At 55.6% G+C, this 46,882-nt stretch carries 32 protein-coding genes and 2 pseudogenes; 22 read left to right on the top strand and 12 right to left on the bottom strand.

The window, feature by feature from the left end; genetic code table 11:
- The 4 genes from ppa to ACRESJ_RS06080 form a co-directional block, all read left to right on the top strand.
- On the top strand, positions 1-434 hold a 434-nt coding region (gene ppa, locus ACRESJ_RS06095), incomplete at its 5' end, for an inorganic diphosphatase (RefSeq protein WP_431757105.1).
- A gap of 228 nt (positions 435-662) precedes the next feature.
- Positions 663-1,412, top strand: a complete 750-nt coding sequence (locus ACRESJ_RS06090; RefSeq protein WP_431757104.1) for a S24 family peptidase — start codon at positions 663-665, stop codon at positions 1,410-1,412.
- 442 nt (positions 1,413-1,854) lie between these two features.
- On the top strand, positions 1,855-3,096 hold the full coding sequence (locus ACRESJ_RS06085; protein ID WP_431757103.1) for a tyrosine-type recombinase/integrase: 1,242 nt from the start codon (positions 1,855-1,857) through the stop codon (positions 3,094-3,096).
- A 206-nt stretch (positions 3,097-3,302) separates the two neighbouring features.
- On the top strand, positions 3,303-4,250 hold the full coding sequence (locus ACRESJ_RS06080) for a hypothetical protein (protein ID WP_431757102.1): 948 nt from the start codon (positions 3,303-3,305) through the stop codon (positions 4,248-4,250).
- 209 nt (positions 4,251-4,459) lie between these two features.
- Here the strand turns inward: ACRESJ_RS06080 and ACRESJ_RS06075 are convergent, their stop codons facing one another.
- The 4 genes from ACRESJ_RS06075 to ACRESJ_RS06060 all read right to left on the bottom strand — a co-directional run bounded on the left by ACRESJ_RS06075 (position 4,460) and on the right by ACRESJ_RS06060 (position 7,652).
- Positions 4,460-5,938: a YfjI family protein gene (locus ACRESJ_RS06075; RefSeq protein WP_431757101.1), complete on the bottom strand. Its 1,479-nt coding sequence runs from the start codon at positions 5,936-5,938 to the stop codon at positions 4,460-4,462.
- Positions 5,939-5,950: 12 nt separating this feature from the next.
- Complete coding sequence (locus ACRESJ_RS06070; RefSeq protein ID WP_228389621.1) at positions 5,951-6,154, bottom strand: helix-turn-helix transcriptional regulator; 204 nt, start codon at positions 6,152-6,154, stop codon at positions 5,951-5,953.
- Positions 6,155-6,465: 311 nt separating this feature from the next.
- Positions 6,466-6,876: a helix-turn-helix domain-containing protein gene (locus tag ACRESJ_RS06065; protein ID WP_431757100.1), complete on the bottom strand. Its 411-nt coding sequence runs from the start codon at positions 6,874-6,876 to the stop codon at positions 6,466-6,468.
- A gap of 83 nt (positions 6,877-6,959) precedes the next feature.
- The gene (locus ACRESJ_RS06060) at positions 6,960-7,652 is read right to left on the bottom strand and encodes a YagK/YfjJ domain-containing protein (RefSeq protein ID WP_431757099.1); all 693 of its coding nucleotides are present in this window, start codon (positions 7,650-7,652) and stop codon (positions 6,960-6,962) included.
- Between the two features lie 691 nt (positions 7,653-8,343).
- On the opposite strand from ACRESJ_RS06060, the gene ACRESJ_RS06055 reads away from it, so the two are divergent.
- The 5 genes from ACRESJ_RS06055 to radC all read left to right on the top strand — a co-directional run bounded on the left by ACRESJ_RS06055 (position 8,344) and on the right by radC (position 12,376).
- Positions 8,344-8,673: a hypothetical protein gene (locus ACRESJ_RS06055; RefSeq protein ID WP_109787620.1), complete on the top strand. Its 330-nt coding sequence runs from the start codon at positions 8,344-8,346 to the stop codon at positions 8,671-8,673.
- A 71-nt stretch (positions 8,674-8,744) separates the two neighbouring features.
- Complete coding sequence (locus tag ACRESJ_RS06050; protein ID WP_431757098.1) at positions 8,745-9,713, top strand: DUF932 domain-containing protein; 969 nt, start codon at positions 8,745-8,747, stop codon at positions 9,711-9,713.
- Positions 9,714-9,794: 81 nt separating this feature from the next.
- The gene (locus ACRESJ_RS06045) at positions 9,795-10,799 is read left to right on the top strand and encodes a YqaJ viral recombinase family protein (protein ID WP_431757097.1); all 1,005 of its coding nucleotides are present in this window, start codon (positions 9,795-9,797) and stop codon (positions 10,797-10,799) included.
- Positions 10,800-10,905: 106 nt separating this feature from the next.
- Entirely contained in the window at positions 10,906-11,826 is a 921-nt protein-coding gene (locus tag ACRESJ_RS06040) for a hydrolase or metal-binding protein (protein WP_431757096.1), read from the top strand.
- 52 nt (positions 11,827-11,878) lie between these two features.
- Entirely contained in the window at positions 11,879-12,376 is a 498-nt protein-coding gene (radC, locus tag ACRESJ_RS06035; protein ID WP_431757095.1) for a RadC family protein, read from the top strand.
- 129 nt (positions 12,377-12,505) lie between these two features.
- Here the strand turns inward: radC and ACRESJ_RS06030 are convergent, their stop codons facing one another.
- The gene (locus ACRESJ_RS06030) at positions 12,506-13,321 is read right to left on the bottom strand and encodes an HNH endonuclease (RefSeq protein WP_431757094.1); all 816 of its coding nucleotides are present in this window, start codon (positions 13,319-13,321) and stop codon (positions 12,506-12,508) included.
- A gap of 723 nt (positions 13,322-14,044) precedes the next feature.
- Here ACRESJ_RS06030 and ACRESJ_RS06025 point away from each other — a divergent pair.
- The 8 genes and pseudogenes from ACRESJ_RS06025 to ACRESJ_RS05990 all read left to right on the top strand — a co-directional run.
- A complete protein-coding gene (locus ACRESJ_RS06025; RefSeq protein WP_431757093.1) occupies positions 14,045-15,733 on the top strand; it encodes a DNA cytosine methyltransferase in 1,689 nt (562 codons plus the stop codon).
- A gap of 20 nt (positions 15,734-15,753) precedes the next feature.
- Complete coding sequence (locus ACRESJ_RS06020) at positions 15,754-17,898, top strand: hypothetical protein (RefSeq protein ID WP_431757092.1); 2,145 nt, start codon at positions 15,754-15,756, stop codon at positions 17,896-17,898.
- Positions 17,895-19,436: a hypothetical protein gene (locus tag ACRESJ_RS06015; RefSeq protein ID WP_431757091.1), complete on the top strand. Its 1,542-nt coding sequence runs from the start codon at positions 17,895-17,897 to the stop codon at positions 19,434-19,436. Before ACRESJ_RS06020 ends, ACRESJ_RS06015 begins: the two co-directional genes overlap by 4 nt.
- Positions 19,429-24,900: an ATP-binding protein gene (locus ACRESJ_RS06010; RefSeq protein WP_431757090.1), complete on the top strand. Its 5,472-nt coding sequence runs from the start codon at positions 19,429-19,431 to the stop codon at positions 24,898-24,900. Before ACRESJ_RS06015 ends, ACRESJ_RS06010 begins: the two co-directional genes overlap by 8 nt.
- A gap of 24 nt (positions 24,901-24,924) precedes the next feature.
- On the top strand, positions 24,925-25,344 hold the full coding sequence (locus ACRESJ_RS06005) for a very short patch repair endonuclease (protein ID WP_431757089.1): 420 nt from the start codon (positions 24,925-24,927) through the stop codon (positions 25,342-25,344).
- A gap of 523 nt (positions 25,345-25,867) precedes the next feature.
- Complete coding sequence (locus ACRESJ_RS06000; protein ID WP_431757088.1) at positions 25,868-27,070, top strand: hypothetical protein; 1,203 nt, start codon at positions 25,868-25,870, stop codon at positions 27,068-27,070.
- Complete coding sequence (locus tag ACRESJ_RS05995) at positions 26,994-28,808, top strand: hypothetical protein (protein ID WP_431757087.1); 1,815 nt, start codon at positions 26,994-26,996, stop codon at positions 28,806-28,808. Before ACRESJ_RS06000 ends, ACRESJ_RS05995 begins: the two co-directional genes overlap by 77 nt.
- A gap of 254 nt (positions 28,809-29,062) precedes the next feature.
- Positions 29,063-29,179: pseudogene (locus tag ACRESJ_RS05990) on the top strand (transposase); the annotation flags it as partial.
- A 32-nt stretch (positions 29,180-29,211) separates the two neighbouring features.
- On the opposite strand, the pseudogene ACRESJ_RS05985 reads toward ACRESJ_RS05990, so the two are convergent.
- The 7 genes and pseudogenes from ACRESJ_RS05985 to ACRESJ_RS05955 all read right to left on the bottom strand — a co-directional run.
- A pseudogene (locus tag ACRESJ_RS05985) lies at positions 29,212-29,424 on the bottom strand (site-specific integrase); the annotation flags it as partial.
- Positions 29,425-29,951: 527 nt separating this feature from the next.
- On the bottom strand, positions 29,952-30,761 hold the full coding sequence (locus ACRESJ_RS05980; protein ID WP_431757086.1) for a YfaP family protein: 810 nt from the start codon (positions 30,759-30,761) through the stop codon (positions 29,952-29,954).
- A gap of 3 nt (positions 30,762-30,764) precedes the next feature.
- The gene (locus tag ACRESJ_RS05975) at positions 30,765-32,381 is read right to left on the bottom strand and encodes a DUF2300 domain-containing protein (RefSeq protein WP_431757085.1); all 1,617 of its coding nucleotides are present in this window, start codon (positions 32,379-32,381) and stop codon (positions 30,765-30,767) included.
- A gap of 1 nt (position 32,382) precedes the next feature.
- Positions 32,383-36,942, bottom strand: a complete 4,560-nt coding sequence (locus tag ACRESJ_RS05970; protein WP_431757084.1) for an alpha-2-macroglobulin family protein — start codon at positions 36,940-36,942, stop codon at positions 32,383-32,385.
- Positions 36,939-37,589 carry a DUF1175 domain-containing protein gene (locus tag ACRESJ_RS05965; RefSeq protein WP_431757083.1) on the bottom strand — a complete coding sequence of 217 codons (651 nt, stop codon included), beginning with the start codon at positions 37,587-37,589 and terminating at the stop codon, positions 36,939-36,941. The genes ACRESJ_RS05970 and ACRESJ_RS05965 overlap by 4 nt, the downstream gene beginning before the upstream one ends.
- Positions 37,574-39,286 (bottom strand): DUF2138 domain-containing protein, encoded by a 1,713-nt coding sequence (locus tag ACRESJ_RS05960; RefSeq protein WP_431757082.1) that lies wholly within the window; start codon positions 39,284-39,286, stop codon positions 37,574-37,576. Before ACRESJ_RS05960 ends, ACRESJ_RS05965 begins: the two co-directional genes overlap by 16 nt.
- A 39-nt stretch (positions 39,287-39,325) precedes the next feature.
- Positions 39,326-40,114 (bottom strand): YfaP family protein, encoded by a 789-nt coding sequence (locus ACRESJ_RS05955; protein WP_431757081.1) that lies wholly within the window; start codon positions 40,112-40,114, stop codon positions 39,326-39,328.
- A gap of 276 nt (positions 40,115-40,390) precedes the next feature.
- Here ACRESJ_RS05955 and ACRESJ_RS05950 point away from each other — a divergent pair, with 276 nt between their 5' ends.
- The 5 genes from ACRESJ_RS05950 (at position 40,391) to ACRESJ_RS05930 (ending at position 46,869) form a co-directional block, all read left to right on the top strand.
- Positions 40,391-41,527, top strand: a complete 1,137-nt coding sequence (locus tag ACRESJ_RS05950) for a Fic family protein (RefSeq protein ID WP_431757080.1) — start codon at positions 40,391-40,393, stop codon at positions 41,525-41,527.
- A gap of 185 nt (positions 41,528-41,712) precedes the next feature.
- Entirely contained in the window at positions 41,713-41,955 is a 243-nt protein-coding gene (locus tag ACRESJ_RS05945; protein WP_007894317.1) for an exodeoxyribonuclease VII small subunit, read from the top strand.
- Complete coding sequence (gene ispA, locus ACRESJ_RS05940; RefSeq protein WP_431757079.1) at positions 41,952-42,839, top strand: (2E,6E)-farnesyl diphosphate synthase; 888 nt, start codon at positions 41,952-41,954, stop codon at positions 42,837-42,839. The genes ACRESJ_RS05945 and ispA overlap by 4 nt, the downstream gene beginning before the upstream one ends.
- 91 nt (positions 42,840-42,930) lie before the next feature.
- The gene (dxs, locus tag ACRESJ_RS05935) at positions 42,931-44,829 is read left to right on the top strand and encodes a 1-deoxy-D-xylulose-5-phosphate synthase (RefSeq protein WP_431757078.1); all 1,899 of its coding nucleotides are present in this window, start codon (positions 42,931-42,933) and stop codon (positions 44,827-44,829) included.
- A gap of 153 nt (positions 44,830-44,982) precedes the next feature.
- Complete coding sequence (locus ACRESJ_RS05930; RefSeq protein WP_431757077.1) at positions 44,983-46,869, top strand: TonB-dependent receptor domain-containing protein; 1,887 nt, start codon at positions 44,983-44,985, stop codon at positions 46,867-46,869.
- The last annotated feature ends 13 nt before the right edge of the window (positions 46,870-46,882 follow it).

The raw sequence follows: 46,882 nt of genomic DNA, 5'->3' as shown, positions 1-46,882 counted from the left end.
AAATCGACAAAGACAGCGATTGCCTGTTCGTTGACCGTTTCATGGCCACCCCAATGTTCTACCCGGCCAACTACGGTTACATCCCGAACACCCTGGCTGACGACGGTGATCCCCTCGACGTGCTGGTAGTGACCCCTTACCCGGTTGCTCCAGGCTCGGTGATCCGCGCGCGTCCAGTCGGCATCCTGAACATGACCGACGACGGCGGCGGCGATGCCAAAGTCATCGCAGTCCCACACGACAAGCTGTCCCAGCTGTACGTCGACGTGAAGGAATACACCGACCTGCCAGCTCTGCTGATTCAGCAGATCGAGCACTTCTTCGCGAACTACAAAGATCTCGAAAAAGGCAAATGGGTCAAGATCGAAGGCTGGGACGGCGCAGACGCCGCCCGTGCTGCGATCACCAAGTCGGTTGCTGCCTACAAAGGCTAAGCGCGACTGCAGGCTTATGCCTGCAAGTGGCAAGAAAAACCCCGGAGATCCGGGGTTTTTTATGGGCGCTTACAAAGCAATTTAAACAACCTGTTTATCAGCGGGTCGCTTTGGTTTTTTTCTGTTTAATTTCCCACAAATACGTCTTACATCCCGTCTTAAATTTCCCGCCAAATTTGAACGGCACGTTGATTCAAAGCCTTATGCAGCGCCAGTAGACTCGCGCTCATGAAAAAGAACACTAGCGGTCCACGACTCAGAAAGCTCCTCGCAGAGGCGAACATTTCGACGACGGCATTCGGCGTATTCCTGAATACGCAAGCGGCACAAAACGTCCACAACTGGTACAAGCGCGGCGTGCCCGCCTACCGCATGGAAGAAGTCGCCAGAATCCTGTCCGTCAACAGCGAATGGCTGAAAACCGGCGAAGGCCCGAAAGACGCCGCGCACCTGCGCCTGGCCGATGAATCCGGCAGCACGTACGACGCCCAGGCCATTCGCGGTGTCTACACCGTGGTCGAACCTACCGACGTAGAACTAGCGTTCTTCAAAGAAGTGGCCACAGCGCCGGGGTCCAACAAAACCCACGTCATCGAAGACCGCGAACACTTCATTCGCTTACCGCGCAGCCACCTCGAAGCCCTGGAAATCAACCCCATCGACGCCATCTGCGCCCATATGATTGGTAACAGCATGGGAGAAAAAATCGAAGACGGCTCCATCCTGGCGATTGACCGTGGGCTGACCGAAATTGTGGATGGCGAAATCTATGCGATCGAACATGACGGCATGCTGCGAATCAAATACCTGCATCGCATGCCAGGAAATTCGCTGCGATTGCGCAGCCATAGCCGCGACGAATATCCGGATGAAACCTTAAGGCCCGCGCAAATGGAGGAACAGAACATTCGGGTACTGGGGTGGGTGTTCTGGTGGTCAACGCTGAACAAACGCAGGCCACTTCTGCCGTTTCTTTGAGCAGACGAAACGCCGCTGCGAGCCCCCAAGGACAGTGGCCAATTGGCTCTGACTGGCACTTCCTGCTGGGAATTCTCGTCAAACCTGCGTATGCTGCGCCCCACATTTGCGCATCGACCCGCCCAGCGGCTCGTATCGCCCCGACAAGGCAGATGATTTTCTCGCCGAGTCCCGCAGCCGGACGCAAGATCCGGATGTACGTTTTGAAGGCTGGCGCGGTTTACCAAAAATGAACCAAGCCAGTCCCCGAGAAGCCGGCCACAAGCCGGCTTTTTAATTGTCCGAAATAATCCTATCCCATCCGATAATCTTCCTGATAGCTTAGCTATTCCGGGGGTTTCAGGCATTATCCTGTCCGATGGCATTCAACGCCACTTGACCTCATCCGACGATGAAGTGGGGGGACAGGTGGGGGGACAAAACGGACGACAGGGGAAATCCAATGGGTAAGCTGAATCCGAAACAAGTCGAAAACCTGACCGAACCTGGCACCTATGAAGATGGTGATGGACTTCGCTTGGTCGTCAAACCTACCGGACGTAAATCCTGGCTACTTCGCTTCCAGCTGGCAGGCCGTCGCAGAGAGATGGGCCTGGGCTCATTCCCTGAGGTCAGTCTCAAGAAAGCCAGACAAGATGCCAGCACCAAACGCACCCAATTGAGTGACGGCATAGACCCATTAGCCGCTCGCGACATAGAGCGCGCCGCTCAACGGGAAGCCCAGCGTGCAAGTGAAGCCAAGCAACTGAAGTTCGAGACACTCGCAACGGAATACCGTGATGCTCACGGCGCGGCATGGTCGGATAAATGGCGTAAAGGCTGGCTGCGAAAGCTGGAGCTGTATGCGTTCGATCACATAGGCAAGCTGTCAGCAGAAGACATCGGAACTCGCGAAGTGCTCAAGGTGTTGCAACCCATCTGGGCTACTAAGACTAGAACCGCCGACGAGGTACGCGGGCAGATCGAACAAGTCCTGGACGCCGCCAAGGCACGCAATCTACGACAAGGTGAGAACCCTGCTCGCTGGCGCGGGCATTTAGACAATCTGTTGAGTCGTGCTGAAAAGAAGAAGGCTCGGAAGCGTGAGCACTTTGAAGCATTGCGGTGGCAGGACGTACCCACTCTGATGGCTAAACTCAGCGCAAACACCACACCAGCGTCCTTGGCCGCTCAACTACTGATCATGACCAGCGCACGCGCCCACATGGTGAGGTTTGCACGTTGGGATGAGTTTGATCTGGAAGCTGGGACATGGTCGTTGCCAGATGAGCGTATGAAAATGCGTATAGCGTTCGTAATCCCGCTTGCCGAGGAAGTCGTAAAGCTGGTGAAGAGCATTCCGCAAGATGAAGGAAGCCCTTTCCTTTTTCCTGGCCAGGGCAAGACTGGGGTCATGCATGCAAACGCGGTAAGAACGCTTCTGCATGGCATGGAATACAAACAAGTCACGCGACACGGTTTTCGATCATCATTTCGAGACTGGGCGGGAGAATGCACTCAATTCCCGCGCGAGGTTTGCGAGATGGCTCTCGCTCACGACGAACGCGACCAGACTGAGGGAGCCTACTCTCGGACTGACTTTCTCGACAAGCGACGCGCCCTAATGGGCAGATGGGCCAATTACTTAACTTCTAAGGATCTGCTGCAAGAGCCCACTCATGAGCAGCACGCAGCCAATGTGTAGGGACGGCGCTTACAGGTAACTACGACGCAGCAGCAGTCCAATAGATACCTGCTCACAAAGAGCATATGCCCATACGAGAAACGTGATTCACCCTCATCTAAACATCGCTGCTACTCTATCGCTTCAATCCAGGATAGGGTGTGCCCGTGTCATTCCGCAATTACAGCCAGACTAGCCCAGAAAGACCGAACGTAGGCACGCTGGCAATGCTGCTCACTCAAGCTGGAAATGTCGTAGAGAGCGTGTTCAATCAGCTAGGCACCCCTCCCCCTGCACGAAATCAACAATTGCAGTCGCTGTATGAAAGGATGGAAAGTTTTGAGATACAACCTCGCCAGGATAAACAGGTCGACCTGACTATCCGGCAGGGCCAAGTCGCGATTGAAGAACAGTTGGTCGAACATGCCGATACTGCGCTGCGTCAAGCAGTCTATGTGCAGTTTATCCACGACAAACACCTGCCACCACAGAGTACGCCGGCCCCAACCGCCGCCTATGAGCATTACTTGCAGGATATGATCACGTCCTTGATGCTGGCCAATCGGCACCTGGCGATGCTAGAAGCACTCAAGAACCTAGAGGGCAAACATTACAGCGTGCGCGGCGCGAAGGGGGGACATGCCAAAAACATGAAGCCCTCCGGCAAGATGGCCTCTCAACTTATTAACACCATGGTCAAGGGTATGCTCCATAACAACCCCGGACTATCGAATAGAAATAAGACAGACGTAGCCGATGCGATGGCGACCCGTATTTACAATGCCAACCGCGAGTTCCAGATACTGGATATCTCTAATCTCGACGACTTGAAGCAAGAGGTGCTCGAACTCCTGATTAGTTTTTCCAATAATGGCAAGCGAGGTAACCAACGTCAGGCAGACCGTCAGAGACTCGGACATATCCTGCGTCACTCGTTTCCCATGCGGGATACGGAAGAAGCGCGCCAGATGAGTCTCGATGCGGCACGTACCTTGGGACGGATTGAGGGCGTGAGAACAGCGTTAGCTCTGCAACTTAAGCAGCGCTTTGGAGCGCTGCCGAGGTCAGCAATTGAAACGTTGGAGACCACTGGCGATATGGATCAACTGCAAATCTACCTAGAGCGGCTAACAGAGGCCCGGTCTGTAGATGACGTCATTCAAAACGCCCAATGAGAGATATTAATCTAAATCGGCATAGGGGACGGCCATTCACTGGCCGCTCCCCTGCCACACCACCCGGCATGCGGGTCCGCACCGGGCGGTTCGAGAGATTGAGGTTAGGAGAGACGCGGTAGACCCATTCTGTCATAGCCAAACGCGCCAAAATATATCCACCAGCTTTCTCCTTAGGCTACACGACACCATTCGGCCCTATGCACCCGCTAAATTGAAGGTTTAAAAGGAGCAAGAACACATCTAGTATTCATGTTGCTCATGGAGCGTTCAGGAAAAAGATTAAGGTATGTGACATTTTCAAATTTACACATCAACACCTTCCCCTGCGCTACGAGTACCTCAATAGCAGGATCTAGACGCTTCACTTTTCGCAAATGACCAGGTCCCTTTTGCAGAACTAAGTTTTTTGCCACAAACTGCTCACCGGACTCACGCTTTAATTGCAACCAATCATCCAATTCCAGAGCATCGGCTTCGTCTTGAGGTGGCAATGAAAACATCCGTAAAAACTCATCGGAGTACCAAAAGCAAACATCGATAGCTGCCTCCAAGGTTTCCACAGCTATGTCTCCATCTTTTTTCTCGAAGAAATGAAATATAGCAGCAACCCTGGCGATATTATCTGCCAACTTGGAAGCATGATCCCCCATACCAAAATATCGCCCTCCCGGCTTAATCTGCGCCTCCACCCCATTAAAAATACTGACCCACCGGTGAATCGCCGCCAGAGAAAACCTAACCACCAACTTCGGCTTCTTGGGGTCAGCTAGAAACTCAACACTGCTTTTAAGGATCTCGCCGACGCGCTCAGAAAACCTGTCACAACAATCCCAGCGCGCGGCGCCTTCCGTAATAAACCGAGTCCCCTGAGTAGACTCTGGACTGCAAACCAAAAACCTAGCCCACAAGCCAGACCCACGTGATTTTTCACCGTTTTTCTCCATATAGCTAAAAAAGGAACTTTCTTGAACCATTAACGATACCGTCAACCGTCCTCTGACCTCATAACTTTCAGCCGACACACGATCAACCGTTATGGTATCCCCGCTCCATAGCGCATTCTGTTTTGAGAGGTCATTGAATGCCTTACCCGTCAGCACGCCACCGCCCTCACTGGAGATAAGTCCAGCTACTGGAATGTTCTGGTGCAACCCAAGAAACAAAGCTTCCGACGTAGCATCTTCGTACAGCAACTTGAAGCGCCTAGGCTTGATCGGCGCACAGGCTTGATGCTCCATGAGTTGTTTATTCGGATCACCCCCCTCCGACTGATCCAATAGTAGAGTTTCTTTCAAGATAGCCTTTCGACGAGCGTCCCAGATCGACTGTTTCGCACGCCAATCAGAGAGCTCTGATTGATAAATCACATCCATCTCATCCTGAAAGCGCCGAACGCCTCCCATAAATACATTCTCTGCGGTCGACTTTCGCTCCCCAGAGTTGGCCACCGTGAGCACCATTATTGATACCGGACCGATTTGGCCATTTGGTTTACAGACATCAATTGAAGCTTGAGCCGCAGTCGCCATGGCTGGCAACGCAGCTGAATAAATAAGTGCCCGAGGGGCCATTATATTGCGCTCAGCTTCATCTACTGCGGCCCCGATAATCGGCAAAGCCATAGACCTTGGAAATGCTCCACCTGGGACAGGAAGCCAACTTGACACACCATTAGAAAAATTCATAAACCACCCCTCTCAAGAATTCACGCTGTAAACATTTCGGCTTTCTGCAATTCGGGACTCAATCCACCGACAAACATCTTCCTCAATCCAACCTACAGCTGACGCCCCCAACTTAATCGGTCTGGGAAAACTGCAGTCGTACCTAGGCGACATTGGATTTAAGCGATCGTAGATGGTCGACGTACTCAGCCCGAGACGCTCTCGCAACTGCCGCATACGCAAAATTCTTAACATTAGTTTATTACTGTTTTCTTTGATCATTTCTACACCCTCTTCGGCTACGGATTCGATGAAAAGGACTCTAAAGCCCCTGCCACCCCCAAGTCGTCGAAGGTGCTAAACGCCACATCCCCCTAAGCAGATCTATAGACATCGCCGTGCATTTTGTGCTTGGCGATTTCACCCCATCGAATCTGCCAGGGTCCACTGCAGCTGCTATTCCTGCTACTAATAGCAAAAATAGCAGCCGCACTCCCCCCTACATCCGCTCAAGCCCCCCTTTCGGCTGCACCCTTCGCTTGAATAATTCAGCAGCCATGAGCCGCCTGCTGGTCAACCCATTGCAGTAGTAAGGCCCTACCAGGTCCGCTTGGCTGTCGGCGCCCCTGCTCCCAGTCCTGCAGGGTGCGAGAGCTGATCCCCAACTGTTTGGCGAGCCCCTGCTGGGTTAGCTTCAGTCGTTGGCGCAAACAACATACTTGCCTGAGGACGTCTGAAGATATCGAGCGGTCCTGCGTGGGAATATGTTGTCTCCTGGGCCCTTGCTGAGGAAGTTGATTCGAGAATTCAGAGTTAGCCGTTGTAAAAGTAGATAAGGGAAATACGAAACTTACAGGCGCAGGCGGCTGCACTGCCTCTTGCGAACTTACCTGTGACTGACTTTCATACTCAGGGTGCCGAGTGAGAAACTCACGGCGCCAATGCTCGCTGTAGCTCATGCGAAAGACTCCTTTTCTGGTGAGGAACAGTGCGGCATTGCCGCACCATACAATAGGCATATTGAACACCTATCTGACCGTACTCAGATTCGGCTGGTGGTAAACACTGCAAAGCCCTGCCTCAGCTCCTGTGACTTGCTGTATTCCTTACACAAGTAGCTCATGGCGTAGACCACCGGCTTGATCGAATCAGGAAAGCGCCGCTCCATGCACTGGTAAACCTGACCACTGAGTTTGTCCTGGCAGGCATGCACCAACCCTGACATGTCGTGTGCAGCACACCCAATTGCCCAGGCCCAAGCGCGCACGATGCGATGAAACAAGTTATCCCTGCTGTAAGTGCCGTCTGCGCTAGGCCCGTAGTTACCTAAGCCTCCAATGGCGTCGTAGTTGAGCAATACCATGAGGTGATAATGGGGCGCCTCGCTGCTGTTGCGCTCCCGACACCAGATGTAGCGAATTTCAGTCGAGTACTTAGTCTCCGCCCAAGCCAACTCTTTATTTAACTGGTAGAAAAAGCGAGTCATTACTTCATTGCTGATGAGCGCATCGGAAGGCATCAACCCAACGGGATAACGTAAATCCACCCGACAGACTAAGGTACGGGACTGTACCGAGAGACAGTGCTGCAAAGTTTCCAAGCCACGCTCTAGGTAGTTCTCAATCAACGGACCATGGGCCAACTGCTGCTGCACGGCAAACCCACGGTATTTATTATCGTAATGTAACTTCAGACTAGTATTGCTGGGATGACGTTTGGGTTGATGCTGAAACATGATCGATTTCCTGTAGGCAGTGCATTAAGGATCCACCGGGAGGAACACAACACCAGGTGCAATTCGGCACCTTGCTTCGGCTTATACGCTGATAACAACTTTCAAAGGGCTTTGACTTGTAGTCACGCCATACGTTATTGCTGCTTATGGCGAGCTAGGCTTGTAGGTATCTATCAGCACACACCCATCAGGTGAGTGCTATGGAAGACTCAACACTCAATGACAACTATGCTGATTATTAGTCATAATTACAGAGCGTGCTAGATACATACTACTTTAACCGTAACAACAGCAATGCCGTACCTGCAAAAAACCCCGAGAAATAGGCTCAGTGAAAATTCAATCCCCAGAACTACAATAAGAATATCCACTTATTCAACTCTAAAAAGATTCCATTTTTCATTCAGAATAAAGCGTATGAGTCGATTGCTGTGTGCCATCAGCGCTTTTAGTTATTTAGACATCCCATACCGCTGACCTGTAAAAACTTACAGCACTGCCGTATTCATGTCGTTGAGGGTTCCAAAAAGCTGGTTTTTCACGGCTTTGCCGTAGCGCAGTCAACCGATATGAGTTCAATCAAAATAATCTCAGACCTATATCACTCCGATGAACGCCCCACGGTATCTAATGCTGTCGGGGATACGCCTGCTTTTGGGCAAACAAGCTCATCACTTTAGAGGATCTGAATATGTATACCCCGTGCCCCAGCTGTAACTCTGGACGTGTCGTTACGAAAAATATTGGCAAACAAGCAGGAGGGTTGATTGGTGCTGCGGGCGGCGCGGCCAGTGGTGCCGCCGGAGCCCTGTCGGGCGCAGAAGTTGGTGCGGTGTTGGGTGTGGTCGGCGGGCCAGTAGGGATCGCCATTGGCAGTATTGCTGGTGCACTTCTCGGGGGACTGTTTGGCGGCGTGGCTGGCGGGATAGCCGGGTCCACGCTGGGCGCACAGATGGACGACAAGGTGCTGAACAACTACCAGTGCCTGCAGTGTGGTTACAGCTTCAGCGTCCACCGTTAAGCCGTTGTGAACAGGCGTCGCTTGTTGATGAAACGACGCTCTTTTCCCTTCATTCGCAAGGAATCATTCCCATGGCTCACCTCATCGAACAAATGGCTTACGTTGGCGCAACGCCCTGGCATGGCCTGGGCAGTTGCCTGTCGCCCCAACAACCGCTCGAAGTCTGGCAGCGTGAAGCAGGCATGGACTGGAAGATTCAAGAATCGCCCGTGCGTTTCATGGCAGATGCTGTCGGTCATCTCGGCACCATTCACTCGTTCCCGGAACAAAAAGTGCTTTATCGCTCCGACACCAAAGCTGCGCTGTCTGTGGTCTCCAACCGCTACCAAATTGTTCAACCGCGTGAAGTCCTGGAGTTCTATCGGGATCTGACCGAAGTCTCCGGCTACGAGCTGGAAACCGCTGGCGTGCTGAAGGGTGGCCGCAAGTTCTGGGCATTGGCCCGCACTGGCCAAGCCACTGCTTTGAAGGGCAACGATCAGGTCAATGGCTACCTGCTATTGGCGACGTCCTGTGATGGGACACTGGCGACTACCGCCACCCCGACCACGGTACGGGTGGTCTGCAATAACACGCTGACCATCGCTCTGGATGGCACCACCCGCGCGATCAAGGTGCCGCACAACACCCGCTTTGATCCGCAAGTGGTGAAGAAGCAGTTAGGTATAGCCGTATCCCAGTGGGACGACTTCATGCACCGCATGCGAATCCTGTCTGAACGCAAGGTTCAATGGCACGAGGCCTTGGGGTTTTTCATGAACGTATTGTGTGATGCCAGCCCCAACAGTCCGTTACCCGCAGTACTTCCTAACGAGCGGGCGCTGCGCAAGGTGCAGAGCCTGTATGAAGGTCAGGGACGTGGCGCCACACTGGTATCGGCTCAAGGAACCGCCTGGGGTTTGCTCAATGCGGTGACCGAATACGTTGATCACGAGCGGCGTGCCCGAAGTACCGAATACCGCATGGACTCGGCCTGGTTTGGCCAAGGGGCTGTCATCAAACAACGCGCCCTGCAGGCTGCATTGCAACTCGCCGCCTAGCTCCACTCACTTACTTAATCATTAAAGCGCCTGGTCAGCTTCTGCTGGCCGGGCGTTTTTTATGCCGCACAGGAAAACATCATGGGCACACAAACTCTGCAACACCCCAGCAGCAAACCCCGTCCTGCCTTACGCCTAGTGGGGACTAAACAACTGCCGCGTGAGGACTGGTTGGCCGTGCGTAAACAAGGTATCGGCAGCTCGGATGCCGCCGCTGCCGTGGGCCTGAATCCTTACAAATCCCAGCTGGAGCTGTGGCTGGAGAAAACCGGGCGTGACAGCGCACTGCCCAAGATCGATCCACAGGATGAAGAAAGCCCAGCTTACTGGGGCAACATCCTGGAGCCGATTGTCGCAACCCATTACACCCGGCGCAGTGGTCACCGGGTCCGCCGGGTCAATGCGGTGCTGCAGCATCCTGATCCCAAGCTGCCCTGGATGCTGGCCAACATCGACCGTGAGGTGATCGGCGCCTCAGACGTGCAGATTCTCGAATGTAAAACCGCTGGCATAAACGGCGCACGCCTCTGGAAAGAAGGTGTGCCCGAGTATGTGCAGTTGCAAGTCATGCACCAGCTCGCCGTCACCGGTAAGCAGGCCGCTGATGTGGCGGTACTGCTCGGTGGTCAGCACCTGGAAATCCATCGTATCGAACGCGACGACTCACTGATTGCTCGGCTGGTCGACTTGGAGCGATTGTTCTGGGATTACGTGGTCAGTGATACCCCGCCACCAGCAGACGGATCTGCCTCGGCGGAGCAAGCGTTGCGCTGCCTGTATCCACAGGACAGTGGGCAGGACGTGGACTTCAGCCAGGACATGCAGCTCTGTACGACCTTTACCGCACTGCAGAGCGTACGTGAGTCGATTGCTCGGAAGGAGAAGCAGGAAGCCCAGCTCAAGCAAACATTGCAACAGGCCATGGGCGAGGCCAGCCGGGCGACCTTCGCCACCGGCTGTATTACCTGGAAGAAAGCCAAAGACAGCATGGCCCTGGATATCCCACGCCTACTGAAAGAAAAACCCTATCTGCAAGTACGCTACGCAACCACAAAAACCGGCAGTCGGCGTTTTCTGCTGGCCTGAACGCTTGCTCGCTTCTCCCTTATTCCCATGCCCTTTCTCTCCAACGCCACCCTGGCCGTTTGCGCCGTCTCGGTGGCGTTTTTATTTCAGATACAGGAGAACTCCCATGCTCAAAGGTCTGGCTATCACCCCGCCCGTGCTCGGGCGCATTTCCATCGGCAAAGTCATCGAGAAAAACGGCAAGCGTCTGCCGGAGAAAGATGATCAGTTCACCCTTACTTCGCAGGTACAAAACCGCGACGGCTGGTTGCTGCATCCTCTTAACGAAGAGCTGCGCCAGGGCCAAGACGGCAAGCTGCGCAGCATTCCGATTCGGCTGCTGTTCAACGAACCGGACCTGAACTTTCGTGCAGACTACAGCTTGTTCGATCGAAACACTGGCAGGCCTTTGTGCGTCGGCAATGGTGAGACCTGCAAGCGTCTGACCAAGGACGGCATGCAATCGTTGCCCTGTCCTTCACCCGATGGCTGTTCACTGGCTCAAGGCAGTGCCTGCAAACCTTACGGACGGCTGAACGTGGTGATTGGCGATGATGATCCACTGGGCAGCTTTGTCTTTCGCACTACCGGCTTTAACAGCATCCGCACTCTGTCGGCACGTATGCATTACCTGCAAGCCGTCTCCGGCAATCGTTTGGCCTGTCTGCCGCTGGAGCTGCGTCTGCGTGGCAAATCCACCCGGCAGAGCCATGGCACGCCGATCTTCTACGTGGACATCACGGTGCGCAGTGGCCTGGGCCTAGAAGACGCTTTGCTGGAAGCCAAGCGATTGGATGAAGCCCGGCAAGCCTCCGGTTTTGACCAGAGCGCCTTGGATCGCGCGGCCCAGCAGGGTTTTAACAATGGGGCCTTTGAGGACAGCGAGGAGGACACCGGTGCCGTCGTCGAGGAGTTCTTTCCCGCCCTGGACGATCATCCCAACCCAGTAGAGCCCCAAGCCCAACTGGCAACGCCTGCAAAACCCTCACTCACCCAAAAGCTGGAGTCGCAAGCCACGCAGCACCACAGCAGAGCTTCGGCCCAATAACGCCCTTTTCAACCTTCCCGGCATGCTCCCTTATTCGTACAGGAATACCGTCATGAAATATCACAAACTCCGGGCTGGAGAGGCATCCGGCACCTACGTAATGGAATCCCCTGTCACCGAAGCTGACATCCTGCGTATGGCGCAACAACTGGCAATGAATCGCCTGTCTAAAGGCCGGGCACTGACAGAGCCGAAGCAGGTCTTCAGCCACCTGCAAACACTGCTGCAGTACCACGAGCAAGAAGTCTTTGCTTTGCTATTGCTCGATACTAAACACCGGGTAATCAGCTTTCGGGAGCTATTCAGAGGCACGCTGGACGGTGCTAGCGTGTACCCGCGGGAAGTGGTCAAGATCGCCCTGGAGCACAATGCCGCAGCCGTGATCTTGGTGCACAACCATCCATCCGGTGACCCCGAGCCTAGCCAAGCCGATCGTACGCTGACGACGACCCTCAAGAACGCTCTTAACATGATCGGCACCCGGATATTGGATCACATCGTTGTAGGTCATGAAGGCTGCGTATCATTGGCTGAGCGGGGTTACCTGTAACGCCTATGCTCACATCGCCCGATAGGCTGCCCTTGGCTGATGCCAGGGCGGTCATCGGCATGTCCCCCAGCACTTATTTTTTTAGCCATCGATTTGCAGCCCTAGACAGGGTCGCCGCGCCGAGAATGGTTAGCTGCAACCGATCATCTTCTTCAGTTCATCGATAGACAGCGGCGGTCGACGCTGATGAAGCATTGAGTGGCAGTTTGGACACACCGGGCGAAGATCCTTCACCGGATCCACCTGGTAATTTTTGCCGATATCAGCAAGCTGCACGAGGTGATGGACGTGAATGTAGCCGCGACCAATCTCACCGTACACCTTGCCAAAATCAAAGCCGCATATGACACACGCGGTGCCGTAATGTGCTTTGCACGCTGAAATTGCCTCAGCGCTCCGCTCGTATGCGTTTACCGAAACCTGTTTTACAGCGCCTTCCCCATAGGTTGCGGCACCCGCGACCTCCTCTGGAAACTGCAATTCGCCTGACGCTTGAGATGCTTGCGGTCGTGTTTCAGCCGCAGCTGTACCTGTGAATCCGTGCTGCGGCGCCCCACCTTGAAATGACCAAGTGATTTGTACGGGCGTCGTCCGTTGAAAGCTAACGGGGGTTGCCTCGCCAGCGTATTTAAAGGGACTCCTATCGTCGGTACGATAGAACACATGAACTTCCCCGTGACGGCTCAGGAGGCTCTTAATAGATTTCTGCCCCACATGCGACGCGGTCTTCCCGTACCAATGAAGAAGACCTTCTTCAAAGCGGTTTGCATAGTCATGACCGGTTCGGCCCGCTGTGCCAATGTTGCAGAAGATGAACCAATCGCCGCTCCATTGGGTAGAGCCCGTGTTCCAGTTACCCTTCTGCTTGTCTGGCGGAACGCGGCAGATTCTATAGATGTCATCCTTTGTATATCGTTGGCCAACGATGAACTTGAAATTTGCCAATGGAATTCTCCAAGTTTGAGGAGCAGCTACCTGGCCGATTGCAGACTGTCACCACTAGCTGCAACCGGCCAGAAGCGCACGGTAGCTACAAGGGTCGCTGGCTTGCTTAGTAGCTAGGCCACCGCTGACATTCCGATCGCCACTTGCGAGTAGTGCTCACTCACGAAACGAGTACTTCTGGGCAACGTATTTGGCCGAATTCTCAATATAGGGGAAGACCGTGCTTTCGTTGATGTTCAGCAGGTCAAGTTGTCGCAGAATGTTCACCTTCTGCGAAACCGTGATTCTCGTCACCACGATCTCAGGTGTGCCCTTCTCATCCAACTGTCGGCATTAATTCATTTCTTTATTTGGCCAATCGAAACCCAAGCTATTTTTCTGGGTGATCTGCCATGCCTCCTTGTTCAGCGCGCCTCGGGAATGTAAGGAGAAATTCCCGAATTGCACTTTCGCTGACGCTAGGGCGAGCACCATGCGAGTTTTTGCTGCTCAGAGCTTCTTTTAGCTAATGAGCTACGCACCAGTCAACGAGCGTGCCTTGTCGCCCCCAAAATAAATACTGTATATAATCACAGCAACCCAACTCATGCATCGCCACCCAAAAACACCTGGATATAACTGCTTACTCTTCATACACTCCCTCAGCTACCGCCCGATTAGGCAAGCATAGGGCTGCGCTGAGGAGAGATTACTCGGGATTCAAACCGGCTGAAGGAGCTCAATATGTGGGTACCACCAAGCGAAGCCCCAGGCTTAGCCGATACAAAATTTCTGGATGAATTCAAAGATATAAATGAATCCTGTAATCTCAAACCAAGCCGGTCGCCGGGCAGCCCAATCCATTGCGTTTGCTTGCGGGGCAATCCATTATCGATCACTATTGCCCCCTCGACGCCTACCGAGCTATCTCTAGCCAGCATGCCGAGTCAGCATCAAGCATCGGTGGCGGAAAAAGACCACCATCCTGCTGCCTATATAGGCGATAGCCAAGGGCTTCGCGAGACGCTCCCTACCCTGAAAACGACCGTGTCCGGGCAGGAGCCCATGAAAAATTTCGAAACTCTCCCCCCGCTACCCGCCCACGGGCAACCTTTGATGTTCGCAGATCTTTTTGCGGGCTGCGGAGGACTATCTCTAGGTCTATCGCTCGCGGGGCTAAACGGCGTTTTTGCCGTCGAACGCGACAAAATGGCTTTTTCCACGCTGTCGGCGAACCTGCTCGAAAGGCGTGACGTGCCCGTCCGCCAGTTCGAATGGCCCTCTTGGCTGAAAAGAAAGGCCTGGGGTATCGACGAAATTCTTGAACAGCACCCACTTGAACTTTCCAAGCTCAAGGGCAAAGTGCATGTACTTGCAGGAGGCCCTCCCTGCCAAGGATTCAGCTTCGCAGGAAAGCGACTAGAGTCCGACCCTCGAAACCAACTGTTTGAAAAGTACGTGGAAATGGTCAAGGCCATCCAACCTGCGGCTATTGTCCTGGAAAACGTACCAGGCATGAAGGTTGCGCATAAAGCCAAATCTTGGAAGGAGCTGGGCATAACACAAGTGAAGCCCCAGTCCTACTATGACAAGCTAGTCGAAAGCTTGGACAGGGTTGGCTATCAGGTATTCGGTCGAATATTGGACTCCTCGCTCTTTGGGGTTCCCCAGAAGCGCCCACGCCTAATCGTAATAGGGATCCGCAAGGATCTTGCTCGCCATCTTCCTGGCGGTGTCACCAGAGCTTTCGAGCTACTAGAGAAAGCAAGGCTGAATCAACTGCAGGAGCTTGGCCTTCCAGAAACAGTCAGCGCTTCGGAAGCCATTTCTGATCTGGAAATAAAGCACGCAGGGACCAGACCATGCACTGATCCCTCATCTCGTACTGGCTTTCAAGAACTCGCATATAAGGGGCCTCGGACACATTACCAAGCCCTCATGCACCAGGGCAGCGACGACTCTATGGACAGCGTACGCTTAGCAAAACACAAACCCGAAATCAGTGAACGGTTCATGAGGATCATTCAGGACCCCGAGTGCATCAGGGGTGGTTTGATGAGCTTGGCCCAAAGAGAGAAATATGGCCTCAAGAAACACCGCATTTGCCTCATGCACGAGGACAATCCCGCACCTACAATAACAACGTTGCCCGACGATGTGCTCCACTATAGCGAGCCCAGAATACTGACTGTCCGGGAGTCTGCACGCCTGCAGTCGTTTCCCGACTGGTTCCAGTTCCGCGGCAAATTCACTACTGGTGGCAGCCGACGAACTAAGGAATGCCCCCGTTACACGCAGGTGGGCAACGCTGTTCCTCCTTATCTTGCAAGAGCCATCGGCCTGGCCATCAGATCAGTGCTTGCAGAAGCCATGACCGCAGCTAGTCAACAAGCAGTCAATGAACCAGAACAAGAAATCTTAGCCATAGCTTGAAAGCATAGGAGTCGAGGGTAATGGAAAGCAGCCAAATGGAAGGGGCGCGCTATCCCGCAGCCCTTGTCGACTGGGCCGGCCATCACTCGGGGGGAGTGAAGCGGCTTTTAGACAACGAAAGCGGCCAGCCCAACAAACTATTGTTAAGGACAAGCCTTCTGGCTCGACTCCAAGACTGGACCGAAAGGCTTCCGGTCAATAGCACGAGCATCCCGAGGATTATTCTTCTGGTTGGCGGACCAGGTAATGGAAAAACCGAAGCGATCGAGTCCACTATTCACTGGCTAGACACGAGCCTAGGCTGCGGGGGACGGCTCATCGAAGAGCTGTCAAAGGCGTTTCATCCATCCGCCGGATTCAAAGTCCCACGAATAGTAAGCGTCGATGCTGGAAGCCTTTCAAGATTCGATAATAGCCTGAGCTTGGATATAGTTCAGGACGCGACTTCGACAGCTGGTCACGAGGGCAGCACTGCACCAGCACTCCTTATCGAGGAGCTCGGCAGGCTTCTGGATGGGCCACCATCCCAAGCTTATCTATGCTGCGTTAACCGGGGCGTCCTCGACGATGCATTGATCCATGCTATCGACAATAATCTGGAAAAACCGCGCGCCATCCTCGAAGCTGTTACGAGGGCTGTAAGCCTGGCGTACGATGCCCCTTCATGCTGGCCACTTGAAGGTTTCCCATCGATTGCAGTCTGGCCAATGGATGCAGAGTCCCTACTAGTCAAGCCTGACGATGAGACTTCGGCGCCAGCGGAAATCCTCATCGGCCAAGCCACTGCTTCCGAAATGTGGCCCGTAAAGGGAGCATGTCCAGCGGGCGAAAAATGCCCCTTCTGTACCAGCCAGGTCATCTTAGCCAGAGACGAGCACCGAACTGCGCTACTAAAGATTCTTCGCTGGTATGAGCTAGCCAGCGGCAAGCGTTGGAGCTTCCGTGACCTCTTCTCCCTGACCTCGTACTTGTTGGCTGGTCACCACCCTGTAGTTCATGATTCAGCAAGGCACACGCACCAATCAACACCTTGCCAATGGGCCGAGAACCTCGTCGAACTTGACCACAAAGCAGCAGGCACAAAAAAGCACAACCGGCAAACACTCACTGCAATTTTCCACCTGGCAACTTCAAGCTACCAACATGCACTGTTCCATCGTTGGGACAAAGACGCAGCGATCTCGCTCCGCCGTGATCTCAGGGACCTAGAGCTCGAGAAGGAGCTAGATGCCGAAGCAGGGCGAACCCTGATGGGGCTTGTGCATTTTCTCGCAGAAAGAAAGACACATTACTTACCGGCTACAATTGCGCCATTGCTGGAAGGCCTCGTCGAGACCTTAGACCCAGCATTCGCAAGTCCCGACAGTCAGGTCGCCGTAAGTAGCCAAAGCATGATTAGCCTCGGCGACCTCGACATTCGCTTTAGTCGCTCCCTCGCCGGCGGAATAGAGTTCATCCGCAAATATAAAGTGTTATCGCGAAACGAGACTGAGCTACTCAAGCGACTTTCCAATGCAGACGAAATGCTTTCTATGCCAATTGTAAGAAGAAGGAGACCCGTCGCAGCCAGTCGTGTTCAACATTTACTTCGCGACTTTGCTTGCCGCCTAGTCCGCAGAAGCATTTGTACCCGAACGGCAGTAGTTGCAGATTTCAAGATCCTGCAGGCTTTCCAGCTGGTCGTCGAAGAGAATGACAAGCACCAGCTTTACGAGGTTGTACAGCAAGTGAAGGGCCTGCTGAATACCGGTCAGGAATTCGAGGTATCGCTAACAACCACATTCGGACAACCACTTCCACCCAAGCAACGTCAGGCGACATTGGTTGTGCCTCTACGCCAGGTCAGGATGCTGCCACAGAACACTCCAGGACGACCTCGCCCCCCAATCTGTTACCTCGGGGTCGGCCATATGCAATCGGCGCAGCCAATCCCTCTTACCTACGACTTGTTTAAGGCAGTAAAGGAGCTAGAGAGAGGGCTATCCCCTGCCTCTCTCCCTCGTACGGTCTTGGCCCTATTGGATACAACAAAAGCTCGTCTTTCTGGCTCCATTGTCCGGGATGAGGAACTTCTTGAGCATGCCAAAATTCGTATCGGGTCAGATGGCACTGTAGTAGCTCGCTCATGGGATGGCTTAGTCGCGAGCAAGGAGGATGTAGTATGAGCCTTATGGAGTTCAAGCAAGCACCTTGGCGCTTCTCCAATAGCATTTATCAGAAGTCGGCTCTAGCTATGAGCCCTGCGCCGGAATACGCAAGTTCAGAGGTCCTGCTGGCCTCGCTCTATCGGACGATAGGCTTTGAATCAGCAAGCGAAGGCAGCGTGCCACAGGCGGGACGTGATTTAGATAGGCGCATACAGAAACTTCGAGAAAAGAGCCAACTGCCGCCAAGTGGAGCGGTGATAGGCGTGGATACCTGGCATACCGTGCTTCACGGGATACTAGAGAGCCCGAAACTTCCTAACCAATCCTCTAAACGCTTTGTGCAGGTTACTCCTCTGGTACCAGGAGCAGCGATTTTCTCCGGCTCCGCTCGTCTAAGTAGCAACTCCTGGCCTGCCGGTAGCTTGATACGCCGCATGGTCTGCCTGGGTTCAAAGGATCAGGAATCAGCGCAGACCCTTTGGAAGCATCTCTTTGACTCTCTAAGTGTCAATGATAAAGACGACTTCTTCGCCCGCTGGCTTGAGCAGGAGACATCGGCGTGGAATCAAGGCGCAGGCACATGGTCTCTAGCGCGGATTCCAGAAGAGGAAGCGACAACACTGGCGACTTCCGACTTTCAGGAAATTCACTTCCTGCCAGCCAGACGATTTGCCAAGGACCTGCAAGCCATCATCCAGGCGAAAGACTCCATGACTCGTCGGCAATGGACTAGTTTATTAGAGGCTGTGTTGCGTCTCGGAGCAGTCTCCCATGTGACATGGTTATGTGACGTCCACGCAAGGATTTGGAGCCGTCTATCCGCAGCACTTACCGAAGGCGCGGCGCCTAACGAGCAAGAGATAAGGATCGCAATTTTCCCTGAGGCTCCGCAATACATGGCTTACGGCGGAAAAGCCCTTCAAGGTATCAAAGACAAGGTTTCCAGCTACCTGAACGCCAGGCTGGGGATCAATACACTCCTTTGGTCACTCAAGCAAATAGGAGCCCCCTACGAGGGAGACTTCTCCTCAAGTAAAGGAATTGCCGCACTTTGCCAGCATATCCAAAACCATAGAAATGCTCTCCTTCGCGCAGGGACTCTCGAAACCATTATCGATGTACGCGAGCAAGAAGCTCGCGCATTGTTATGCAGGAAAGGTATCGGCTCGAACCTGCTGGAGTTCGCCAGGCACGCGCTAGGGCAACGCCAGACTGCAGTCCCGTTGCTCAGGGGATACGACCAGGGATATATCCTCAAGAAGAAAGGAAGCAGTCCATCCAGTCCATGGATCGTATCCCTTGGACCTGTAGCTGTGTTGGCTCTAGTCCATTGCGCCCTCGCCGGGATGGGTGGACCTCGCTCAATCCATAGACTAGGACTACATCTCGAAGCCTACGGAGTTACCGTAGACAAACACGAAATTGCCAGGAATGACTTGGGGCACCAACTAAGGATGCTCGGTCTTGTGCTCGATAGCCCAGATGCCGAGAGCGGCATGCTGCTATTGCCACCGTTCCACACGAGCCAAGTCCTTCAGGAATACGAACATGAATAAACTCGCAAACTGGCTCGCATCAATTGTCCGTGAAAAAGCTTTGGGTGCAACACAGGGGCTTAGCGGCAAGAAATTTGAGTACCGGCTGATTTTCCGCGGCCCCCCCCTCGAGATTCTCGAGCAAGTCTACGAGGAGCTCGCTCGTGAGGGGGGAATTCAAGTCATGTCTGGAATAGATGGCAGTATGGTGACTCTACCAGTACTGCTCCAGTACCCCCCCGACCAGATGAATAGCCATAAGCTTCGTATCGGGGAGTCTGGCAAATGCGATAACGACCACTTGCTGGATGTACGAAATGATCCAAATAATTCCAGCTTCGTAGCCCTAGTTCCTGCGGGCCAGCACAACAACCTTTCGATCGAGTCTTCTAGTGACGTATTCGGCATGAGTGTCGATCTCGAAAAATGGTGGGACGACGGTTTTGTGCAGCAATCCGTAAATGAGGCGTTACTCGTTGCAGGAATCGTAGATTCACAGAGAGACGATGCGAAGCAATTAATCCGTGCAGCAGCAAGTTCCATCGACGAAGTGGATCCAGAACACGCCAACCACACAGCTTCATGGCGCATGCTATCTCGCATATTTTCGATAGACACCACCCACCTAAATCTCTCATCTGGAAATGCGCTTGCCCTGGCATGCGGTCTCCCTCCAATGGCAGACAATGGGATCTCGTCCAAGGCACAGCTCTCCGTCATAGCTAACATTGCAGATGAGCTCGCTGATGGATTCAAGACTGGTATTGAACGCCTAGCCCAGGGCGCCCCTGACGACATCGCTCAAGCTCTTCGAGAGTTGCTCCACCACCTTCAAGCTAACTGTGAGGTCCCTACTGCCTTTGAACGTGCGACCCAGGCTTTTTATTTGCCGGGGAAAGCCCTAGCGCTAACGTCGCCACCCCTTTGGTGGACGCTGCTAACTATAGAGCAATGGACTGATCTGCTTGCCGAAGAGCCCGATGAAGTCATCGGAGAGATCAGCATTCGATGCACGAATAGTATTATTCCCGCAACCAAGGGCTTACCAGCGATCGTGCGTGACAAGGTGGAGCTTGCCATCTCTACGAGCGAAAGCGGTCAACCAGAAGAGTTTCTACTGACAGGGGGCTCCTATGGTAAGGCGCCAACTCCGTTACAAGCATCCTCTAGCGGAATTAACGAACATACAGACTTTCTCCCTCCCGCACATAAGACACCCTTAACTTATAAGGTCACCTCTACGGGGTGCAAGCCTGCAAGTGTCCGGGTCATTTCCTTAATGAACTGGAAGCCAGGGATACTGGTAACCTGCAGGCTAGCGACAAAACTGTCACCGCCTAAGAAACCCAGTAAAAAGACTGCAGCGATGGACTGGGAGACATCCCTTTCGCTGCCTGGTTCGGGACGATATGAACTGCGTCTCCACTTATCGCCAGGAGCAACCATTGGCAACGTGGAGGGCATGCCAGACGATGCTACTGAACTAGAAGGACAGCAACAATCCATCGACGCGCGCCTCGTTGGAGAGGATGAATATCTAGTAGAAGTTGAGGCTGACGGTAAGTATCAGCTAGATATAGCCTTCAACCTCTTGGGCGAGACCTCCCCTCAGACCTGCAGAGTTTACCTTGCTTGCGATGAAGCAAAGGAGGAAGGCTGCCGGAGCGAGTTCGAGCGTCTAATCAAGCTAAACCGCCGACATCTTGAAAAATTCGACACAAAGGCCGTCGTCCATCTGGACCGGAATGCGCGTGCTTCAAGCTTGCAGTCTTGGATACTTGAGGAGCAGAACGTAGCCAAATCGTTCAGACCCCTAGTGATCGCAGATGACTACGTATCTAGTTGGGTTCCACCCAACTGGAATACCGCTAATGGCCCCATTCTCTCGCAAGGTCGCTTTCTGCATGACCCGCGCCCCAATATCCTGAGTTTCCAGCCACCAAAAGGATTCGTGGAAACTCGCCAAGAGATTGCAAAATACATACGAGGCGATGACCAGTCGGGACTCATCGAGTCTGCGACTCTAGGAGCCTGGCTCTCAGAGGATACTGAGTTTCGCGTACTCGCCGAAACTTATCTCGATGCTTACATGTCTTGGCTCGAAACCGATCCGGACATTGCTTGTTGGATAGATACCGTTGCGGTCTGCGCGCTAGAACAAGACGGACGTACCCTGAGTAGAACTCCAGACGCCATCATCCTTTCCCCCCTTCATCCATTGCGACTTGCATGGCATTGTCTTGCCCAGAAAGTCCTACGAGATGAGGTGGAAGGCGACTCACCCTTACCTTGTCCGGCGGCAAGTATCCTTGACCCAGATTGTGTTCCCGACCTTTTGACCATCTCTCTACAGTCTCCAAGTGGCGTAGAGCGTATTGATTTTCTGTCCGTCGAATGTAGCTCGGACTATTGGTCCGTTCTCTGGAACGGCTCTCGTCTTGGACAGTTACCAGCCCGTACCCGTCGCCCCCCATTCGACAATACCTTCGGCATAACTGTCGGTGGTATCTCAAGTGGATTCAGTCCAGCACAGGTTTCGCGCGCACTCGACGATGTAACCAACCTACTTGCAGCAAAGCCCATTATCAGTCTAGTAGTGTCTAGCGCAGGTGGTACCACTGATGCCTGCAACGAAGGTTTGACCAATTGGTGTACAAAGCGGTTCGGTAACGAAGGCGCGAACACACCGATGCAAAGCGTCGGTGCGAAGATTTTGGAAGTTTTCGATACTAGGCTTTCAGGAAGGCCTGACCAGGCCACGATCGCAAACCTCTCCGAAGACACCGATAACCACGTTCGCTGGTATGACAAACAACCTTTAGGCGCCACGCCGGATCTAGGCATCATTGCGCAATTGGATTCGGCAGAACCTGGGTCCAAGGATGTAGCCATGCTCTCACCGATGGGCGTTGGCGGCCTAATCAGGCATAGGGTCAGGCGTCAGCTTCAAGGCTCATTCCTGAGTGAATCCCGTCAAGGCTTGCGGATGCCTCCCTCTGGCGAACGATTCGCCGACAAGGTGTCAGCATGCATGCTTATGGTCGAAAGGATGAGGGACAGTAAAGTAGGCCTGCAGTTCTCGCCCAGCGTCCACGCAGTTTCAGACATGCTTAAGGAAAATAGCGCTGGTTACGTTGCAGTCTCATCTTCTGCAATTGACCCTGCTTGTTTTTTGGGTGGATGGATCGAAGGCACTTACCTATGGGACTACGATCTCCCCTCGTACTCCCATCGCGCAGGCGATACCAGCGGTTACTACCTCTTGTCGCAGGTGAAGCAAGCCGATCGTGATGCCTTACGCCGTGTACTAAAGCCCCTTCCAGGGTGCGACAACTTAGACGACACCAAGGTCGAGCAGATTCTTCTAGAAGTCGCTAAAAGAGGAATCCCCACCGTTCGCGGCCTCTCTGGAGACGATACGGGCGCTACAGGCGACCTAGGACTATTCCTAGCGGCCCGACTCCTTCAAGACCAGTTCCGCGGCGAAAGAAACCTTAATAGCTTATTACCAGTACTTGCGGGCTCGGCAAAAGAAACCACAATCGCAATAATCGTTCCTGTCGACCCATTCAGAGGTTATCTTGCCGACCTTGCGCGCTCCCTCGGAAAGGAGCGCAAAGAAACCTCCCTTTCACGTCCCGACTTGCTTGTCGTCGGCGTGCGAATCAGTAGCGACAAAGTCCACTTACATCTGACACCCATAGAGGTCAAGTGCCGCCAAGGAAGCGTATTCACAGCCATCGATTCCGGCGAAGCCCTTTCTCAAGCCAGAACACTCTCAAAGCTTTTGCAAGCCATCGAAGAGCGCGCCGACAAATCTCTGGCATGGAGCCTGGCCTACCAACATCTACTACTCTCGATGATTGGCTTCGGCTTACGAGTCTACAGTCAGCATCAAGCGGCAGAGGGACAAGCTACCCGCTGGGCTGGATACCACGAACGAATCGCTGCAGCGATCCTCGACCCTAACTCGAGACCTAGCCTAGACTTGCGCGGACGACTTATCGTCGTCGACGGATCAAGCCTGAGCGGCCCACATAATCGTGATGGCGACAATTTCGATGAGACGATTGTCATTTCAAGTAAGGATGCAGGTCGTATCGTACTCGACAATGATCCACAGTCATTCTACGACGCCGTGCGTGCCAAGGTGGGTGATTGGGGACTATTGCCCCCCCTGCTAACCCAGATTACTAGCTCGCCTCCTTTCGAAAGTCCTGCAGCGGAAAGCGAACAGTCAGAAGACCCTTCGATAATTTCAACCAGCTTACCCGTAACGCAGTTAATCGACGAGGAAACACCCTTGGGTAAGTCAAATGGGGAAATCGCTCCTAACGACTCAGGTAGCGGGATAATCCTTTCCGTGGGGAAAACAGTCGATGGTTTCGAGCCAAGACAGCTAAACCTGAACATATCCGATACTCGGCTCAACCAATTGAACATCGGTGTGGCAGGTGATCTCGGCACAGGTAAAACCCAATTTCTCAAATCGCTTATCCTCCAAATATCTCGTGCCAGCGACGCGAACCGTGGGATAAAGCCGCGTTTCTTGATCTTCGACTATAAGAGCGATTTTAGTAGCCCGGATTTCGTAAAGGCCACAGGGGCAAAGGTAGTAAAACCCCATCACCTGCCCCTGAACCTCTTCGATACCACCGGCATGGGGGAATCTTCAGCTCCATGGTTAGATAGGTTCCGGTTTTTCGCAGATGTCCTCGACAAGGTGTATTCGGGCATAGGCCCTGTGCAGCGAGACAAACTCAAAGCAGCTGTCCGTAACGCCTACGAGGCGGCTAATGCTCAAAACCGCCAGCCTACGATCTACGACATCCACGCAGAGTACAGAGAAATACTTGGCGGGAAGTCGGACGCGCCGATGGCAATCATTGACGATCTGGTGGACATGGAGGTATTTGCAAAGACCAAAGGGGAAACAAAACCTTTCGACGAATTCTTCGATGGCGTCGTGGTGATATCCCTGAGCTCCATGGGACAAGATGACCGAAGCAAGAACATGCTCGTCGCCATCTTATTAAACATGTTTTACGAGAACATGCTCAAGGTGCCCAAACGAGCTTTTACAGGCACCGACCCACAGCTCAGAGCGATCGACTCCTACCTATTGGTGGACGAAGCCGACAATATCATGCGCTACGAATTCGACGTTCTACGCAAGCTGTTGCTACAAGGGCGGGAGTTCGGTACTGGCGTGATACTAGCATCGCAATTCCTGAGGCACTTTAAGGTCGGAGCGACCGACTACAGGGAGCCCTTACTTTCCTGGTTCATACACAAGGTACCTAACATCACTCCTGCTGAACTGGGAGTCCTCGGCTTTACATCCGATCTTGCTGAACTATCGGAGCGTGTGAAGACATTACCTAATCATCACTGCCTCTATAAGTCTTTCGACGTTTCAGGGGAGGTAATTCGCGGTTTACCTTTCTATGAACTGGTAAAGGAGGGAAATGAAAGCCCAGCCTAGGAGCTCTCGACATGGAGGTCGGATATGACCGACTTCCTCTCCCCTAAAGAGCGGTCAGAGAGGATGGCCCAAATCAAGGGGAAAAACACACGCCCTGAAATAGCACTGCGCAAGGTGCTCCATAGTCTCGGTCTGCGCTACCGTCTGAATGGGTCGGGCTTGCCGGGCAAGCCCGACCTTGTATTTCCCCGGTACAAGGCAGTGGTTTTTGTCCACGGATGCTTCTGGCACCGGCATTCCAACTGCAGTATCGCCACGACACCGAAAAGCAACACAGCATTTTGGGTTGAAAAATTCGAGAAGAATGTCGCCCGCGATGACCGGGTGACAAAGCTCCTTAAGGCGGCAGGCTGGAAAGTATTCGTCATCTGGGAATGCGAGGTTGGGTCAGCCAAAAAGGCAAACGCAGCAGGAGAGCTGCTAGCAAACCTGATACGCGGGTAATTGCACTGACTTGACCAGCCATTTGCATCGGACTTGACCAGCACGCTTCGTAACCATGACCGGCAGACAACGGCCGATTCTGTTGAAAAAGTCGGTCTGCCCAAACTGCCTGATCATTGATTGGTGAAAATGCCTTTTCTGCACGCTGCCACATGAAATCCGAGTCCGGAAGCCTCTGCCAAAAGTAAAGATTTCAATCTCGGACGCGTACTTTTCTGATGCGTAAACCATGGCCGACTTTTTCAACAGAATCGGCCAAAAGGAGCCAATCGAAGGTGTCTAGGAAATGAGTGGCGATTCAGTCCGCTGCTTCTTTAGCCTCCCCTTTTGGCCTGCTCCGGCAGAGGCACGGGCGGCCCTCACGGCGGCTGAGTCGAGGGGCGAAATGTTTTGCGCGCCTCAAGCTCGCGTTCCTCTAAAATCAAGCTACCAGCGGACGCTTTTGTGCATGTGGAAAGATCCTTCGCTGGGTTTCACCAATAATTGCGCTGAAAACATTTTCCTTCGAATACGGATGCATAAGATGTTTCATAAAATCGCTCAGTCTGGAAATGGATGTACCTCTGTAATAATTGATATACCCGCTGAAAGCTACATAAAGCTTGTGGAAAGAATTTACGAGGATGAGCAGGGTGGACTCCCGGGTCAACGAGCTGCTCTTAAGACAAAAACGGCGAAGATAATTCGTGAAAGGATGGTAGCGGATATATCGAAAGGCGCCTCATTACCACCATTGGTGGTCGGGGTTCTGGTTGAGTCAGAGGATTACGGTGCGCAGACCGGTCGCCTAAACAGTAGGGAGGATATGCTAGCTTTGGTTGATGGCGTAGATCTTTCGAGGTTATCGATTATCGATGGTATGCAGCGAACCACTGCTATCCTAGAGGCCTCGCGAGAATCTGGCTTTGCTGGCGTTAGTGATTTGCGTGTCGAGTTTTGGATCTCGGATAGCGCTAATAATTTGATTTACAGAATGCTGGTACTGAATACGGGACAGGTTCCATGGGATATAGCGCGACAGCTCGAGGCTATCTATAGGCCCCTTCTAGAAAAAGTGGAGAGTTCAGTTGCTGGCACAATTAAATTTCTGTCGAAGGACTCTGGGCGTCGATCAGGACTTTCGGCCAGCGAATACGAATCTGAGGACGTCGTAGAGCTTCTTCTAATTTTTTCTTCGAGGAAGCGGGAGCTCAACCTTAAGGATCGGATCGCCCAGGACTTTGTCCGGTTGGATATGATTGAGTCTTCGTCGCACGTCGATGTGATGCGGTACTTTAGTGAAGCTATTTTACTTCTTAGTAAATTGAACTTTGCCTTCTCTACTTTCGAGGCAGAGTCAGCTCTAAGTGAAACGTTGAAGCGGTACTCAAGCGGCAAAGAGGTTTTCCGAGCGTTCCCGCCAAAAGCGGGGTTCGTCTCAGCGCTCGCAATATATCTTTTCGGTAAGCCTGGTACAGAGACCGATTGGGATGCCGTACCTGAAAAATTTGAATTGGTAAAAATCAATCTTGAGCGTCTTATTGATTCCATTCAAGATGCGACAACGCCGGATGAGAAGGAAGAGGTGCTCTGTCTTGAGGACTTGGAGGAGAGGGTCACTGCACATCGAGTGGCAGCATCTCAGGTTGGGCGTTTCGAACGAGAATATTTTGAAAAAGCTTTCAGTGCTCTTTTTGAAGATGGGGAGGTTCTTCGGAATTTCAAAGCATGCTGGTACGCATATTGATATGGGCATTCAGTGGAATTCTTACATATCTGCTGCTACCAGCAAGCTGTCTCGACTGGCATTTGCAGAAGCGGATATTGAACTTGGTACCACTCCAGTGTCGGCTAAGCGAATGCAAGCGGCAGGTTTGCTTGAGCATTTAAATTTCGACGTTGCTCGCCCGGTTGTTATAGGTGATAGGGGGCTATTGGTCCCTTTGTTCGCGAATAACGAGCGTTACGTTGTTTTGTATCGATTAGATCGCGGCGACGCCTTGGCGCAAAGGATGACTGAGCCCTGCCAAGAGCGCGATGTGGATGCTTGCGAATATGTCGATGCGTTCTTCTTCTTTTTAGTTAAGGAGCTTGATATTCCGTTGCCGCCGAGCGTTACGAAGGATGACGTTGGGGCGCGTATCAGCAAGGGAAAAAATGGTGCGCTAATTGATTTTGATGACGTCGTCAATTTCCATGGTTCTTTCTTTGCATGGAAAATTGGAGAATCTACATCTTACGCAGACTTTGTAAATCTGCTGACGTGGCAGGAAGATGGGCAACATTACATAGGGTTTACTGACGATAACCCAGCGTATGGGATTGATCGCATCAAGAGCGCTATACTTGGTATCGAGGTGCTCGATTTACGACAACTTTGTCGCGCTGTCGTTAGCCCAATCGCTATCGCTACTGATAAAAAAATTCATCAGGCGGCCGTGATTTTGCCGATGCCGGACCAGCTTGGTAAAGCGCTGATGAGTATTTCGCCAAGCAGAGACGAGTTGGTATTCGGTCCGGGTGGCGGGATCTGTTTTAAATTTATGCGGGATGGCAGTGAGTTCTTAGCTTTATCTCTAAGGAATTTCTATGATTTTGAAATTGGATCTGTTTTAAGTGCCTTAACAGAAATAGGGGTCAATGAAGTAGATTTTGAGTATGCGCACTTCTTGTCATTCGTGTTTACTCATGGGCAGTATCTTGATGTTTCTAGGGAGCGCTTGTCTCACCCGGAAGAGCTTGAGAACAGACTCGACGTCAAGGAAACATTCTCTTGTACGCTGGAAGATATAGCCTCGGCGTATGAGGATGTTCGTGTATTTGAACTAAGTCAAGCGTCCGTTTCGTCGCTATTCGCTGTCCTTTGCCATTTGGCGGCGCGGTTCAAAACTGCGCGATCGCCCTTTGTTCCTGTCGAAATAATTGATGTTACTCGGCGTCTACTGCTGCTTCACAACGCTCCGTACGAAAACATATACTTGTCTCTTTCGGCAAGTCATTGGAAGCACGCGTTTATTGAGATATATCGAGTAGTTGAAGGGCTCTACTATTTTGGTTGGATGCACGGGATCAAGCAGACCTTTGGCGGTAATTATGCAGAGTACGATCTTTATTTAACGCTTCAGGATCAGCTTTCTTGGAGATATAAGGAGAGAGCGTCTATTGCTAAGTTGTTTGAAATTGTGCCAAGAGATGTGCTGGCGGCCCATGATCCTGTAGGTATCAAGTCGTTGAGTGGTCGCTTTGAAAAGCAGACGGATATTGCGGTTATGAACAGGTTCGCTCACTTGATTTATTCGATTCGCAACTCTAATGTGCATCAAGGGGAGTCCGAAGATGGCCCGCCTATAGAGGTCAGCGCTGATTGCTGGCCCAAACTGACATACTGCTTATTTTTGATTGTTGAGCATCTTTATTCCGTCCACCAGGCAGGCATGCCAGGGCCTCCCACATCACAAGCGTCAGGTTCGCCTAAGCTTGCTTAAGCGTCGCCCAATTTTTGAAGCTGGTGCCATCCAGTGAAGAGTCGGGCCTCACTTTTTCTTCAGCGTCATGATTTAGGTACTTTTCAGACCGTGGTCACTGTCAGGGGGCGCCTACTTCCTTACGTGCTAACAAGTCAAATCACGTTGATCAGAGAATCTCGACGCTCGCCGTCACAATGTGTTCTAGGTTCTGTAGAGAAATTAAGAAACACCAAATTGGGTAAAATCGCCGCCATCATCGGCAGAAGCCCTTGATGGCCAAGCGATACGAGCTCAGTGATTCATCCCGAAAAATGATCGAGGATCTAATCACTCAGGATCAGAAAACGGAACGTCCACGACACGATGACCGACTGAAGCTCAACGGTATCAGGAGTTAACACGTTTGCTTGCCACCGGCTTAGCCCCGCCCACGATAACGTACTCCGGCCGCCAGCGAATGCGCCATGAAAAAGGCAGTCGCTTACATGTGGCATGCCTCTTTGCTGTTCAGAAAAACAAAGTGCAGCTTGTGCTGCCGATGCGTCTTGTTGTCGTGCTCGATGACGTCGACCATGCGCAGGGCATCCCACACCGGTGCCAGCAAGCGCAACCGGCGCGTTGATCTGCGGGTTTGGACCGAAGACTGCCTGACGCCACCGGCAGCAATGGGCAGCCCTCCACCGTCATGTTTACGAAGCGTGCAGGTAAAAACCGATGGAATTGGTGGTCAGATCGAATGCAAACGCTCGATCAAGTGCAATGCAAACGAGTGGTCAGTACCAATAAAATCAGGTGGCCAAATGGAGTGCAATTTCGCAATACGAGACAAACAAGAGAATATTTGTGGAGTACACCCTGAATAGTAGTGTCTGAAGGCTTCGCTCAAGACGTGCTCAGGGTCCGCTTGATTTGGTCAAGCTGATATATTCCTCTAGACTCGATACTTCGGGTGTCTCTCTCGGCGCCCTCTCAGCATGTTCGCGCATCAACAGTGGGGGGACAACTGGGGGGACAAGGCTGGACACACGTATAAATATCCAAATAAATCAATACATTACTTACAAAACAAAGCCGCCCACAAGCCGGCTTTTTAATGTCTGAATGAACGTGAATTTGCCCAGAAACTGAATTTGCCTCGGCACTCCTCTCACGCCCGCCCCTTCACGGATAACTAAACCCCTTCACCAACGTCAACTCCCCCACCGCCCTCATCGGCACCACAAACGTCTCCATCTTCTCGCTCGGCGTCCCTTCTTCCGTAATCACGGTCACCTGCGCCGTGGTCAGTGGTTGAACTGCATCTTCCTGCCCGTCCTCATCACTGCGATAACCACCGCCGAAATAGTTCACATACACCAAATACTGCCCCTTGAGCGGTGCGGGCATGGCGAAGATTTCCGGGCCGTAGCCGGTGGTGACGTCGACATCGAGTGCCGCTCCGTTGGGTGCAACGCGGTCGCCGTACCAGATGTGAGCGCCGTCTGGGGTGATGAGGTGTAAGTCCAGATCGGTGCCGTCGCTGTCCCAGGACAACAGCACCCGCAGCTTGGCCGGAGTGGCGCCGCCGCTGGCGTTGAGGAACTGTGTGCGACGGCGTTGTTGGCCGTCGGGGCTGCGTACTTCGACGCTGTTGCTGCCGTTGGGGAATGAGAAGGGGCGATCGAAATTGCCAGCGGGATCGATTTTCAGCGGCATGCTGACGCCGTTGACGATCAATCGACCGGGCTCAGCAGACTTGGGCGTGGATTTGATCTGGCCACTGATGCGCGCGGTGTTGGCCTGACCTGTCGGTGTGTTTACCGATGAGGCGGGATAGTTGACGGTCTGGCGGAAGCTTTCGCCTTCACCCTCAGGCGCGCCGGTTCGCCAGCCGCCGGCGGGCGTGTCGAGTTTGACGCCTTGCGCCATTGCCAGCGGCAACGCCGACAGCGAACAGAGCAACAGCAAGACCTGTGAATAACGGAGTGTCATGGTCTATTCCAGCAAAAGGTGGCGGGCAAGCCCTTCGATGTAGGTTTCATCCTGGCCGTTGGGGTGAGCTTCAAAGGCCAGGTGCAAATATTCGTGGGTCAGGTCGAGGCGGTCCTGCAAGGACAGCACGCCGCGTACGTAGATGCGCTGGCGCTCACGGTCGACATAGGGGCGGCCGAAGCTTAGGCGGCAGACGGCGAAGGAGCTGACTTCGTTGTAGCCCACTTCGCTTTCCAGACGAGGACGCCAGCCACGACGTTGCTTTTGCAGCCAGTCTTGCGCGGCGGGCAGTGCTTCGCAGGAGGCGACGGGGTTGTCCCAGCGGCTGAGGCTGGCACGCGGGTAGGCGTGCAGCAGGATGGCGTCGTAGCGCTGGCCGGCATTGGCCTGTTCGACGGCTTGTTGCCAGGACAATTTGTCTGGGCCGGGCTGATCGGAATGGTAGGTCACCGGGCTTCCGGCCAGCACCAGGTCGCTGGTCCAGGCGGCAATGTGGCGCGTTTCGGCGGTGGCCGGACGTGGGGCGACACGCTGACGCTGGCTGCTGTCGTCGATGCTCAGACATTCACCACTGCGCGTGGCGTTCTGCAGCAAGTAGGTGCGGATGGCAACGGCCAGGGCTTTGGCGGCCTCGACAGGTTCAGGCGCTGCTTCGCGCTGGAGGACCCGAGCGACGTATTCCTCGCGATCCAGTCGGGCGATAAGCTTTTCTTTGAGCAAAAACAGTTCGCCATCGCTGTGGATATCAAGTTGATTGCCGTTGACGAACTCGACACGGTAATCACCTTGTAGCGGCCCGGAAGACACCGTACTGCCCGCTGACAATACGCGCCGCAGCGGGTAACGGGAAAACAGCTGAACCTCGACACACCTCCCCGCGTCCGCAGGCCAGGACGCGGGCACCACCGAAGACAATGCCTCAACGTAATCGCGCAGCACTCGCTGGCTGGTCCCGCGTCCACCTGCCCAGATTGGCGAGCCGTCGGCTGTCCAACCGGCAAATCCGCCCTGACGTGACGCGGAGTCCCGATCCCCCAGCCAGCTCCAGGTTTTCACCCGCAACCGACTGCCCAGCTCGCCAACGACATTGCCGTCCGCCGCGTTCAGCACCACATCGAGCAGTACCCGCTGCGCCCGATCCTGCGCTGGCATCACGGCCAACGCGCGCAGCAACTCGGCCACGGGAACACGGGTAGCGGGCTGCAATGACGGCAAATCCAGCAACCACTGCGGCGCCTGCCGTACTTGCCAAAACGACCGCCACTCAGCGGCGTTGATACCCAGGCGCGCAGGCTCGAAGTACAAGCCGCAGGACTTCACCAACGCCTGATCACGTTCGATCTTGCCGCCTGCGGTGCAGCAGTAAACCTCTTCCTTCGACTGCCCGCGGCACTCATAAGCCGGCTCACGCGCCCCGGTATCCACCAGCCAGCCATATACGAACAGCTTCCATACGCTGCCCAACGGCGCCTGCAATGACTCCGATAACGGCTCGCGGGACAGCAGTTGCGTCCGGCTCAAGGACAGCAACTCATTCTTGAAGACCAGACGCAGCGGTTCATCCTGCGCCATGGTCAACGCAGGAATAAAACACAGCAGCCAGCAGACCAGTCGAAACATGTCAGTGGACCGTGACCTGACCGAGTGCCGACTGCTTTTCCTGGGCTTGATGCTGCGGCGCGTACACCTGGGTGTAGCGCACCGGTGGCAGGTTGAACTGGCCTTTCTGCGAGAAGCGCACCAAGTGCCGCAAGCGCAATTCGCCGCTCAAGGCATCCACCGGCACCGCATAGACCAGTTGCCCCGGCTCGAACCGGGCCTTTTCCAGCGCGGTCGGTTCGGTACCGGTTTTGCCCATAAGCTTGATGCCCCACGTGGTGCGCTCGACATCGGCACCGGGTGGCAGCGGTACTTCGAGCAAGCCATAGCGCAATGGTTTTGCCGCCTTGCTGGAGAGGATCACTTCATCCAGATACAGGCTGTCGCTGGACAACGGTGTGTTACCAACCGCTTCGAGCTTGAAGGTAAATGCCTCGTCACCCGGCACCAATCGCGACAGGCGACGGGTGATGGTCACGGCCATTGGGTCGATTGCCGGTTGTCGAGTCTGGAAGCTCAAGGCTGCGCGCAATGGACGTTCCTGAACCCCGGACACGGTCAACATCGTCGGCACCGGTGCAGCACCTTGCCACGTCCAATACATTTCACCGGTATCACCGTATTTTTTCTTCCAGCCATCGCCGGGTGCGAGGGCGATAGTGGGCGAAGCCTGCTCGATACTGCGCTGCAGCCAGGTCAACGCCAATGCACGTTCGAGGGTCGATTGCTGCGGCAACAGGCGCTGCAACAAGGCCTGCACGCGGGCCTGATCGAAAGGCTGCAGCGACAGATTCAGCGCTTCGGCAAACGGCTGTGAGCTGACCGAAAGACGCTGTTGGGCGTCGGCCAGTTGTCGATTGAATGGTTCCGGCAAATTGACCTTCGACTGCTTGGCCAACGCGGCAGTCAGAGTGCGGGCCGCCGCCAACCCCAGCGCCGAATCCGGATCGCCCATGACCAGACTGTCTTGGCCATCCTCCAGCACGTTCGCGGCAGTGCCCTCGCCCGCTTTTTGCAGATCCTCCATCAAACCGCTGAGCAAGGTGTTGACCGGCAGTTGCATCTGCCTGGCAAACGACAGGATCAGCGCTCGCTGCAACAGCGGCGTGTTTTTCGCTTGCTTGGAATAGACCTCCAGCACTCGCTGCCAATGCTCTGGCGGCAAGCTCAATTCCAGCGCTTTGCTCGCATGCCAGTCGGCGTAGTAGGCGTACGCGGTGAGGAACGCATCCGGTTCACCTTCCATGCCCCACCAAGTGAAGCTGGCCGACGGCCCGGCCATTTGCACCAGACGCAAACGGCTGTTCTGCATGATCAGGCGCAAGCGATCGCGAATTTGCGGATTCGACGCCAGCGTTGGATAGGCGATGCTCAGCGGCAGCAGACGACTGGCCGTTTGCTCGACGCCACCGTACGGATAACTCAGCAGATCATCGAGTGCCGAGCGGAACAGCGCTTGCGGACTGTCATCCAGACGCAGGCGAATGTCCGTCGCGTCCGCCGGTAAGGTCAGCGCTGTATCGCCGCTGACCACGTCCAGACTTTGGCTTTGCGTGACCTGCCAACCTTCACCGCTCGCGGTCAGTTGCACGGCCAGGGCATCGGCGATTTTGCCGTCCTGAACCAGCTCGGCGGTCCACTCGCCACTGGCCAATGCAAACGCGGGCAGCGCGATGTAATTGATGCCATTGCCCAGCGTCACCGGCACCCGCTGTTCAGTGCCGCCGTAATGAATCACCAGCTCAGCCTTGACCGGTTTCTCTGCCTGACTGAAGGCAAACACACCCAGATCCGGTTTGTCGCCAGCGCGGAATCGGGTCGGCCCGCTCCACTTCAGGTACAGCGGTTTTTCCGAGCGCACGAACTGTTTCTTCTGCCCGACCTGACCGTCATCAGCGATGGCTCGGGCCGTGATGCGCCAGCGGGTCAACGAGTCGGGCATCTTGAAGGTGAAACGGATTTTGCCGTTGGCATCGGTCAGCAGCTCCGGTTGCCAGGCCGCCGTGTCGACGTCTTCGCGACGCGGACGCTCCAGCACCTTCACTCCCCGCTCGCTGCGATTGGCCTTGCCCGGCGCACCAGGGCTGCCCGGCAACGCGACGTCGTAACTGATGAACGACAGGCTGGCGCTGGTGCGCACATTGTTGCGGCGTGGATGGTAGAAAAACTGGTCGATGGTCGGCGCGACTTCCGGTTGCAGTGCATAGACCATTTCGTCCACCACGCTGACCGTCAAATGCGCAGGAATTGGCTTGCCGGCGAACTGGGTTGTCAGGTCGACCGAGACCGTTTCGCCCGGCTGATAGGTTTCCTTGTCCGTGGCGATGGCCACGTCAATCTGCGGTGTGATGACCTTAATGCCAGCGTTCTGGAAGCTGTACTGACCACCCTTGGTGTACAGCACCGAAAAGGTCAGGTTCGGTGCAAAACCGGCCTTCACCGGAATACGCGCGCGGTATTGGGTGTCGCTGAGTTTTTCCATCTTCAGCCAGTCGCCGCCCTTGGACAGCAGCGCCGTGGCCTCGACTTTGTCACGCTCCAGTGACAGCAGCGCATCGCTGATTGGCTCAGGAAAAGTGATCAACGCCAGCGCTTCATCGCCCGCCGAGTATTCGGGTTTATCGAGGACGATTTCCACGGTGCCAGGTACGGCTTTGACGCCTTCCCCCGTGACCGAATGCCCGGTAGCGCCGAGAGTTCGGCCGTGCTCATCCCTGAGCGTCAGGTTGTAGGTGCCGGGACGGTCGAAAGCCAGGCTGAAAGCTTTGTCGGTCGCAGTAAGTTTGCCCTCGCCCGTACTCTGATCTTCCAGGCGCACCCAGCCGTAGCTGCTCGGAATGACCGCTGCACTCTGCTCGCTTTCGTTGATGTAGCTGAATGCAACCTTGTCGCCCACCGCGCTGAAACGCTGTGGCGCACTCAGGCGGAAATTCGCTGCGCCTCGGTCGATGAGAATTTCCTTGGTGGTCTTGACCCGATACGCTGCGCCATCACTGGCAAACACGGTGAGCATGTAGCGGCTCGGCTTGTCAGTAGCGGGCAGATCGAGGGTTGCGTTGCCCTTGGCGTCAGTGGTCAATTCAGTACTGGTCAGCTCCACCGGAAATTGCCCGAGGTATTGCAGTTCGTTGTCGACCATCGACAGTTGCTGGGCATGCAGACTCAGGCTCACCTTGGCGTTGGCCACCGGCTTGCCGTCGGGGTACAGCAGCACAAGATTGCCCTTGACCGGTTCGCCGGTGCGGTAATCCTGCTTGGCCAGGTTCAGCGAGATTTCAAAGTGCGGCTTGATGTATTCGGCGACGCGGAAGGCGCTGCTGTAGGCCTGATCCTTGTAGCTGAAACGCAACTCGTAGCCACCGGCCACGGCGTTGTCCGGTAACTGGAACCGGCCTTGGGTACCAGCCTTGGAGTCGAGCTTCAGGTCCAGGCTTTGCAGTGCCGTACCGGTCGCATCCAGCACGGTCACGTTGACGTCGGCAGCGGTTGGCTGCACCGAATCCCGGGCATTCTTAAACTCGCGACCGACGATTTTCAGCGACACCCAATCCCCCGGCCGATACAGCGGCCGGTCGGTGAAGGCATAGAGTTTGGTGTCGTAGATTTCGCTGTCGTAATAGAAATTTTCCGAGACGAAAACCCCACCTTCTTCGTCCTCGCCAATCACGAACGAACGCTCGGGGCTGACGTGTTTGAGGCGCAACAAACCATCGGCATCAGTGGCACCGCTGCTCATCACGCCCAGGCCATCGGTCCACAGCACATTGACCTTGGGCACCGAACTGCCTTCATGTTTGCGCGCAGCCCACACCAGCAGTTCATCCCCGGCAATCTTGCTGACTGCCACGGTGTTGGAGACGAAGACCATGGTGGTCGCGCGGTACTTGCCGATCAGCGCTTCGACCAGATACAGGCCAGGTTTCAGGTTGCCCAACGGGATGTAGACATTGCCTGGGGCGACTGAGACAAACTCACTGGAAGACCCCGCCAGATTCACGCCCTCTGGCGGCTGGATCGGCTTGGCTTGCCACAGTGGATAACGGAACTGGCTGACCACTGGCAGGCCTGGAATCAATGCAAATTGCGGCTGCGCGTCGTAGGGCGTTGGCGCGGCCATGGCGTTGCCCATTTTCAGTTCCGGCACTTGCTCGGTGACTTGTTTACGCGACTCGTAGGAGAACGCACGCTGCATCACGCGGCGGGATTTGCGATACCAGTTGTCCCACAAATACGCGAGGGTGTTGGACAGCCCTTCGCCCTTGAATTGGCCATCGCTGACCACACGGTGCAGGTTCTTCTGGCGCTTGAGGAAGTCCAGCGGCTTGTCGATGCGATACACGCGAATATCGGCACCACCGTAAGGCTCCATGCGAAAGCGACGGTAGTCCCGACCTGGCGCCTCGAGGCGCACCATCGCCTGCTCGTCACTGGCGAAACTGCTGTCGGCCAGCAGGAAAAAGCTCTCACCGGCCACCGGCGTATAGCCGCTTGGCTCGACCGTGTCTTCGGCATGCACCGCCGAAAACGGCAGCACGAAAACCCACAAAAGAGACAGAAAACGCAACATGCGGGCACCGGTCATTGGGAGAGAAAATTCAGTCGATAGACGCCGATGAAGTTGGGGTTGGCTGCATCGGGTATCCATCGGGTGTCCTTCCATGTCATGAGTTGTTGCAGGCTTGCCGAACGCATGCCGTTATCGGTGGGGGTGCTGGTGCCGGTGTGATAGGCGATGTAGCGGCCCATCCAGATCATCAGGTGCTGGTCGTCGCCCTGATCGAAAAACATCAGGTCGCCGGGCCGCGCTTGCGCAACATCACGGCTGACCAGATGACTGTTGAACTGAATCAGTTTGATCGCGTTGACGTACGGTCCGGCCTTGCCACCGCCCTGCTGCCATTGTTGAGCGAGACCACGCTGGGCGTCGGTCAACTGCAACTCTGGGGGCAGATAGCGATTGGACAGACCATTACTGCGCAGCCATTTGTCGTCATGGACTTTCAGTGCTTCGTTGGCGGCGAAGCGCACCAGCCCGGCGCAGTCCTGCTGATACCAGCGCGGGCTCGGGCCCTGGCTCAATTGCTCCTGGGCGATTCGCACGAACCATGCGCGAAACACCTGGGATTGCTGCGGGTCGAGCGCTGCCGCCTCTGTGGCAAACGCTCGGCTGCCCAGCAACAGCGCCAGCAGGCCGAGGCTTCGAATCAGTGCGCTCACAGGGCTTTCCATTCCAGCGGCAGCCATTGCCAGTGGCCATCCGGCTCGCTGCCTTCGGGCAAGGTCAGGGCATATTTACCGTAGCCGCCGAGTTTGCGCAGTTTGGGAATCAGGTAGGTTTGCGCGGCGTTGTAGAACACCGGTTCCATGTCCTGGGGCAGGCTGTCGAGGGTTTCCTGTTGCATCAGTTGCGCCATGGAATCCGGGCCGAAATACACCGGCATCAGCAGGTCTTTGGGCACCACGTCGGCCATCGGCGGGAAGCGTTTGTCGAGGGTGCCGAGGGCTTTGTCCACCAGCTTGTCGTCGAGGGAGAACAGCAGCGTCGAACCGTGCCGCGCCAGGCTCACGCGCATGAACGCCTTGCCGCTGATCGCGTCTGGATTCTCGGCATCACTGGCCTTGTAGGGACCGAAACTGGAACTGACCTGACGCTGCCATTGGTGGCTTTTGCCTTCCTGCTTCTCAACCACCGGGAACGCGTGCTCCTCGACGTTGCCTTCATAGGCGCCAACCATTGAACCGAACAGTTTGCCCAGATCGCCATCGAGCCTGTCGCTGTCCTCATCCTTGAGGCTGGCTACCAGCAAAGGGGTGTACAACCGCGAATCGGCGTACCAGCACAGGCCTGCGGCACCGGCCATGTGTTCGGTCAGCGCTTGGGCGACGCTTTCTTCGGCGCCGAGTTTTACCAGTAAGGGCTTCTGCTGCTCGGCAGCCAGCGGCAGGGCCACGCAAGCACTGGCGCCCATGGGCATGGCTTGCCACACCGGTTTGAAGTCGAAGTCCGGTTGATTATCCAGTTCATCCATGGCGAGGAAGCTGTGCCAGCCCTTCTCGTCCATGTCGAATCGCAGGCCGGCGAAGTTGGGGATAAAGCGCTGGTAGCCCATGGCAAGAACACTGGCATTGACTGACAGACGCTGCTTCACCTCTGGCGCGCGGGGTGCCAGGCCGAAGGCTTCGGGGAACAGTTTTTCGCCGTTGAGCAAAGCCGCGATGGACTGGGTTGAAACGCTGCCAGGCTCCTGAGTAATGCCACTTTGCGGGTCGTAGAGTTTCGTCGGGTTAGACAGCACCACCAGCTTGTCGCCATGGGACGCAAACAGCAGCGCCTTGCTGGCGTTGTAGGTCAGTTGATAAAGCGCCACCTCGTCGGCACCGACTTTCACGTCGGCGATCTTGCTCAACTGCGAATCATCCAGCGCGACTTTCGCCAACGGTTCCAGCACCTTGGCCAGGCCGCCGCGATCCATCACCAGCAGGAAGTCCTTGAGCCGGCCATCCGCGCCGCGCCATAGCGCCACGTCTGCCGGTTGATCGAACAGTTGCTCGATCAAGGTGTCCTGCAACTTAAGGTCGTGTTCGTAAATGATCCGCCGCAGGCTGCCGATCAGGCCGAGGCGATCGGCGTGGGTTTCGTAGTAGAAGACGAAATCCTCGGTCAGGGTTTCCTTGAGGAACGGCACCGCCAGCAGGTCCTTGGGCAACTGGCTCAGGGAATGGGTTTCCAGCAGGCCATCGGGGCGGCTCATGCCGAGCTTTTCTGCCGCCAGTTGCGGTGCTGGCGCTTTGTGCTTTTGCATGAACCAGCCCATGCCGGCGGCCACACCCGCGATCAGGCACAACCCGACCACAATGGTCGGCCAACGGCGGGACGGTTTGACGTTCGGTGTTTCAGCGGCCGGGGCTGCAGAGTTATCGCTCATGTTCACAAAGCTCAGCAATTCATCCGTGAAGCGGGATGCTTAATAGTTGAAGGTCTTGACCAGCAGCAGGTCGCCGATGGCGCGCAAGGGCACGATGAAGGTCTCGCGTTTTTCGTCGACGGTGTTTTCATTGAGCACCAGATTGATTTGCGAGGTGATCACCTCGTTCTGGTTGCTGGCCTCATCGAAGTTATAGCCGCCGCTGCCGAAGTTGCCCCAATAGTTCACGTAAACCAGATAGGTGCCATGCAGCGGCGCGGTCATGGTGAACATCTCGGGGCCGGGACCGTCGACACCATCCGGATCCAGGCCACCGCCATTGGTCAGTGCCGAGTGAGCCCAGAATGCATGCTGGCCGTCCGGGGTGATGATGTGCAGGTCGAGTTCGGCCTTCGGGTCGTCCCAGCCCAGCACCACACGAATCCGCGCCGGCGTGCGCAGGTTGTTGGCTTCATAGAATTGAACGCGCTTGAGCGACTGACCTTCGGCGCTGCGTACTTCGACGCTGTTGGAGCCGGCACCGAACGCATAAGGCCGGGCAAAGCGCCCTTGATCGTCGGTGTACAGGTTCAGTGGATTGCCGTTGACCGCCAGGGTGTGGGGGCCGCGTTGCGTGCCGAGGGCCTTGAGTTGGCCCTGGATCATCGTTCGATTGCGCTGCACGCCCCGGTCGATGGGCGGCGAGGGATAGGCCACTTGGGGATTTTCCGTGCGATCAAGCAAACCGTTGAAGCGCCAGCCGCCTACCGGCTCCGACAACTCGGCACTCGGCGCGGCCAAGGCCGACGTGCAGGTCAACCCGATCAGCAGCAAAAGAAATGAACGCATGTGATGCCTCCTGCCATGCCTGACGAAACCTTGCGCCTGATCCTCGGCACGTTACAGATGCGGATACTGCGTTTCGTCTGAAAGACCCGCGAGTGTTGGGTCATCAAGGCGCGAAGGTTAGTCATTTGGGTGATTTTTAACAATCGGATACATCTGGCCGTGTGAGAGGAATCACGGTGATGGGTGGACGGTGAGCCGATTAGGCGTCATATTCGGCTCACACAATGAGCCGAATAGCAGATTTATTCGGCTCACGTACCGGAGAGTATTTCGCTCATGGCAACTGACTGGATCTGGCAACAGCCTGACTGGCCGAACTTCAACTGGCAGGCCGAGCGCTTGGCGCCGCTGCTTCGCGAGTGCGTGCATGCCCAGGGCCAGTTGATGGGGATGGCTGGTTCAGTCGGCAATTCCCTGAGCGCGCAAAGTGAACTGGATGCGCTGCTACAGAACATCGTGACCTCCTCGGCGATCGAGGGGGAGCAGTTGAATGTCAGCTCGGTTCGCTCGTCACTGGCACGACGGCTGGGCTTGGAGTTGGCCGATGGCGAAAAAGTCAGCCAGCGTAGCGAGGGGCTGGCGCAGTTGATGCTCGACGCCACCCAGCATTTCGCCGAACCACTGACCCTGGAACGGCTATTGGACTGGCACGAATGGCTATTTCCTGATCAACACACTGACCTCGCTGCCCGCTCGATACGGGTTGGCGCCCTGCGAGGCGATGAGCCCATGCAAGTGGTTTCGGGACGGCTCGACCGGCCGACCATTCACTTCGAAGCGCCATCTCGTCCAGGTCTTGAGCGACAACTCCAGGCCTTTCTCGACTGGTTTGCAGCCAGCCGAAATGTGGCCGAACTCGATCCCTTGCTTAGGGCCGCAATTGCTCATTTCTGGTTCGTCACGCTGCACCCTTTCGACGACGGCAACGGTCGCCTCACACGAACCATTACCGACCTGGCGCTGGCGCAGGGCGAGTCCCAGGCGATCCGCTTCTATGCCATGTCAGCGAGCATCCTCGATGATCGCGCAGGCTACTACCGGGTATTGGAAAACACCCAGAAAGCCACGTTGGATATCACCCAATGGCTGGAGTGGTTTCTTCAGACCCTGTTGCGCAGCTTGCAGCAGGCCATGGTGCGAATCGAGTCAGTACTGGGCAAGGCGCGTTTCTGGCAGGCCCATCGGGAATCCACGCTGACGGCGCAGCAAACCAAAGTGCTGAACCGCTTGTTCGATGGAGGTGAACGAGGATTCGAAGGCGGGATCAGCGCGGCGCAGTATCAGGCGGTGGCGAAAGTCTCCAAAGCGACCGCGACCCGTCACCTTGCAGAGTTGCTGGATAAAGGTTGCCTGAATCGATTGCCGGGCGGCGGACGCAGTACTCGATACGAAATTCGCTATCCCGAAGCATAACGCGGCCCCGTGTAGGAGCTGCCGAAGGCTGCGATCTTTTGATCTTGCCTTTAAAAATCAAAAAATCGCAGCCTGCGGCAGCGCCTACAGGGCAATGTGCTCTGCCATCAAACCCCGCTCATTTGCCCATAAACCCCCTATCTGCTAGTGTCGCGCCGGTTTAACGTCAACCGGAAATCGCCGCCATGGCCCGCAAAAAAGCTGCACTGGATTTCGAACAGTCCCTCGCCGACCTGCAAACGCTGGTGGAGCGTCTGGAGAATGGTGAATTGTCGCTGGAAGACTCGCTGACCGCTTTCGAGCAGGGCATCGGGCTGACTCGCGATTGCCAGGCGGCGCTGGCTCAGGCCGAGCAAAAGGTTCAGGTGCTGCTCGAGCGTGATGGCGAGTTGGCCGAAGAACCCTTCGACGCGGACCAGCCAGAATGATTGCAGCGTATTCGGCGACCAGCCAGGCCCGGGTCAACGCGGCTCTGGAAACCCTGTTCACCGCCCCGAGCCCTGAGCTGGCGCGGCTGTATGAAGCCATGCGCTACAGCGTGATGAACGGTGGCAAGCGCGTGCGCCCATTGCTGGCCTACGCCGCCTGCGAAGCGTTGGGTGGCAAGGCTGAGCAAGCCAACGGTGCGGCCTGCGCAGTGGAGTTGATCCACGCTTACTCGCTGGTGCACGACGATTTGCCGGCCATGGACGATGACGATCTGCGTCGCGGCCAGCCGACCACCCATAAAAAATTCGATGAAGCCTGCGCGATCCTCGCCGGTGACGGTTTGCAAAGCCTGGCGTTCAGCGCCCTGCTCGACCCGCGCCTGAGCGACGCACCGGCCGAAATCCGCCTGCAGATGGTCAGTGCCCTGGCGCTGGCGGCAGGCCCGGCGGGCATGGTGGGTGGTCAAGCCATCGACCTGGGCTCTGTCGGCCTGAAACTCGATCAAAAAGCCCTCGAATACATGCACCGGCACAAGACCGGCGCACTGATCGAAGTCAGCGTCAAACTCGGCGCCCTGGCCAGTGGCCGCGCCGAGAAGGACGAACTGAAATCCCTGAATACTTATGCACAGGCCATCGGTCTGGCATTCCAGGTGCAGGACGACATTCTCGACGTTGAAAGCGATACCCAAACCCTTGGAAAACGCCAGGGCGCGGACATTGCCCGCGACAAGCCGACCTACCCGGCGCTGCTTGGCCTCGACGCCGCCAAGGCCTACGCCCTGGAGCTGCGCGATCAGGCCCTGCATGCGCTGCGACCGTTTGACGCGGCAGCCGAGCCATTGCGCGATCTGGCCCGCTACATCGTCGACCGCCGCAACTGACGGCGTATCGGCCAAAAAAAACCAACGCGTGGGCAGGGGCCGATGCATCAGGTAAACTGCCGCATCTTTTATACCTATAACGATTCGCCTGATGCCCACGACGTTTCATGAGATTCCCCGCAAGCGCCCGACCACGCCCCTGCTCGACCGCGCGAATACGCCGGACGGCCTGCGCCGGTTAGGCGAAGCCGAGCTGGAAACCCTGGCCGATGAGTTGCGCCTGGAACTGCTCTACACGGTCGGCCAGACCGGTGGGCATTTCGGTGCCGGCCTGGGCGTGATCGAGCTGACCATCGCGCTGCATTACGTTTTCGACACCCCGGACGACCGGTTGGTGTGGGACGTGGGTCATCAGGCTTATCCGCACAAGATCCTCACCGGTCGACGCGAGCGCATGGGCACCCTGCGCCAGAAGGACGGCGTCGCCGCTTTCCCGCGTCGCTCCGAGAGCGAGTACGACACCTTTGGCGTCGGCCACTCCAGCACCTCGATCAGCGCCGCGCTGGGCATGGCCATTGCCGCCCGCCTGCAAAACAGTGATCGCAAGGCCATTGCCGTCATCGGCGACGGTGCATTGACTGCCGGCATGGCATTCGAAGCGCTGAACCACGCGCCGGAAGTGGACGCCAACATGCTGGTGATCCTCAACGACAACGACATGTCGATCTCGCGCAACGTCGGCGGTCTGTCGAACTATCTGGCTAAAATCCTTTCCAGCCGCACCTACGCGAGCATGCGCGAAGGCAGCAAGAAAGTGCTGTCGCGCCTGCCCGGTGCCTGGGAAATCGCCCGTCGTACCGAAGAATATGCCAAGGGCATGCTGGTTCCCGGCACGCTGTTCGAAGAGCTGGGCTGGAACTACATCGGCCCGATCGATGGCCACGACCTGCCGACCCTGGTCGCCACGCTGCGCAACATGCGCGACCTGAAAGGCCCGCAGTTCCTGCACGTTGTCACCAAGAAAGGCAAAGGCTTCGCCCCGGCGGAAGTCGACCCGATCGGTTACCACGCCATCACCAAGCTCGAACCGCTGGACGCCCCGGCCGCTGCGCCGAAAAAGGCCAGCGGGCCGAAATATTCCGGCGTGTTCGGCGAATGGCTGTGCGACATGGCGGCTGCCGACCCACGCTTGGTCGGGATCACTCCGGCAATGAAGGAAGGCTCGGACCTTGTGGCCTTCAGCGAGCGCTTCCCGTCGCGTTACTTCGACGTGGCGATTGCCGAGCAACATGCCGTGACACTCGCGGCCGGTATGGCCTGCGAAGGCGCAAAACCGGTCGTGGCGATCTATTCGACCTTCCTGCAACGCGGCTACGACCAGTTGGTGCATGACGTCGCTGTGCAGAACCTCGACGTGCTGTTCGCCATCGACCGTGCAGGTTTGGTGGGCGAAGATGGCCCGACCCATGCCGGCAGCTACGACCTGTCGTTCCTGCGCTGCATCCCCGGCATGCTGGTGATGACTCCGAGCGATGAAAACGAGCTGCGCAAAATGCTCACCACCGGTCACCTCTATGAAGGCCCGGCGGCGGTGCGTTACCCACGCGGCAACGGCCCGAATGCTGTCATCGAAAAAGATCTCGAACCCATCGAAATCGGCAAGGGTGTCATTCGTCGCCAGGGCAGCAAAGTCGCCCTGCTGGTGTTTGGCGTGCAATTGGCCGAAGCGCTGAAAGTCGCCGAGAAACTGGATGCGACCGTGGTCGACATGCGCTTCGTCAAACCGCTGGATGAAGAACTCGTTCGCCAGATCGCCGCCAGCCATGAGCTGCTGGTGACCGTCGAAGAGAACGCCATCATGGGCGGCGCCGGCGGTGCGGTCAGCGAGTTCCTTGCCCGGGAAAACATCCTCAAGTCGGTGCTGCACCTGGGCTTGCCGGATATTTACGTCGAGCATGCCAAGCCTGCGCAGATGCTGGCTGAGTGCGGGCTGGATGAAGCGGGGATCGAAGCTTCGATCCGTGAGCGCCTGGAACTGCTCAACAAGTAACTCTCTGAACACATGCAGAACCCCTTGTGGGAGCTAGCCTGCTAGCGATTGCGATCTGTCAGTCACTTCAATACCGACTGATACACCGCAATCGCCAGCAGGCTAGCTCCCACAGTGGTTTGTATAGATCTGAAAATATCCAACGGACCACCGATGAACCTCTCGCGCTTCGCCCTGCCCCTTTTTCTGCTGCCAGCGGCCAACACCCTGGCCGACACCTTCGAACGCGACCAGGCCCTGAAGTTGCCCGATGTGTTGATCAGCGCCAACCGTCAGGTCGAGGCTCGCAACGACAGCAGCGCCGCCAACACCGTATTCACCCGCGAAGACATCGACCGCCTGCAACCGAACAGCGTCACCGACCTGCTGCGCCGGGTACCGGGTGTGCAAATCGCACAAACCGGTGGTCGCGGCAGCTTGCCGGGTGTCTACATTCGCGGCACGCAATCGGCGCAAAGCCTGGTGCTGGTGGACGGCCAACGCATCGGCACCTCGAGTTCGGGTGACAGCAACCTGCAACACATCAACATCGAACAGGTCGAGCGCGTGGAAGTGCTGCGCGGTTCACGTTCGGTGATTTATGGCAGTGATGCGATTGGTGGCGTGATCCAGATTTTCACCCGGCGCGGCGGTGAACCGGGGTTACGACCACAAATGCATGTGGGCTTTGGCAGCAATCAGACCTGGGAACGCAGCCTTGGCTTATCTGGCGGCGACGAGCAGACTCGTTTCAATCTCGGCGCCAGCCTCGATGAAACCGCCGGGATCAACCGAACCCACGAGTCGTATCCCAGTGACGGCGATCATGATGCGTACCGCAACCAGTCGTTCAGTTTTAGCCTGAGCCATGCCCTGAGCGATGACATCGAGATCGGCGCCAACGTGCTGGATAACCGCGGCAAAAGCGAGTTCGACAACCCGTTCGGCCGCTTCGACCTCAATACCTTCGAGTCCGTCCAGCAACAGCCCTACAGTGAATTCGATGTCAGCAGCGTCAGCAGCTATGTCGATGCGCAAATCAATGATGCGTGGAAGTCGCGCATCGAATTCGGCCACACTGAAAACCGCGAAAAGACGCTCGACAAGCTCAGCGACGAGCGCAGCGTGTTCAACACCTATCGCGATTCAGTGAGCTGGCAGAACGACCTGACGCTTGATGATCGCAACAGCCTGATCCTCGGCGGCGACTGGTATGAAGACCGGCTCAACAGCAGCACGGCCTTCGATGAAGACAGCCGCTGGAACCGTGCGGCCTTCGTTCAGCATCGCTACCGCACCGACAGTTTCTCCACCGAACTGGGCCTGCGCCGGGACCAAAACCAGCAGTTCGGCGGCCAGAACAGCTGGAGCGGCACCTTCACCCTGCCGCTGAATCCGGATAACGATGTGTTGCTGACCTACAGCGAAGGTTTCCGCGCACCGACGTTCAATGACCTGTACTACCCGGATTTCAGCAACCCGGACCTCAAGCCCGAAACCTCGAAAAGCTATGAACTGCAGTGGCGCAGCCAATTGACGGAGAACAGCCGCCTGGAGGCTTCGCTGTACCGGACCGACCTGAAGGACGCGATCATCTTCGGCAGCAACTCGCGCCCGGAAAACGTCGCCTCCGCGCGGATCAACGGTTTCGAGGCCGCGCTGAAGCAGGAACTGTTCGGCTGGCAGAGCAACCTTGGCGTGGCGATCATCGACCCACGGGACCGTGACACCGGCCATACCCTAGCCCGTCGTGCGCGGCGCACCTTGAGCCTGGATGTGGATCGGCAGTTCGATCGCCTGGGCCTTGGTGCCAGCTGGCAAGCCGTAAGCAGCAGCTATGACGACCTGAACAACCAGCATCCATTGGGCGGCTATGGGTTAGTGGGATTGCGCAGCAGCTGGGAACTCAATCGCGAGGTCAAGCTGGAGATGAAGGTGGAAAACCTGCTGGACAAGGGTTACAGCCGGGTGCTGTACAGCCATGAAGGCAACCAGTATGGGTATCGAGAGGAAGGTCGGGCTTGGATGTTTGGGGTGACCTGGACGCCTGAAATCAACTGAAATCACCTGTAGG

The organism is Pseudomonas sp. (assembly GCF_050739655.1).
GTDB lineage: Bacteria > Pseudomonadota > Gammaproteobacteria > Pseudomonadales > Pseudomonadaceae > Aquipseudomonas.
Note: the sequence above shows the minus strand (reverse complement) of the source record. Positions and strands in the feature narration are given on the sequence as shown.

Coding starts and splice junctions, on each gene's coding strand:
- ACRESJ_RS06090 (WP_431757104.1), top strand. CDS start 663: ATGAAAAAGAACACTAGCGGTCCACGACTCAGAAAGCTCCTCGCAGAG.
- ACRESJ_RS06085 (WP_431757103.1), top strand. CDS start 1,855: ATGGGTAAGCTGAATCCGAAACAAGTCGAAAACCTGACCGAACCTGGC.
- ACRESJ_RS06080 (WP_431757102.1), top strand. CDS start 3,303: ATGCTGCTCACTCAAGCTGGAAATGTCGTAGAGAGCGTGTTCAATCAG.
- ACRESJ_RS06075 (WP_431757101.1), bottom strand. CDS start 5,938: ATGAATTTTTCTAATGGTGTGTCAAGTTGGCTTCCTGTCCCAGGTGGA.
- ACRESJ_RS06070 (WP_228389621.1), bottom strand. CDS start 6,154: ATGCGGCAGTTGCGAGAGCGTCTCGGGCTGAGTACGTCGACCATCTAC.
- ACRESJ_RS06065 (WP_431757100.1), bottom strand. CDS start 6,876: ATGAGCTACAGCGAGCATTGGCGCCGTGAGTTTCTCACTCGGCACCCT.
- ACRESJ_RS06060 (WP_431757099.1), bottom strand. CDS start 7,652: ATGTTTCAGCATCAACCCAAACGTCATCCCAGCAATACTAGTCTGAAG.
- ACRESJ_RS06055 (WP_109787620.1), top strand. CDS start 8,344: ATGTATACCCCGTGCCCCAGCTGTAACTCTGGACGTGTCGTTACGAAA.
- ACRESJ_RS06050 (WP_431757098.1), top strand. CDS start 8,745: ATGGCTCACCTCATCGAACAAATGGCTTACGTTGGCGCAACGCCCTGG.
- ACRESJ_RS06045 (WP_431757097.1), top strand. CDS start 9,795: ATGGGCACACAAACTCTGCAACACCCCAGCAGCAAACCCCGTCCTGCC.
- ACRESJ_RS06040 (WP_431757096.1), top strand. CDS start 10,906: ATGCTCAAAGGTCTGGCTATCACCCCGCCCGTGCTCGGGCGCATTTCC.
- radC (WP_431757095.1), top strand. CDS start 11,879: ATGAAATATCACAAACTCCGGGCTGGAGAGGCATCCGGCACCTACGTA.
- ACRESJ_RS06025 (WP_431757093.1), top strand. CDS start 14,045: ATGTGGGTACCACCAAGCGAAGCCCCAGGCTTAGCCGATACAAAATTT.
- ACRESJ_RS06020 (WP_431757092.1), top strand. CDS start 15,754: ATGGAAAGCAGCCAAATGGAAGGGGCGCGCTATCCCGCAGCCCTTGTC.
- ACRESJ_RS06015 (WP_431757091.1), top strand. CDS start 17,895: ATGAGCCTTATGGAGTTCAAGCAAGCACCTTGGCGCTTCTCCAATAGC.
- ACRESJ_RS06010 (WP_431757090.1), top strand. CDS start 19,429: ATGAATAAACTCGCAAACTGGCTCGCATCAATTGTCCGTGAAAAAGCT.
- ACRESJ_RS06005 (WP_431757089.1), top strand. CDS start 24,925: ATGACCGACTTCCTCTCCCCTAAAGAGCGGTCAGAGAGGATGGCCCAA.
- ACRESJ_RS06000 (WP_431757088.1), top strand. CDS start 25,868: ATGTTTCATAAAATCGCTCAGTCTGGAAATGGATGTACCTCTGTAATA.
- ACRESJ_RS05980 (WP_431757086.1), bottom strand. CDS start 30,761: ATGACACTCCGTTATTCACAGGTCTTGCTGTTGCTCTGTTCGCTGTCG.
- ACRESJ_RS05975 (WP_431757085.1), bottom strand. CDS start 32,381: ATGTTTCGACTGGTCTGCTGGCTGCTGTGTTTTATTCCTGCGTTGACC.
- ACRESJ_RS05970 (WP_431757084.1), bottom strand. CDS start 36,942: ATGACCGGTGCCCGCATGTTGCGTTTTCTGTCTCTTTTGTGGGTTTTC.
- ACRESJ_RS05965 (WP_431757083.1), bottom strand. CDS start 37,589: ATGGAAAGCCCTGTGAGCGCACTGATTCGAAGCCTCGGCCTGCTGGCG.
- ACRESJ_RS05960 (WP_431757082.1), bottom strand. CDS start 39,286: ATGAGCGATAACTCTGCAGCCCCGGCCGCTGAAACACCGAACGTCAAA.
- ACRESJ_RS05955 (WP_431757081.1), bottom strand. CDS start 40,114: ATGCGTTCATTTCTTTTGCTGCTGATCGGGTTGACCTGCACGTCGGCC.
- ACRESJ_RS05950 (WP_431757080.1), top strand. CDS start 40,391: ATGGCAACTGACTGGATCTGGCAACAGCCTGACTGGCCGAACTTCAAC.
- ACRESJ_RS05945 (WP_007894317.1), top strand. CDS start 41,713: ATGGCCCGCAAAAAAGCTGCACTGGATTTCGAACAGTCCCTCGCCGAC.
- ispA (WP_431757079.1), top strand. CDS start 41,952: ATGATTGCAGCGTATTCGGCGACCAGCCAGGCCCGGGTCAACGCGGCT.
- dxs (WP_431757078.1), top strand. CDS start 42,931: ATGCCCACGACGTTTCATGAGATTCCCCGCAAGCGCCCGACCACGCCC.
- ACRESJ_RS05930 (WP_431757077.1), top strand. CDS start 44,983: ATGAACCTCTCGCGCTTCGCCCTGCCCCTTTTTCTGCTGCCAGCGGCC.